Raw genomic sequence first — 54,583 nt, 5'->3', positions numbered from 1 at the left:
CGCCGGCGTCGAAGGCGCGCTTGCGCTGCAGCACCAGCTGCTCGTGCAGGTTGATCTTCACCGGGCACACGTTGCTGCACGAGCCGCAGGTGGTGCAGGCGAAGGCCATGCTGCCGTGTTTCCTGATGTCGCGGCTGGGGCCCAGCGTGGAGCCGATCGGCCCCGGAATGATGTAGCTGTAGCTGTGGCCGGTGCTGCGGCGGTATACCGGGCAGGTGTTCATGCAGGCGCCGCAGCGGATGCAGCGCAGGCTCTGGTAGAAGTCGTCGCTGCCGAGGATGTCGCTGCGGCCGTTGTCGACAATCACGATGTGCATCTGCCCGCCCGGGCGCGCCTGCTGGAAGTGCGAGGTGTAGGTGGTGATCGGCGAGCCGATGGCCGAGCGCGCCAACAGGCGGGTGAATACGCCCAGGTGCGCCTGCTTGGGGATGATCTTCTCCAGCCCCATGCTGGCGATGTGGATAGCCGGCAGCGCGGTGCCCAGATCGGCGTTGCCCTCGTTGGTGCACACCACCACGCCGCCGGTTTCGGCGATGGCGAAGTTGACGCCGGTGAGGCCGGCGCCGGCGCTGAGAAAGTGCTCGCGCAGGTTGGCGCGCGCGGCGTGGGTGAGGTAGGTCGGGTCGTTGTTGCCGGCCTCGGTGCCCAGCTCCTTGTGAAACAGCTCGGAGATCTGTTCCTTTTTCAGGTGGATCGCCGGCATCACGATGTGGCTCGGCGGTTCGTGGCGCAGCTGCACGATGCGCTCGCCCAGATCGGTATCGATCACCTCGATGCCATGCTGTTCCAGAAACGGGTTCAGCCCGCACTCCTCGGTCAGCATCGACTTCGACTTCACCAGCTTCTTAACGTTGGCCGCAGCCAGGATGCCGTGCACGATGCGGTTGTGTTCTTCGGCGTCGGCCGCCCAGTGCACGGTGACGCCATTCTGCTCGGCGTTGCGCTGGAACTGTTCCAGGTATTCGTCCAGCCGCGACAGCGTGTGCGCCTTGATCTGCTGCGCCAGTGCGCGCAGCTGTTCCCACTCCGGCAGCTGCTTGGCCTGCATGTCGCGCTTCTGCCGCACCCACCAGATGGCGGAGTCGTGCCAGCGCGCCTGTTCGCGGTCCTGCAGGAAGTCGGCCGCCGCTTTGGCGTGGTTGATGTTGTCGTGCTTCATGCCGCGCCCCCGCGTCCGGTGAGGATCTCGACGATGTGCAGCGGGCGGATCGGACGGCACTTGTGGCGGATGATGCCGCCCATGTGCATCAGGCAGGACGGGTCGGCGCCGACGATGAACTCGGCGCCGGTGGCCTCGTGCTGCGCGACGCGGTCTTCGCCCATCGCCACCGACACTTCCGGCTCGTCCACGCTGAAGGTGCCGCCAAAGCCGCAGCACTCGTCGCGGCGCTCCGGCAGGCGCACGTCCACGCCGTCCACCAGCTGCAGGATGCGCTCCAGCCGCGAGTGGTAGGGGATCATCAGCTCCGACGGCGCGGCGTGGCCCAGCTCGCGCAGGCCGTGGCAGCTCTGGTGGATGGACACCGGGTGCGGGAAGTACACCGGCTTGGGCAGCCTGTCCACCTTCAGCACGTCCTGCAGGAATTCCACGATCTCGTACACGCGCGGCTGCATGGCCTGGTAGTCGGCGTCGTCGGCGATGTACCAGCCGTAGTGGTGCTTGACGTGCGAGGTGCAGCTGCCGGACGGCGACACGATGTAGTCGTAGTCCTTGAACACGCCGGTGAAGCGTCGCGCGGCGTCGCAGGCGCCCTGGCTGTCGCCGTTGTTGCTCAGAGGTTGGCCGCAACAGGACTGCGCCAGCGGATAGTCAACGTTCAGGCCGTAGCCTTCCAGCAGCTCGGCGGTGGCCATCGCCACGTGCGGATACAGCTCGTTGACGAAACAGGGAATGAAAAGGGCGACGTTCATGGCGTAAGCGGGGTCTCCAGCGCAATGCCCGGGCAGGCTCGTTCTGGATTAAAGCCCGTGCCGGCACCGCTGCCAATGCGGAATTACCCTTGCGCCGCCAATTGTCAGCAGCCTGATACATTGCGGTGATGATGGCGACAACTTGCCGCGCTGAAATGGGCGTCCGTACTGGAGGATGTCATGACGCAACACTCAGCAAATCCGGCAGCAAAGCCGGCGCGCCGCTGGCGCCGGCGCGGCCTCGGCCTGCTGCTGCTCGCGGCGGCGGTACTGGCCGCCTGCACGCTGTGGCCGCAACCGGCGGCGAACACGAAATGGCTGACGCAAGAGGTTCGCCTCGGCGAGCTGGAGCAGACCGTGACCGCGCAGGGCGCGCTGGCGCCGCGCGACTATGTCGATGTCGGCGCCCAGGTGTCCGGCCAGCTCAGCCGCGTCTACGTCGCCATCGGCGAGCAGGTGAAGAAAGGCCAGCTGCTGGCGCAGATCGATCCCGAGGTGTACCAGACCAAGGTCGCCGCCGACCAGGCCGCGGTCGCCGACCTGCAGGCGCAGCTGGAACAGCAGCAGGTCGCGACCGAGCGTGCGCGCCAGTTGCTGGCGCGGCAGACGGCGCTGGCCAGGGTGGACGCGACCACCGCCGAGACGCTGGAACAGGCGCAGGCCGGCTTCGACCAGGCCCGCGCCGGCGAGCGCTCGCTGCAGGCGCAGCTGGCCAAGGCGCAGGCGACGCTGAAGGGAGATGCGGCCAACCTTGGCTACACCCGCCTCTACGCGCCGATCGACGGCACCGTGGTGTCGCAGACGGTGCAGCAGGGGCAGACCATCAACGCCAGCCAGTCGGCGCCGACGCTGCTGCGCGTGGCGCGGCTGGACACCATGACGGTGGAGGCGGAGGTGGCCGAGGCCGACATCCCGCTGCTGCGCCCCGGCATGGCCGCCTATTTCACCACCCTGGGCGACAGCCAGACCCGCCACGCCACCACGATCCGCCAGATCAGGCCGACCCCGACCACCAGCAACGACGTGGTGCTGTACACCGTGCTGCTGGACGTCGCCAATCCCGGCCACAAGCTGATGATAGACATGACGGCGCAGGTGTTTTTTCGCCTCGCCCACGTCAGCGGCCTGCCGGTGGTGCCGCTCTCCGCGCTGCAGCCGCTGGCGACGGACGGCAAGCGCTACCGCGCGCAGGTGCTGAACCGCGACGGCCAGCCGGAAACGCGCGAGGTGGAGGTGGCGCTGGCCACCCGCAGCCAGGCGGCGATCCGCAGCGGCCTGCGCGCCGGCGAACAGTTGATACTGGCGCAGCAGACCAGCGACAGCAGCAAGGGCGGCAGCCTGCCGCCGCCACCGGGAGGCTGACATGGGCGCACTGTTAAGCCTGCAGCAACTGGGCAAGGACTACCCCGACGGCGACGACACGGTATCGGCGCTGGCCGGCATCACGCTGGACATCGCCGAGGGCGAGTTCGTCGCGCTGCTGGGGCCGTCCGGCTGCGGCAAGTCGACGCTGATGAACATCCTCGGCTGCCTCGACCGCCCCAGCCACGGCCGCTACCTGGTCAACGGCCGGGACGTGGCGACGCTGGACGGCGACGCGCTGGCGACGCTGCGCCGCGACAGCTTCGGCTTCGTGTTCCAGCGCTACAACCTGCTGGCGACGGCGAGCGCCGAGGACAACGTGGCGCTGCCGGCGATCTACGCCGGCGTCGGCCGCCGCCAGCGCCGCCAGAAGGCGCGGGCGCTGCTGACGCGGCTGGGACTGGGCGCGCGGCTGACGCACAAGCCGGGGCAATTGTCCGGCGGCCAGCAGCAGCGGGTGTCGATCGCGCGCGCACTGGTCAACGACGCGCCGGTGATCCTCGCCGACGAGCCGACCGGCGCGCTGGACAGCCACAGCGGCGAGCAGGTGCTGGCGCTGCTGCAGCAGCTGCACCGCGAGGGGCGCACCATCGTGCTGATCACCCATGATCTGGACATCGCCCGCCACGCCGGGCGCATCGTGCGCCTGCGCGACGGCCGCATCGAGTCCGACAGCGGCGCGGTGTTGCGGCCAACGTTGGCCGCAACCGTAGCCGCAACGCCGGCCCCGCTGCGGCCGGCCGGGGCGGTGCCGTGGCTGGAGACGCTGCACATGGCGCTGGGCAGCCTGCGCGCCAAGCTGTTCCGCACTGCGCTGACGCTGCTGGGGGTGATCATCGGCGTCGCCGCGGTGGTGACCATGCTGGCGATCGGCGACGGCAGCAAGGCCGACGTGCTGCAGCGCATCTCGGCGATGGGCACCAACCTGCTCTTGGTGCGCCCCGGCGCCGCCGGCATCCGCCCGACGGGCGAGATCGCCACCCTCACCGCCGACGACGCGCACGCGATGCAGGGGCTGCCCAATATCGACGGCGTGGTGCCGATGCGCAGCGGCAGCGCCACCCTGCGCGTCGGCAACCGCGACTACCAGACGCAGCAGGTGCAGGGGGTGTGGCCGAGCTACGGCCGCGTCAAGGACTGGACGGTCGGCCGCGGCGCCTTCTTCGGCGACGCGGAAGAGCGGGCGCAGGCGGCGGTGATCGTGCTGGGGCAGACCGTGGCCGACAGCCTGTTCCCGGGCGGGCAGGATCCGGTCGGCCGGTACGTGATGGTGTCCAGCATCCCGTTCGAGGTGGTGGGGGTGATGAGCAGCAAGGGCGCCAATACCTTCGGCCAGGACCAGGACGACGTCGCCTTCGTGCCGCTGTCCACCGCGCAGTCGCGGCTGTTCGGCGGCCAGTACGTCAATTCGATCACGGTGAAGATCGCCGACATCGGCGTCAGCGGCGCCACCGAAACCATGCTGCAGCAGCTGCTGCGCGCCCGTCACGGCAGCGAGGACTTCCAGCTGCGCAACACCGCGTCGCTGGTGGAGATGATCACCTCGACGCAGAACACGCTGACGCTGCTGCTGGGCTCGGTGGCGGCGGTGTCGCTGCTGGTCGGCGGCATCGGGGTGATGAACATCATGCTGGTGTCGGTGACCGAGCGCACCCGCGAGATCGGGCTGCGCATGGCCACCGGCGCGCGGATGCAGGCGATCCTGCTGCAGTTCAATGTCGAGGCGGTGCTGGTGTGCGGCCTCGGCGGCGTGATCGGCATCGTGCTGGGGCTGGCGCTGGTGTGGGGCCTGCGCCTGGGCGGGGTGTCGGTGGCGTTTTCATGGCTGCCGCCGCTGCTGGCCTTCGGCTGCGCGTTTGCCACCGGCTGCGTGTTCGGCTACCTGCCGGCGCGCAAGGCGGCGCAGCTGGACCCGGTGCTGGCGCTGGCCGCGGAATAATCAGGAACATAATCATGAAACAACACACATCCTGGCGCCGGCGGCTGGGCGTGCTGGCCGTGGCGCTGGCCCTCAGCACCGTAACGTTGGCCGCAACGACGGGCACGGCCGACATCCCGCTGCGGCAGAACGGCTGGCGCGCGCCGGCCGGCCAGTGGCACGCGCCGCGCAGCAATGCGGCATGGTGGCAGGCCTTCGGCAGCGCCGAGCTGGTGCAGCTGATCGCCGACGCGCGCGCCGCCAACCCGGAGCTGCTGGCGGCGCAGGCGGCGATCGCCAAGGCGCAGGCGGTGCGGACGCAGACCGCCGCCGGCGGCCTGCCGCAGCTGAGCCTGTCCGGCAGCGCGCAGCGGCAGCAGGGCAGCAGTACCAGTGTCAGCCTGGGGCCGACGCTGAGCTACCAGCTCGACTGGTGGGGGCGGCAGCAGGCGCTGCTGGACGGCGACAGCGCACGGCTGGTGGCCAGTGTCGCCAGTCGCGACGCGGCGGCGCTGACGCTGGAGAGCGAGGTGGCGCGCCAGTATTTCTCGCTGCTGCTGCTGGACGAACAGCAGCAGCTGGACAGCCGGCGCCTGCTGCTGCTGACGCAGCGGCTGGGCCTGTTGCAGCAGCAGATCCGGCTGGGACAGGCGGCGCCGCGCGACGAGGCGGAGCTGGTGCAGAGCATCGCCACGCTGCAGGCGACGCTGGCGTCACAGCGGCTGGAACTGCAGCAGGCCTACAACGCGCTGGCGGTGCTGTGCGGCAAGGCGCCGCAGGATTTCCGGCCGCAGGGCAGCAAGCTGCAGGCATTGTCCCTGCCGCTGCCGGCCGACATCCAGCCAGCAGAACTGCTGCAGCGGCGGCCGGACATCCGCGCCGCCGACGCCACGCTGCAGGCCTTGCAGGGCGACGTGGCGGCGGCGCGCGCCGCGCTGTACCCGACGCTGACGCTCACGCTGCAGGGCGTGCTCAGCAGCGCCGGCGGCGGTCCGGCACAGTGGCTGGGCAGCGCGCTGGCCAGCCTGGCGGCGCCGCTGTTCGACGGCGGCAAGCTGAGGGCCGGCGTGGCATTGAGCGAGGCGCAGTACCAGGAACAGTTGCAGAACTGGCGCGGCACGGTGCTGGCCGCGTTGCAGCAGGCCGACGACGCGCTGCACGAGGTGGCCAGCGGCGAGCAGGGGATGCAGGCGCAGCAGGCGAAGCTGGGCGCGGCACGGCGCACGGAACAGATCGATAGCGCGCGTTACCGGCTGGGGGCGCTGGATCGCGGCACGCTGCTGGACACGCAGGCGAATACCTTGGCGGCGGAGTCGGCCTGGCTGGCGGCGCGGCAGGCGCAGCTGGCGGCCACGGTCACGCTGTACCAGGCACTGGGCGGCGCGCCGCTGGCGGCAGAACACGACGCCGCCTGAGGCGGCGTGCGTGACGGTGCCGCGCCGGCCTGGCGGCGGCCGGGACGGCGGGGTGAACGGCACCGCACCAAGACACCGTGACGCCTGGCGGCGTCACGGTGTTTTCCTGCGCGCAGCTAAGACCGAGAACAGGTTCCAAGGTTGGCCGCAGGCGTTCACACCGGGTCGATGTGGGTCATCACGTCCAGCACCGGCTGGCTGCTCATCACCCGCAGCCGCGCCGCGGCGGCGATGTCGTGGCCCTGGTGTACGGTCAGGTTGCCGTCGATCTCGAGGTGGACGTCGACCTGGATCTGGTCGGCCATGCGCCGCGTGCGCAGGTCGTGCACGCCCTGTACCCCCGGCGTCGCCAGCAGTGTGGCGCGGATGGCGGCCACGGTGTCCGCGTCGGCGGCGCGGTCCATCAGGTCGTGCAGCGCGTCCCAGGCGAAGCCCCAGCCGGTCTTGCCGACCATGAAGCCGACCAGCGCCGCCGCCAGCGGATCGAGCCAGGTGTAGCCGGCGAGGTTGCCGGCGATGCCCAGCGCCACCACCAGCGACGAGGCGGCGTCGGCGCGCGCATGCCAGGCGTTGGCCACCAGCATGCTGGATTTGACCTCGCTGGCGATCTTCAGCATGTAGCGGAACAGCAGTTCCTTGGACAGCAGCGTCAGCAGCGCGACCCACAGCGCCGCCTGGTGCACCGGCGCCAGCGGCGTCGCGCTGGTGATCTTGCTGCCGGCGCCGAGCAGCATGCCGGCGCCGGCGCCCAGCAGCAGCAGGCCCAGCGCCAGCGAGGCGGCGGTCTCGTAGCGCTGGTGGCCGTAGTGGTGGTCGTCGTCAGGCGCCTTGTGGCTGTGGCGGCGCGCCAGCAGCGCGACGAAGTCGGCGACCAGGTCGGACAGCGAGTGCAGCGCGTCGGCCACCAGCGCCTGCGAACCGGCCCACAGCCCGGTGACGATCTGCAGCAGGGTGAGCACCACATTGACGGCGACGCTGAGCCACAGGCTGCGCTGCGCGGCCTGCTGCAGGGAGGGATGCGGATGCGGGTTCATGCCGGGCTCCGGAAAAAAGGGGGGATGCTGGCAGCGGCGGCTGAAGCCGGCCTTAACGCGTGCCGGCCGCTCACGGCTGGTCCTGTTCGCCGCTCTCGTCCAGCGGCGGCAGGTTGGCCAGCAGCTCGCCGAGCAGGCTCTGCGTCAGCCACGGCGGGATGGCCGGCAGCTGCCAGTCGGCCTTGTCGGCGCACAGCAGCAGCGTGCGCAGGAAACGGTGAAAGCCGGGGCGGCTCTGGCGCAGGTTCAGCGTCTTGTCGCCGCAGACGAAGCTGAGGCTGGCGTAGTCGCGGCCCAGCTGCGCATCCAGCCCGGTGCACAGCAGGATGTCGTCGTCGCCCGGCCGTGCCGGCGCGTTGTCGCTGAACTGCAGCGGGCGCTGGTGCGGATCGCTGCCGTCGAAGTCTTCCCCGTCCATCGCCATGCGGTGTTCCAGCGCAATGCGCTCGTCCTCGTTGCCGGCGCCGGGAATGCCGTCGCCGGGCACCTGGCTGGCGAACAGGCGGGCGATGTCGCCGACGATGGAACAGGTCAGGCGCCGTGTCAGCCACAGCTTGTGGTCGCCCGGCTGCACCACCACCAGCAGGCGGTCCTCGGACTGGAAATAACTGAAGGAAGTTGAGCTCATCCGCGGATGGTAAAGGCTGGCCGACAAATCGCAAAGCATCGCGCCATGCGCCTTATAATGCCGGTCATGACAGCCCACTCTTTGCACCCCTTTTCCCGCCTGACCCCGGACTTCCTGCTCGACGCGGTGGAGAGCCTGGGCCTGCGCTGCGACGGCCGCCTGCTGGCGCTGAACAGCTACGAAAACCGCGTCTACCAGATCGGCATCGAGGACGGCGCGCCGCTGGTGGCCAAGTTCTACCGCCCGGAGCGCTGGAGCGACGCGCAGATCCAGGAGGAGCACGACTTCGCCGCCGAGCTGGCCGCGCGCGACATCCCGGTGGTGACGGCGCTGGCCTTCGGCGGCCGCACGCTGCACCACTACCAGGACTTCCGCCTCGCACTGTTCCCGCGCCGCGGCGGCCACGCGCCGGAGCTGGACGACGCGGACACCCTCGCCTGGCTGGGGCGCTTCCTCGGCCGCCTGCACGCGCACGGCGCGGTGGCGCCCTACCACTTGCGGCCAACCCTGGACCCGGACAGCTACGGCGAGGCCTCGCTGCGCTGTGTGCAGGAACAGGCGCACTTGCCCGACGACCTGGCCGGCCCCTACGAGCAGGCGGCACGGCTGGCGCTGGACGAAGTGCGTCGCGCCTTCGACCGCGCCGGCGACATCGGCTGGCGCCGCGTGCACGGCGACTGTCATGTCGGCAACATCCTGTGGACGCAGGAGGGGCCGCACTTCGTCGACCTCGACGACAGCTGCATGGCGCCGGCGCTGCAGGACCTGTGGATGCTGCTCAGCGGCGACCGTGCGCAGCAACAGGCGCAGCTGCTGGAGCTGATCGTCGCCTACGAGGACTTCTGCGATTTCGACCGCCGCGAGCTGCACCTGCTGGAAGCGCTGCGCACGCTGCGCCTGCTGCACTACAGCGCGTGGCTGACGCGGCGGCGCGACGATCCGGCCTTCGTCGTCGCCTTCCCGTGGTTCGATACCGCGCAGTACTGGCAGGAGCGCATTGCCGAACTGCAACAGCAGGTAGAGGCGATGCGCGAGGCCCCGCTCTGCGTCTGAACCCGCCCTCCGGCGGGTTTTTTTGACCCCGGAACGGCAGCCGCCGCGCACGGTTGCGGCACGGCTTGCTGCACTGCGGGACAGCACGTGTTTTTTGCGGCGCGGCGGCTTGCATTTCTGTGCCAGATCAGGCAAGAATCATCGTTCGACATCCAAAACCCTATCAAGAAAACATAAACATGGCACTTATCGTACAAAAGTACGGCGGTACCTCGATGGGCTCCCCGGAGCGCATCAAGAACGTGGCCCGCCGTGTCGCCAAATGGAAAGCCCAGGGACATGATGTGGTGGTTGTCGTATCCGCCATGAGCGGGGAAACCAACCGCCTGATCGCATTGGCCAAGGAAATCCAGGATCAGCCTGATCCGCGCGAACTCGATGTCATCATCTCTACCGGCGAACAGGTCACCATCGGCCTCTTGTCCATGGCGCTGAAGGAAATCGGCGTCGAGGCCAAGAGCTACTGCGGCTGGCAGGTGCGTGTCGTCACCGACAGCGCCTTCAACAAGGCCCGCATCCAGTCGATCGACGAAGCCGCGATGCGTGGCGACCTCACCGAAGGCCGCGTGGTCGTCGTCGCCGGTTTCCAGGGCATCGACGAGCAGGGCAACCTCACCACGCTGGGCCGTGGCGGTTCCGACACCTCCGCCGTGGCACTGGCGGCGGCTCTGAAGGCCGACGAATGCCAGATCTACACCGACGTGGACGGTGTCTACACCACCGACCCGCGCGTGGTGCCGGAAGCTCGCCGCCTGAAGACCATCACCTTCGAAGAGATGATCGAGATGGCGTCGCTGGGCTCCAAGATCCTGCAGATCCGCTCGGTGGAATTCGCCGGCAAGTACAAGGTACGCCTGCGCGTGCTCTCCAGCTTCGAGGACGAGGGCGAGGGCACACTGATTACGTTTGAGGAAGATGAGAATATGGAAAAGGCCGTAGTTGCCGGTATCGCGTTCGACCGTAACGAAGCACGCATCAACGTGAAGGGCGTGCCGGACAAGCCGGGCATCGCCTACCAGATCCTGGGCCCGATCGCCGATGCCAACGTTGAAGTCGACATGATCATCCAGAATGTCGGCGAAAACGGCACCACCGACTTCTCCTTCACCGTGCCGCGCGGCGAGTTCCCGCGCACCATGGGCGTGCTGCGCGACGTGCAGACCCACATCGGCGCCGCCAAGATCGACGCCGACGACAAGGTGGCCAAGGTGTCCATCGTCGGTGTCGGCATGCGCTCGCACTGCGGCATCGCCTCCACCATGTTCCGCACCCTGGCGGAAGAGGGCATCAACATCCAGATGATCTCCACTTCCGAGATCAAGGTATCGGTGCTGATCGACGAGAAGTATCTGGAGCTGGCGGTGCGCGTGTTGCACAAGGCCTTCGGTCTGGACCAGGCAATTGCCAATTAATTGGCGCTAGAGCTTGACAGCAGGCGCCTTCGTTAGTATTATGGCGCCTCGCTTGACGGAGAAATGGCCGAGAGGTCGAAGGCACTTCCCTGCTAAGGAAGCATACGGGCTTAAACCTGTATCGAGGGTTCGAATCCCTCTTTCTCCGCCAGCACTGCACCCGTAGCTCAGTTGGATAGAGTATTTGGCTACGAACCAAAGGGTCGGGCGTTCGAATCGCTCCGGGTGCACCACAGTCCCTATAGTTTAGCGGTTAGAACACTGCCCTTTCACGGCGGCGGCCGGGGTTCGATTCCCCGTGGGGACGCCAGTATTCAAGCAAAAACACCACCTTCGGGTGGTGTTTTTGTTTTGTCCGTCGCCGGTGTGCGCCGGCCGGTAAAAAAGCCCACCGTATCGCGGTGGGCTTTTGCCGTGGGCAGCTTATTGCGGGCTGCGCTTCAGGCAGTTGTCGTAGCGCCAGCCGACGCGTCTGGCGAACCACTCGGTAGTCAGCTTGCGCGTGATCTTCGGGCTGTTCAGCCGGATCTGCGGGAACGCCTCGCGCGCCACCTTGCGCCCCTGCTGCTGGTCGGCCAGCGCCATCACCTTCTGGTACAGCACGCTCTGGCTGAAGCCGCTGTTCTTTTCCTGTTTCAGGTCGCGCAGGATGGCGCTGTCGCTCAGCCCCAGCTGCTGGCTCATCCGGTACAGCGCGCGCTCGGTGCTGCTGGCCTCGCCGGAGGGCAGGCCGTCGCGGTAGCGCAGCAGGTCGCCGTCCGGCGCCAGCTTGCGCCCGCTCAGCTGCGCCACCGCGAGCTGGAAGGCGGCGTTGCGGCTGGAGTAGCGGCCGGCGTTGAAGTCGGCGAAGCGGTAGATCATGTCGCGGTAGCCGGCCGGGTAGTGCAGCAGGTTGGCCACGCCGAAGTAGATGCCGCCGCGGCGGCTGAACGCCTCGTTGCGCAGGCTGCCCTGGTAGCGGTAAGGGTAGGGCCAGGCGCGGACGTGGCCCTGGGCGAAGGCGACGCTGACCTGCATCGAGCCGACGGTGTTGATCGGGTTTTTCATGCCCACCGGCAGGTTCAGCTTGCCGGCCTCGGCCGCCATGTCCTCGAACAGATCGTTCATCTCGCGCTCGGTGCGCAGGCCGTCGATGCGCGACTTGTAGCTCTCGCCGGTCGGTGACGGCTTCAGCAGCGCCGCCTTCACCAGCGGCAGCGGGATGTGGTAGCCGGCGACCTTTTCCCCGATCTTGTTCCACACGATGGCCGGCAGGCCCGGCACCACCGGGTCGGCCTGGAAGGTCGACTCCTGCTCGATCACCGCGATCGCCGCGCAGAAGTTCTCCGCCGTCGGCGGCAGCTGCAGCGCGGCGAAGGCGTTGACGATGTCGTCGCGCCAGCCGCTGCGCGGCTTGACGTAGTCCGGCAGCAGCCTGTCCAGCAGTTGTGCCGGCGGCAGGCTGGCCTTTTTCGGCGGCGCTACGCTGACCGGCGCGCTCGGGGTGAGCACCGGCGCGCTGGCAATCGGCGCCGGGGTCGGTGCCGGCTCGGCCAGGCCGTCCTGCTGGCTGGCCAGCGGGAAGGGCGTGGCCACCGGGGCGGGGGTGTGGCTGGCGCAGCCGCCCAGCAGCGACAGCAGGGCAACGGGGAAAAACAGCGATCTCATGGCACGGTGTTCCGCTCATCGGCAAAGGGCAGATTCTAGCGTAACTGCCCGCCGTTCAGTCGATGTCGTCGGGCTCCTGGTAGCGCTGGAGGATGCGCTGGTGCAGGCCGTTGTCGTAGAGCGTGGCCAGCCCGCGGTTGAAGCGGTCGCGCAGCGCGGCAGAGCGGAAGGCGACGCGGTAGGGCAGCTTCTCGAACAGCGGGTGGTAGCTGACCGGTTGCACCAGCTCGCGGAAATCGCTGACCACGCGCCGGTTCATGTACTTGAAGATGCGGTGGTCGGCAACCACCACGTCGACCAGGTGGCGGTACAGCAGCCGGTTCTGGTCGACCTGGTTGCCGGTCTCGCCGTAGCGCGGATTGCCCGCCGCCATGCGCGCGAACTCGGCGCCCAGGTACTGCGTCGCCAGCGGAAAGGCGGAGATGCTGTACTTGCCCAGCTCGGCCACCTCGCGCAGCTGCAGGTTGCGGCTGCGCAGGGTGATGGCGACATCCTCGTAATAGACGTAGGGCTCGGAATAGGCGGCCTTCAGCCCGGAGTCGGGGCGGATGGTGGCGATGGCGTCGATGTGCGGGCTTTTCAGCGCCAGCGGCAGCCGCTGCTGCGCCATGAACACCGGCTGCATGCCCAGCCCGGCGGCGCGCAGCGCCTCGCGCACGGTGTCCACCTCGATGCCGGCGGCCTGCTGCGGCATCACGTAGGGTTCCAGCGATTCGCCGAAGGCGACGTTCAGCACCTGCGCCGCGGCCAACATTGGGTACAGGCTCAGCAGCACGACGGGCAGCAGCAGACGGTAAGGGCGGCTCATGGGGGGCATCCTGGGCGGATTAATGACATTCGCCTGAGTGATTGGCCGCGGCAATGGCCGCGCCTTATTGCATGCTACACCTTCCGCGCGCGAATGAACGGCCATCGCCGGCAGAACAGCCTGTTCCGTCGCTGCAAAACCGTAATTTTTCTGTGGGTATTGTGACGCTATGTCGATGAAAAAAAAGCCTTTTTCAGATGAAAGCCGCGCCGCTTTCTGGCACAATGCGCGGTCTTACACGGAATACCTGCCACGATGACGCTTCCTGCCGCACCCCAACCGATCAACAGTTACCGCAAATACTGGGCGCAACGCTTCGGCACCGCGTCCTTCCTGCCGATGAGCCGCGCCGAGATGGACGAGCTGGGCTGGGACTCCTGCGACATCATCATTGTCAGCGGCGACTGCTACATCGACCATCCGAGCTTCGGCATGGCGCTGATCGGACGGCTGCTGGAGGCGCAGGGCTTCCGCGTCGGCATCATCGCGCAGCCGGACTGGAACAGCGCCGACGCCTTCCGCGAACTGGGCAAGCCCAACCTGTTCTTCGGCGTCACCGCCGGCAACATGGACTCGATGATCAACCGCTACACCGCCGATCGCCGCCCGCGCTCCGACGACGCCTACACCCCGCACGCCGAGGCCAACAAGCGCCCGGACCGCGCGGTGACGGTGTACGCGCAGCGCTGCCGCGAAGCCTATCCCGGTGTCGGCGTGATGATCGGCTCCATCGAGGCGTCCTTGCGCCGCATCGCCCACTACGACTACTGGAGCGAGAAGGTGCGCCCGTCGGTGCTGATCAACTCCAAGGCCGACATCCTGCTGTACGGCAACGCCGAGCGCGCGCTGGTGGAAATCGCCCATCGCGCCTCGCGCGGCGAGAAGCTGTCCGAAATCCGCGACGTGCGCGGCACCGCCTTCGTGGTGCCGCACGGCTGGCGCCCGGACGAGGAGTGGCAGGAGATGGACTCCAGCGTGGTCGACGTGCCGGGCAAGGTCGATGTCCACCTCAACCCGTACGAGGAAATCCCGGAGCAGGCGGCCAAGGCCACCGCCGGCAACGATCCGGCCAAGCCCCAGGTGATCCGCATCGAATCGCGCGAAGAGCGCCTGGCCAAGCGCCGCGCCGAACGCGCCAAGACCGTGATCCGCATTCCGTCCTACGAGGCGGTGGCGCACGATCCGGTACTGTACGCGCACGCCAGCCGCACGCTGCATCTGGAATCCAACCCCGGCAACGCCCGCGCGCTGGTGCAGCTGCACGGCACGCGCGACGTGTGGCTGACGCCGCCGCCGATCCCGCTGACCACCGAGGAAATGGACTTCGTGTTCGGTGCGCCCTACGCGCGCAACCCGCACCCGAGCTACGGCGACGCGCACATCCCGGCGTGGGAGATGATCAAGTACTCGGTCAACATCATGCGCGGCTGTTTCGGCGGCTGTACCTTCTGCTCGATCACCGAGCACGAGGGCCGCATCATCCAGAGCCGCTCGGAAGAATCGATCCTGAAGGAGATCGAGGAGATCCGCGACAAGACGCCGGGCTTCACCGGCCATATTTCCGACCTCGGCGGCCCGACCGCCAACATGTATCGCCTGAGCTGCAAGGATCCGAAGATCGAGCGTTCCTGCCGCAAGCTGTCCTGCGTCTATCCGGACGTGTGCGAGAACCTCGGCACCGACCACGGCCCGCTGATCCAGCTGTACCGCAAGGCGCGCGCGCTGCCGGGCATCAAGAAGATCAACATCCAGTCCGGCCTGCGCTACGACCTGGCGGTGAAGTCGCCGGAGTACATCAAGGAACTGGTGCAGCACCACGTCGGCGGCTACCTGAAGATCGCGCCGGAGCACACCGAAGAAGGCCCGCTGTCCAAGATGATGAAGCCGGGCATGGGCGCCTACGACAAGTTCAAGGAGCTGTTCGAGCGCTTCAGCCGCCAGGCGGGCAAGGAGCAGTACCTGATCCCGTACTTCATCGCCGCCCACCCGGGCACCAGCGACGAGGACATGGTCAACCTGGCGCTGTGGCTGAAGAAGAACAACTTCCGCCTCGACCAGGTGCAGACCTTCACCCCGACACCGATGGCGATGGCCACCACCATGTGGCACACCCGCCGCAACCCGCTGAAGCGGCTGTCGCGCAGCTCGGAGAAGGTGGACGTGGTGCGCGACGGCTACCGTCGCAAGCTGCACAAGGCGCTGCTGCGCTACCACCACCCGGACAACTGGCAGATCATCTACGACGCGCTGCAGCAGATGGGTCGCAGCGACCTGATCGGCCATGCCAAGCATTGCCTGATCCCGCCAACGCCGCCGGGCGACAAGGCCGCCGCCGCGCGCCACCGCTTCGGCCAGCAGCCGCTGGGCCGCGGCAAGCCGCAGGGCCAGCGTGCGCCGGCCGGCAGTCCGCGCAGCGGAGGCAAGACCTTTGCCGCTACTGCCAAGCCTGCCGCCGCCCGCGCACCGGCCGGCAAGAGCACCGCCGCCAAGCCCAACACCGGTCGTGGCGGTGGCGGTGCCAAACCGGGCAGCAAGGTTGGCCGCAGCCGGTAACCGACAGTCAGCCGCCCTCCGGGGCGGCTTTTTGCTGCCGCGCATGGCGCACCTTGCCGTCGCCGTGCGGTCGAACCCTCATTCAGTCTTGACGCCGGAAAGCCAGATCATGCCCCTCATCGCCTTCGACAACAGCTACGCCCGCGACCTGCCGCAACACGCGGTGCCGTGGCAACCGGCCACCCCGCCGCAGCCGCGGCTGCTGTACTGGAACGCCGCGCTGGCGGCGGAACTGGGGCTGGCGACCAGTGATGTCGCTGCGGAAACCCTGGCCGCCCAGTTCTCCGGCGCGCAGCTGCCGGACGGCGCCCAGCCGGTGGCGCAGGCCTACGCCGGTCACCAGTTCGGCGGCTACTCGCCGACGCTGGGCGACGGCCGCGCGCTGCTCTTGGGCGAGGTGATCGACCGCGCCGGCCAGCGTCGCGACCTCGCCTTCAAGGGCAGCGGCCGCACGCCGTTCTCGCGTCGCGGCGACGGCAAGGCGGCGGTGGGGCCGATGCTGCGCGAACTGATCATCGGCGAGGCGATGCAGGCGCTGGCCATTCCCACCACCCGCGCGCTGGCGGTGGTGGCTACCGGCGAGAACGTGTACCGCGAGCGGCCGTTGCCCGGCGCGGTGCTGACCCGCGTCGCCGCCAGCCACCTGCGCGTCGGCACCTTCGAGTACTTCGCCAACGGCGAGGACGAGGACGCGCTGCGCCAGCTGGCCGACTACGCCATCCGCCGCCACGATCCGGCGCTGCTGGATGCGGCCAACCCTTATCTTGCCTTCCTCGACGCGGTGTGCCGGCGCCAGGCGCGGCTGATCGCGCAGTGGATGCACGCCGGCTTCATCCACGGCGTGATGAACACCGACAACATGGCCATCAGCGGCGAAACCATCGACTACGGCCCGTGCGCGTTCATGGACGCCTACGACCCGGCCACCGTGTTCAGCTCCATCGACGAGCGCGGCCGCTACGCCTACGGCAACCAGCCGGCCATCGCGCAGTGGAACCTGGCGCGGCTGGCGGAAACGCTGCTGCCGCTGCTGGACGCCGAGTCGCAGCAACAGGCGGTGGCGCAGGCCACCGACGTCATCCGGCGCTTTGCCGACGAGTACCGCGAACAGTGGCTGGCGCAGGCACGGCGCAAGCTCGGCCTCTACACGGCACAGGATGGCGACCAGCAGCTGGCCGACGACTGGCTGGCGCTGCTGCAGGCGCAGCAGGCGGACTTCACCCTCGCCTGGCGTTACCTCGCCGACGCGGTGGACGGCGACGGTTCAAGCTTGGCCGCACAGTTTGCCGATCCGGCCGCGCTGCAGCCGTGGCTCACGCGCTGGCTGCAGCGCCTCGCCGCCGAGCCGCAGCCGGCTACCGAACGCGCCGCCGCGATGCGCGCGCTCAACCCGCTGTACATCGCGCGCAATCATCTGGTGGAAGAGGCGCTGGCCGCCGCCAGCGAGCACGGCGACATGAGTCTGACGCTACGCCTGCTCGACGTGCTGGCTGATCCGTTCACCGAGCGCGCCGGGCTGGAACGCTACGCGCTGCCGGCGGCGCCGGAGCTGGCGGCCGGCTACCGCACCTTCTGCGGCACCTGAGCGACCATGCGGCCAACCTTGGCCGCCGTTTCGGGACACCACCGTACCGATGCGGGCACACCGCCTCGCCGGCGAGTGGCAATGACCGCTAGACTGGCGGCTCCATCAATCGGGAGTCCGCTCATGTCGCAGTACCGTTTCCAGTTCACCCTTGGCGCCGATCCGCAGGCGCGCGCGGTTGTCCAGCAGGGGCTCAAGGCCTTCAACGTCGAACAGATCGGCGACTACGCCTATCGGGATGTCGAGCTCTACGCGCGCGATGCGGCCGGCAAGGTGGTCGGCGGCCTGTTCGGCCACTCCGGCATGGGCTGGCTGTACGTGGACTACCTGTGGCTGGCCGAGGCGCAGCGCGGCGCCGGGCTGGGCGCGCAGCTGCTGGCGCTGGTCGAGGCCGAGGCGCGCGAGCGCGGCTGTGTCGGTGTGTTCCTGTACACCTACAGCTTCCAGGCGCCGGACTTCTACCACCGGCTGGGCTACCAGCCGATGGGCGTGCTGGACGACTGCCCGCCGGGGCACCAGCGGCTGTACCTGAAAAAGTCTCTGGCCGATTGAGATCTTGGCTGCATGGCAATGCCGCTCGGCTGCGCGGCGCGAATCGGGTGCCCTCTAGCCTGTCGGCTAGCTAGTGGTGGGCATCCGTAGCGGAGCAGGCCCGGTCTGCTACGGACTTTATCCACGCCGCAACGCGAGTGCGGTTGAAAGGTTGGCCGCAAGCCATCATGGTTTGCGGCCAACCTTTTGCCAGCAGCGGTGCGACGGCTGCTTGATACACTTGCTGCCGGACATCTGGGAAAGCTGCCGCAGCGTCCTGCCCTGGCCGGATGGCATGCTGCTTGTCACCCACTGCCACGGGTTGGCCCCGTGAACATCTTCGGTGTTGATGAATATCGAACAGTGTCGATGTCAATTGATATGCCACTTGATTTTCCGGAATTGTTGCCTAGAACTGAATCTCCAAGTTATTTGTCATTGACAACTTAATTTGGGTGCAAATATGTATTTTATGTATTTGCTGTTTGTGCCGGCATCGTTGCCGGCCTCACTTCCAGGAGAGCATATGGACGCCTACATGGGTACGATCACGGTTTTCGGCTTCAACTATGCACCGCAGGACTGGGCACTATGCCAGGGACAGACTTACCAGGTTTCGCAATATGAAGCGCTGTATTCCCTGTTGGGCGTCATTTACGGCGGCAGTGCATCGCAGAATTTCAAGCTGCCCAATCTCTCCGGGCGCATGCCCATCGGTACCGGTCCGGCGCAGCCGGCATACAACTTGCCAGCCTACAACCCCGGCCAGATCGGTGGTCAGCAGAACGTTACGCTCACCAGCAACAACCTGCCGCCGCACACCCATGGCGGAACAGCCATGAAGGTCGCGTTCAATGCGGCGGGCGTGCCGACCCCTGCCACGCCGGCCAGCGCGCCCAGTAGCAGCAATTGCTATCTTGGTGCCTCCGGCGCCGGCACCGGGCTGGCCAACATCTGGTCCACTGCACTGAATAGTCCGGTTGCGGTACAGGGATTCTCGATCGCCGGCACAACGGACTCGACCGGCAACGGTGCGGCGGTGAGCGTGCTCAATCCTTTCCTGGCGTTGAATTTCTGTATTGCCATCAACGGTTTGTATCCGGTACGTCCGTAAACTGCAGGCAGGTCAGGGCATCTGCTATGCCTTGGCCGTTTTGTTGATGCCAAAGAGGGGGTTGCCATGCTGGCTACGATTTGTGCCGATGATTTCATGCCTTTGCTGGGGCAGTGCTGTTACTTTCACTGTGCGCAGCAGCCGGTGCTGGAGCTGCAGATACAGGCGGTACGCCTGCGCCCGCGAGCCCAGGTTCCTACTGGTAAACGGGTGCCGTTTGTGGTGGAGCTGGCTTCCACGCAGGATATGGGATTGGGTGATGCCGTGGGGAGGCTTGCGCTGCCAGCGCAAGCGGGCTTGCCGGCGCAGGTGCTGCACGAGGTATGGCTTGGCCGCGTCATTCCGGCCGGGCGTGACCCGGCCTTCGCCTATTTCCAGTTGCCGTTCAACTGATCGCCACCGCTGGTGCTGGTGGCAGAGCCGGATCCCGCTCTGGGTACCACACCAGCTTGTTGGCCATTACGCTGTGCTCGGCCACGACAAAGCCCAGTGCTAGGTACAGCTGGAGTGCCGACTGATTGCTCTGCCACACCACGACGCTTAGCGGTGTGGATACTTTCCAGGCTGCCTGCTGCAGGCTTTGCAGCACGGTGCGGCCATAACCCTTACCGCGCAGCTGCGGCAGCATAGCCAGGAAGATGATGTGTATTTCGTTGTGGCCGAAATCTACCAGCGCTACTCCGGCAGGGCTGTCATGGAGTTCGGCGATGAAATGCATGGCATTGGGATGGGCCTCGCCGGCACCCTGCTGCAGCACGCGCTGCTGTAGCTCGATTACCGACTCAACCAGATCAGTATCACCGTCGATGTATTGCAGGTCTGGCCGTGCGCTACGAAAGACGCGGGCGATGAAGGACTGATCATGCGGTGTGGCGGCGCGCAGGCGGATTGCCGCGCTTGAAGACATCAGATTCAACATGTGAACTTACCCCTATGGTGGCGGGTTAACGCCTGTTTTTGCTTATTGCATAAAATGCATATTAGATAGAAAACACAGGGTTTGCGACAGCAATGCCGCAGGGTGTTGCCCGCGCATGACGCTATCTCCGGCGATGCCAAGCGCTGTCCGCCACCGGCTATCCACAGTAAGATGGTCGTCGGTCCTTTATCGAAATTGCATCATGATCCTGATCCACACCCCCAGCAGCAAGGAAGTTGCCGCCTACCTCGAGCTGTTCCGCGCCGCGCTGCCGCAGCAGCGTTTCGTCAGCCTGGACGAGATGACACAGCCGGAGGCGGTGCGCTACGTGATTACCTGGGGGCCGCCGCCGGCGCTGTTCGCCGGCCTGCCGAATCTGCAGGCGGTGTTCGCGCTGGGCGCCGGCGTCGACAAGCTGCTGGCGCGCGACGACCTGTCGCCGCAGACGCCGATCTACCGGCTGCTCGACGGCGGCATGGCGCAGCAGATGAGCGAGTACATCCGCTTCGGCGTGCTGTCCTACCAGCGGCACATGGACATCTACCGTCGCCAGCAGGCGGCGGGGGTGTGGAAGATGCTGGCGCCGAAGCTGCCGGCCGACGTGCGCGTTGGTGTGCTGGGGCTGGGCGAGATCGGCCGCGCGGTGGCGCAGGCGCTGGCCGCCGACGGTTACACGGTCAGCGGCTGGAGCCGCACGCCGCGCCAGGTGCCGGGCGTGGACTGCCTGTTCGGCGACGAGGGGCTGGACGAGCTCCTGGCCGGCAGCGAGGTGCTGGCCTGCGTGCTGCCGTCGACGCCGCAGACGCAGGGCCTGCTGGATGCGCAAAGGTTGGCCGCACTGCCGCCAGGCGCGATGCTGATCAACGCCGGCCGCGGCGACCTGCTGGACGAGGACGCGCTGCTGGCGTTGCTCGATAGCGGCCACCTGCGCTGTGCGCAGCTGGACGTGTTCGCCAGCGAACCGCTGCCGCACGGCCATCGCCTGTGGCAGCACCCGGCGGTGACGGTGACGCCGCACATCGCCGCCATCACCCTGCGCGAGGAAGCGGTGCGCCAGATTGCGGCCAACCTTGGGCGGCTGGCGGCGGGCGAGGAAGCGCAGGGGCGGGTCGTGCGCGAGCGCGGCTACTGATGGGGTCGCCGGTCAGCTGCGACAGCTGCCGCGCCTGCTGTTGCCGGCTGGAGGTGATGCTGATCGCCGGTGACGACGACGTGCCGGAGCGCTTTGTCACGCGTGACCAGTGGGGCGGCCACGTGATGCTGCGCCTGGACGACGGCTGGTGTGCGGCGCTGGACCGGCAGACCATGCGCTGCACCATCTACGCGGTGCGGCCGTGGATCTGCGCCGACTATCAGGAAGGCGAGCCGGATTGCCTGGAGCAGCGCAAGCTGATCCCGCTGTTTCCGGCACGCAGCTAGCCGCGGCGGGCGCCGGCCGCGGCCGGACAGCGCTGCGGCCAGGCTTGCGTACCGGCTCGCATCACCGCCACCTCATGCCCGTATCACGGCCGTACCACGTGCCACACGCCGCCGATATTGTCGCCCATGGCATCGCCCGGTTTCTGGTCGCCGGACCAGAAGTACAGCGGCTTGCCGCGGTGGGTCCATTGCCGGCTGCCGTCGTTGCGCGGGACAAGGCCGAAGTCGCCGCTGGCGCTGGCGCCGGCCGGGGCGAGGTAGGGCGGCCACTTCATCGCGCAGTCGCCGTAGCAGGCGCTGCTGCCGGGCTGATCGCGGTCGAAGCGGTACAGTGTCCTGCCGCCGTGCGCCACCAGCATGCCGCCGCGGAACATCGCCGGCGCCATCATCGCCATGCCGCCATGCATGCCACCGCCTTGCATGCCGCCGCCTTGCATTATCGCGCCGTCCGGCGGCATGCCGCCCTGTGGGTGATGGGCGCGATGGCCGTAGCCGGCGCAGCCGGCCAGCAGCGACAGCGCCACGGCGGCAAGAATCAGGGGAGGGTTCATGATCGTATCCTTTGCTCAAGTGTGGCACATGCCTCCCTTACCATAGCCCATGCCCCGGCGCGGGCGGCCGCGAATGTGCCGCCTCGGCCTCAAGCCTGGCCGCAGGCCGGCCGGCGCGCCAGGAGCCGCGCGCGGGCGTGGTCGTAGCACCAGTTGAAGACGTAGGTGTAGGGCAGGAAGAACAGCAGGATGCCGACATCGAGCAAAAACGCCTGCCAGTAGCTGATGGCCATCCACCACGCCGCCACCGGCACGCACAGGAACACCAGCCCGCCCTCGAAGGCGATGGCGTGCACGCTGCGCACCAGCGGCGTGCGCTGCCAGCCGGCGCGCCGCTCCAGCCGTTCGAACAGCGCGTTGAACAGCATGTTCCAGCTCATCGCGATGCTGGACATCAGCAGCGCCAGCACGCCGACGTGGCCGAGGCCGGCATCCAGCAGCCAGCTGCCCAGCGGCACCAGCAGCGCCATCGCGCACACCTCGTACAGCACGGCGTGCAACAGCCGTTCACGCAGCGTCTTGTCGGTAGTCATCATTGCGGCCAACCTTTCTGTGCTATCGGATTGACGGCCAGTGTGATAGGTTTTTCTGCCTGATAACAGCTAGCATCCATCGGAGAAACCGATATGTTCATCTCTGCCGACGCGATCGCCGCGTTCGTGCTGGCCGCGGAGCTGGGTTCGTTCTCGGCGGCGGCGCGGCGGCTGGGCAAGCGCCAGTCCACCATCAGCGAGACCATCGCCAACCTGGAAATCGACCTCGGCGTCACGCTGTTCGAACGTGGCGGGCGCCAGCCGCAGCTCACCGCCGCCGGGCAGCGCCTGCTGCCGGCGGCGCGGCAGACGCTGGCGGCGCAGGACAGCCTGCAGCTGGAGGCGCAGCTGCTGGCCGGCGGGCTGGAGCCGCGGCTGACGCTGGTGCTGTCCGACACCTTCCACACCGGCGATTTCGAGGCGATGCTGTCCGAGTTTGCCGAGCGCTTTCCGACGCTGGAGCTGGAGTGCCTGGTCGGCGAACAGGAGGACGTGCTGGCGCTGCTGCAGAGCGGCCGCGCGCAGCTGGGCCTGCTCACCGCGCTGGCCGCTTACCCGGCCGACATCGCCAGCTGCAGCCTGCCGCGCCCTGCCGACACCGCGCTGTACGTCGCGGCCGGCCACGCGCTGGCAGGGCAAGCCACGGTGACGGCGGCGGCGCTGCGCCAGCACCGCGAGCTGCGGCTGAAGACCTATCAGGACAGCCCGGTGGCGGATAACGGCGGCCTGTGCTGGTCGGCGCCCAGCTATCTGCTGCTGATGGAGATGGCGCTGCACGGCTTCGGCTGGGCCGAGCTGCCGGACTGGCTGGTGGCGCGCTACGGCGCCGGCCTGCAGATGCTGCCGGTGGCCGGCTGGCCACGGCGGCAGCGCATCGACGCGGTGTGGGCGCGGCCGCGGCCGCTGGGCGCCGCCGCGGCGTGGGTGCTGCAGCGCCTGCTCACGCCGGACGCGACCTGATGCAGTGCGGCCAACCTTGCGGGATGGCGTCCAGCAGCTGGCGGGTGTACGGGTGCTGCGGCGCGGCGTACAGGGTGTCGGCGTCGGCCAGCTCCACGCAGCGGCCCTGCTGCATCACCAGCACCTGGTCGGACAGGTGCTTCACTACCGCCAGATCGTGTGAGATGAACAGGTAGGACAGGCCCAGCTCGTCCTGTAGCGACTGCAGCAGGTTGAGCACCTGCGCCTGCACCGACACGTCCAGCGCCGACACCGATTCGTCGCAGATCAGGATTTCCGGGTGCATGGTCAGGCAGCGCGCGATGGCGATGCGCTGGCGCTGGCCGCCGGAAAACTCGTGCGGATACTTGGCCAGCGCCTTGCGCGGCAGGCCGACGTGTTCCAGCCAGTCGCCGGCCAGCTGCAGGCGCTCCTCGGCATCGCAGCCGATGCCGTGCAGCAGCATCGGCTCGGTCAGGATCTGCGCTACCGAGCAGCGCGGGTTGAGCGAGGCGTACGGGTTCTGGAACACGATCTGGATGCGGCGCTTGTAGGCGCGCAGCTGGCGCGGCGTCAGCGTCAGCATGTCCTCGCCCTCGAACAGCACCCGCCCGGCGCTGGCCTGCTGCAGCCGCATCAGCGCCAGCCCCAGCGTGCTCTTGCCGCTGCCGGATTCGCCGACGATGCCCAGCGTGCGGCCGCGCATCAGCCTGAACGACACCCCGTCCACCGCGCGCTGGCTGTGGCGGCCGAACCAGCCGTGGCGGCTGTGGTAGTCGACGCAGAGGTCCTGCACTTCCAGGATCACGCGGTCTTCCGCCTGGTAGCCGCGCTCGCGCTGCGGCGGCTCGAAGTGGCAGCTGTCGCCGAGGAAATCCCGGATCACCGGCAGCCGCGCCGGGCGCCGATCCAGGTGCGGGCGGCAGCGCAGCAGCGCCTTGGTGTAGGCGTCCTGCGGTGCCTCGAAGATCTGCTGCACCGGCGCGTGTTCGTGGATGCTGCCGTGGTGCATCACCACCACCTCGTCGGCGAACTGGCCGACCAGCTCCAGGTCGTGGCTGATGAACAGCACCGCCATGCCGTGCTTTTGCTGCAGCGTGGTCAGCAGCTGCAGGATCTGCTGCTGGATGGTGACGTCCAGCGCGGTGGTCGGCTCGTCGGCGATCAGCAGCTTGGGTTCGCAGGCGATGGCCATCGCGATCATCACCCGCTGCTGCTGGCCGCCGGACAGCTGGTGCGGGTAGCTGCGCATCTTGCGCTCCGGTGCCGGCAGGCCGACTTCCTGCAGCAGCGCCAGCGCGCGCTGCTGCGCCGCCTTGCGGCCAACCCCGGTGTGCAGCATCAGCGTCTCGATGATCTGCTCGCCGACGCTGAACACCGGGTTGAGCGAGCTCATCGGCTCCTGGAACACCATGGCGATGTCGCCGCCGCGCAGGCAGCGCAGCTCGCGGCGGCTGGCGGTGAGCAGGTTGCGGCCGTCGAACAGGATCTCGCTGCCGGGGTCGATGTGGCAGCCGTGCTCCGGCAGCAGCCGGGTGATCGCCATCGCGGTCACCGACTTGCCGGAGCCGGATTCGCCGACCAGCGCCACGGTCTTGCCGGCCGGGATGTCGAAGCTGATGCCTTTCACCGCTTCGGCGCCGTGGCCGTGTTCGTCGCGGAAGCTGACGCGCAGCTTGCGCACGCTGAGCAGGGGCGGGGCGGGGTTCACGATGTCACCTTGGGAGCCTGTTTCACGGAGCTGTTTCACCTTGGGGCTATTTCACTTTCGGTGCTATTTCACTTTGGGATCGAGCGCGTCGCGCAGGCTGTCGGCCAGCAGCGAGAACGCGGTGACCAGCAGCGACATGCACAGGGTGACGGCCAGCATCTGCCACCAGTAGCCCTGCAGCAGCTCGGCCGGCGCCTCGGCCAGCATCGCGCCCCAGCTGACCTGGGTGACGCCGACGCCGAAGCCGAGGAAGGACAGGATGGCCTCGTACTTGATCAGCGCCACGGTGAGCATGGAAAACTGCACCAGCAGCAGGTGGCCGACGTTGGGCAGGATGTGGTGGAACATGCGGCGGCCGTGGCCGGCGCCGATGGCGTCGGCGGCGCGCACGTAGTCGCGGCCCTTGTGCTTGATGAATTCGGCGCGCATCAGGCGGAAGGTGCCGGTCCAGCTGGTGAACGCCATCACCAGCACCACGGTGCCGATGCCGCGGCCGCTGACCGCGGCAAACGCGAGCAGCAGCAGCATGTCCGGCACCGAGGTGAACACGCTGTAGCCCCACATCAGCGCATCGTCGAGCAGGCCGCCGAAATAGCCGGACAGCGCGCCGAGCACGGTGCCGATGGCCAAGGCCAGCAGCGCGCCGGCGATGCCGACCTGCAGCGAGGTGGCGCTGCCCTGCAGCAGCTTCTGCAGCACGTCGCGGCCGCGCTGGTCGGCGCCCAGCGGCAGGCTGTCGGCCCGGGCCTGCTCGGCGCCGCGGTATTGCGCGGACTGCTGCTCTGCGGCGGCGAGATCGGCGGCCAGCGGGTCCTCGTCGGCGGACAGGCCGGTGGCGCCGCTGCCGTCCTGGGCGGCGGCGCTGGTGGCGCGGCGGTCGGCGGCGTCGATGTCGGCGGCGCTGAGTTCAAGATGGTGCGGTGCGGTGCCGGCGAACAGCGTCGGCGGTGCGTAGGGATGGGCGACCTCGTCCTGCCAGTGGCTGGCGAGGAGGCCGCTCCAGGCGGCCAGCGCCAGCAGCAGGTAGGCGCCGACGATGCACAGCGCGGCAAAGCCGACGCGGTCGCGGCGCAGCCGGCGCCAGCCGATGCGCGTCAGGCTGTTGTGGGGGTGCGGGGCCGCAGGCGGCGGGGAAGCGGAGTGGGGCATGGTGTCAGTGTAGTTGCACGCGCGGGTCGATCAGCTTGTAGATGATGTCGGTCAGCAGGTTGAACAGCATGGTGGCCAGCGCGATGTAGATGGTGATCGCCTTGATCACCGGGAAATCGCTGCGCTCCACCGCCATCACCACCTCCTTGCCCATGCCGGGAATGCCGAAGAAGGTCTCCAGCAGCATGGCGCCCATCATCAGGTAGGGCAGCGACATCATCAGCGAGGTCACCACCGGGATCATCGCGTTGCGCAGCACGTGCTTGAGCATGATCACCGGCTCGGACAGGCCCTTGGCGCGCGCGGTGCGCACGTAGTCGTGGCCCAGCTCCTCGACAAAGCAGCTGCGGTAGAAGCGGATGTCCGGCGCCAGGCCGACGATCACCCCCAGCAGCAGCGGCAGCGGCAGGTAGTGCAGCAGGTTGTCGAGCGTGCTGTCGCTCCAGCCCATGATCGGGAACCAGCCGCCCTTGAACGCCAGCCAGTACTGGCCGGCGATGATGTACACCAGTGCGCTGACCGACATCGCGCAGGTGGCGATCAGCGTTACCAGCCGGTCGGTGAGGCTGCCGCGCAGGTAGGCGACCAGCGCGGCGATGCCGATGGCCAGCACGGTGCCCAGCAGCAGGATGCTGCCGGTGAGCAGCAGCGACGGCCCGATGCGGCTGTGCAGCAGCGTCGACACCGGCTGCTGCGTCGACCACGAGGTGCCGAAGTCCAGCGTCAGCACCTGCTTCACGAAGATCAGGAACTGCTGCGGCAGCGGCAGGTCCAGCCCCAGCTGCTGGCGGATGCCGGCCAGCGCCTCCGCGCTGAGGTTCTTGCCGGCCAGGATGTAGGACGGGTCGCCGCCCACCCAGTTGAACAGCACGAACAGCAGCAGCATCACGCCGAACAGCGTCGGCACCATCTGCCACACGCGGCGGACGATATAAGCCAGCATGATTCACCCTCCGGCCGCGCGGCCGCTCATTTCTGCAGGTCCAGGTAGCGCCAGCTGGTGCCCAGCAGCGGGTGCAGCTTCAGCCCCTTCACGTGGCGGTGCGCCAGCGTGCTGCGCATGCGGATGTCGCCGAAGATCCACGGCTGCTGCGCCACCGCGATCTTGTTCATCGCGTCGTACAGCTTGTTGCGCGCCGGACCGTGCGGCAGTTTCAGCGAGGCTTCGAACAGGCGGTCGTAGTCGGCGTTCTTGAAGTCGGCGGCGTTGGAGTCGCCGGCATTCTTGCCGTACAGCAGCTGCATGAAGTTCTCGCCGTCAGGGTAGTCGGCGCCCCAGGCCATGCCCCACATCTGCAGCTTGCCCTGGTGGTTGGCCTTGGACAGCTCGTTCCACTTGCCCTGCCTGAAGCCGAGGCGGATCTTCAGCGTGTCGAAGGTCTTCTGCCAGTACTCGTTCCACTGCTTGTCGGTGCTGCTGGTGCCGCAGGCCAGCTCGATGGACAGCGGCTTGCCGTCCGGCCGGGTGCGGTAGCCGTCGCTACCGATGCGGTAGCCGAAGCGGTCGAGCAGCGCGTTGGCCGCCGCCGGATCGTACTTCGGCGCGCCGCGGAAGGCCGGGTTGTGGCCGGCGACCCCGGCCGGCACGATGTAGTTCATCGGCACCGCCTGGCCGCGGCGGATGCCGGCGATGGCCTCGCTGACCGGGAAGGACATCGCGATGGCGCGGCGCAGCGCGATCCTGTCCTTGCTGTCGCCGCCGACCACCGGGTCCTGCATGTTGAAGAAGTGGAAGGTGATCTCCGGCAGCAGCTGGCGCTGCAGCTGGATGCCCTGCCGCGCGTACTGCTCGGCCAGCCGCACCTTGAGCGGGTTTTTCGGGTCGATCACCAGCGCGTTCTGCAGCGCGACCTGCGGGATGCCGCTGATGTCCAGCTGGCGGTTGAGGAATGACAGCCACAGCGGCTGCTCCTCCTCGATGACGGAGATCTCGATGCGGCCAACCTGCGGCAGGGTCTTGCCCTGCAGCGCCTGCACCACCGCCTTGTCCACCGGGTCGTTACCCGGCGTCGCGTTGAACACCAGCTTGCGAAAGCCCGGGTTGGCCTCCAGCACGATCCTGCTGCCCGGCTTCCACTCCTTCAGCAAATAGGGGCCGGTGCCCACCGGGTGGGCGTTGGTGTTGTCGCGGTTGGCCTCGATCACCTCGCGCGCCACCGCGCCGAAGGCCGGCATCGCCAGGATGGGCAGGAAGTTGAAATTGGTCTCGGTCAGCGTCAGCTGCAGCGTGTACTTGTCCAGCACCCGGATGCCGTCCAGCGGCGCGTCGTAGTTCAGCGCGCCCTTGCCGGCGGCCTTCACCAGCTCGTTGCCGCCGACGAAGCGGCCGTCGACCAGGAAGCTCCACGGCGAGTGGATGGCGGGGTCGAGGTGGCGCTTGATGCTGTAGGCGTAGTCGGCGGCGGTCAGCTCGCGCTTCTTGCCCTTGAAGGCCGGATCGGCGGCGAAGTAGATGCCGGGCTTGAGGCGGAAGGTGTACACCTTGCCGTCGGCGGAGATGGCGGGCAGCGCGCTGACGGTGTTGGGGATCAGCTTCGCCGGCCGCGCCAGGTAGTCGTAGGTCACCAGCGGATCGAAGATGTTCTCGGTGACGGTGCTGGAGTACAGGTCGGACACCTTGGCCGGATCGAAGCCGGTTTCCGGCGCGTTCAGCGCCACGCGCAGCACCTTGTTCATGTCGGCGGCCTGCGCCGGCAGCAGTGCCAGCGCGGCCAGGGTGGCCAGCAGGGCGTGTGGGTTCATGTCGGCTCCTCGGGTTTTGTTTCTATTCTGGCAACAAATGCGCGCTTTTGCGCGCGCAATGCCGGGTGGCGTGCTGGCGGCCATGGGTTAAGCAAACGGCGCGCCGGTGCCGGGGGTCAGCGCGCAGCCGCCGGCGCCAGCCGCGCCAGCATGTCCTGCAGCAGCTCGATCAGCACCCGCACCTTCATCGGCAGGTAGCGCCGCGCCGGGTACACCACGTACACCTCGGCGCTGCGCGTGCGGTAGTCCGCCAGCAGCGGCTGCAGCCGGCCCTGTTGCAGCGCGTCCTCCAGCAGGAAGCGCGGCTGCAGCAGGATGCCCATGCCGGCCACCGCGGCGCTGACCAGCACGTCGCCGTTATTGCTATGCAGCGGGCCGTCCACCGCCACCGCGATTTCCTCGTCGCCGTGCCAGAAGCGCCATACCTGCGGCTGGTTGCCCTGCTGGTAGCGCAGGCAGCTGTGGCGGGCGAGGTCGGCCGGCGTCTGCGGCGCAGGGTTGGCCGCAAGGTAGGACGGCGCCGCGCACGGCAGCATGTCGATGCGCCCCAGCGGGCGCGCGATCAGGCCGCCGCCCAAGGGCTGGGTGCTGATGCGCAGCGCGAGGTCGAAGCCGTCCTCCACCAGGTCGACCTGGCGGTCGGACAGCTCCAGCTCCACCTGCAGCAGCGGGTGGCGGCAGCGCAGCTCGGCCAGCCACTCGCCGAGGTAGCGCATGCCGAACGACAGCGGCGCCGCCATGCGCAGCGTGCCGCGCGCCTCCACGCTCTGCTGCATCGCGGCAGCGTCGGCTTCTTCCAGCTGCGCCAGCACCAGCGCGGTGCGCCGCGCGTAGTCCAGCCCGGCCTCGGTGAACGCCAGCCGCCGCGTGGTGCGCTGGATCAGGCGGGTGCCCAGCTCCTGTTCCAGCGCGCCGAGGTACTTGCTGACCATGGCGGTGGACATCTCCAGCCGTGCCGCCGCGGCGACGAAGCTGCCGCTGTCGTGAATGCTGTGGAACACCCGCAAGGCCACCAGCTTGTCCATGATTGTTTCTTTTTGGTTATCAATTCATTGCATGAATAGCCGTTTATTCGCGCTCTGGCAAGGTGTTTAATGCAGTCATCGCCACAGCGCGTGGCGCCAACCACCCGAAGGAAACCATCATGATCGACCAACGTACCGCTCCTTACGCCGCCCTGATCCTGCGTCTGGCACTGGGCCTGATGTTCGTCGCGCACGGCGCGCTGAAACTGTTCGTGTTCACCCCGGCCGGCACCGTCGGCTACTTCGCCTCGCTGGGGCTGCCGGCGATCTTCGCCTACTTCACCATCGCCGCCGAGCTGGGTGGCGGCGTGCTGCTGCTGCTGGGCGTGGCCACCCGTCCGGTGGCGCTGGCCCTGATCCCGCTGTTGATCGGCGCCGGCGTGCTCGGCCACGGCGGCAACGGCTGGGTGTTCAGCAACCAGGGCGGCGGCTGGGAATATCCGGCCTTCCTGGTGGTGGCGGCGCTGGTGCAGGTGCTGCTCGGTGACGGCGCCGCGGCGCTGAAGCCGGTCGGCTACAAGAAAGGCTGATTCAGCATCTAATAAATGATCCCGATGGCGGTGCCACAGTGGCACCGCCCTTGCTACAGGTAACGCACCATGTTCTTCGCTCCCTTGTTTCTGTCCCATGGCGGTCCGGATGTGCTGATCAACGGCTCGCCGGCACCGGCGGTATGGCGCGCTCACGCCGACAGCCTGCCGCGGCCACGCGCCATCCTGATGATGTCGGCGCACTACCTCGCGCTGCAGCCGCTGCTCGGCAGCAGCCCGCGCTGGGGCACGGTGCACGACTTCGGCGGCTTCCCGCGCGAATTGTACAAACTGCAGTATCCGGCGGCGGGCGACGACAAGGTGCTGGCCGAGGCGATGGCGCTGCTGGCAGTGGCGGGCATCGGTGCCCGTCACGACGGCGCCGAGGGGCTGGATCACGGCGCGTGGGTGCCGCTGTTGGCGATGTATCCGCAGGCCGACATCCCGGTGATCACCCTCAGTACCCTGCCGCGGCAGGACGCGCGCGCGCACTACCGGCTGGGGCTGGCGCTGGCGCAGCTGGCCGAGCAGGGGGTGCTGATCATCGGCTCCGGCAGCATGACGCACAATCTGTACGAGCTGTCGCGCGCCGGCGGCCCGGAACAGCCGTGGGCGAAGGCGTTTGCCGACTGGATGGCGCAGCGCCTGCTGGACAACGATATCGAGGCCTTGCTGGACTGGGAGGCGCGGGTGCCGTTCGCCAAGCAGAACCACCCCAGCGACGAACATCTGCTGCCGCTGTTCTTTGCGCTGGGCGCGGCCCACGGCAAGGTTGGCCGCAGCCTGCACCGCGGCATCGAGCTGGGCGCGCTGGCGATGGACGCCTGGGCGTTCGACGGCGCGGCGGCCTGAGTCAGATCGCCCGCTGCAGCCACTGCACCAGCGGCTGCACCCGGCGCAGGTGGCGGTCGTGCGGCGGCAGCACCAGGTAGTAGCCCTTGCCGCTGCGCACGCTGCGCGGGCAGGGGGTGACCAGGCTGCCGTCGCGCAGCGCGTCCTGCACGATCAGCGGATCGACCAGCGCGATGCCCAGCCCGTGCCGCGCCGCCTCGATGCCCATCACGTCGGCGTCGAACAGCAATTCCTTCTGCCCCTTCGGCCACGGCGCCGCCAGCCACAGCTGCCAGTCGTGGCGGTCGCGGCTGGTGTGGATCAGCGGATACTGCGCCAGCGCGTCCTCGGACAGCGTCTGCGCGCCGCCCAGCAGCGACGGCGCCGCCACCGGCGTCAGCACCTCCTGGTGCAGCAGCTGCACGCTGACCCCCGGCCAGTTGCCGTCGCCGTACTGGATCGCCATGTCGAACAGCCCCCAGTCGAAGGCGGGCTTCTCCTCCCACACCGTGCTGACGCTGATGTCGAGGTCGGGAAACTGTTCCTTGAAGTGCTGCAGTTGCGGCACCAGCCAGCGCACCGCGATCGACGGCGGCGACTTGATGCGGATGCTGTGCTGGCGCTGGTTCAGCTGTTCGCAGGTTTCGCTGATCTTCTGGATCGCCTCGTGCAGGCCGTGCTGCAGCGTGGCGCCTTCGGGCGTCAGGGTGATGCCGCGCTGGCTGCGTACCAGCAGCGGAAAGCCGAAGTGTTCTTCCAGGTTGCGCACCTGGTGGCTGACCGCGCTCTGGGTCAGGCACAGCGTGTCGGCGGCTTTGGTGAAGCTTTGCAGGCGGGCGACCGCCTCAAAGATACGCAAGGCATTGAGCGGGGGCAGTTTGGTCATCGGGCAGCGGGCGCGGGTGGCTATCCGCCACAATCTGCCGCACCGGCAGCCGGCTCGTCAATGCGCACTGCAATTCCTCGCTGATGGTGCCGCAGCGCCAGGCGATCTCGTCGCAGCTCAGCGCCGCATCGCCCCACAGCGTCACCTCGTCGCCGATGCCCACCGCGGGGTGCTCGGACAGGTCGATGGCCAGCACGTTCATCGCCACGCGGCCGACCAGCGGCACGCGCTGGCCGTTCACCAGCACCGGGGTGCCGCTGGGCGCCGCGCGCGGGTAGCCGTCGCCGTAGCCGGCGCCGACGATGCCGATGCGCATCGGCTTCTCGGCGGTGAACGCGGCGCCGTAGCCGATGCTGTCGCCGGCTTGCAGCTCGCCGATGTGCACGATGCGGGCGGCGAAGCGCATCGCCGGCAGGATGCCGGCCGGCCACAGGCTGGTGTCGGGGTAGAACGGGTTGTTGTTGTACAGGAGGCCGCCCAGGCGCACCGCGGCGCCGTGGGTCAGCGGCGCGCGCAGGGTGGCGGCGCTGTTGGCCGCGGTAAACGGCAGGCCGGTGCTGGTGACCACCTGCATGAAGCGCTGCCACGGCGCGTCCAGCCGCGTCGCCAGATCGTCGGCGCAGGCGAAGTGCGTCATCAGCCCGGCCACCTCGCAGACGCCGTCCTGCTGCAGTTGCCGCACCACCTCGATCGCGCGCTCCGGCACGAAGCCGAAGCGGTTCATGCCGGTATTGACCTTCACCCACACACGCAAGGGTTGGCCGCAGGCGCGCAGCCACTGCAGCTGGTGCTCGGAGCGCAGCACCACGTCCAGCTGCCAGGCGTGCGCCTCGTCCAGCTCGCGCGCCTCGATGGCGCCCTCCAGCAGCAGGATGGGCGCGCGGATGCCGGCGTGGCGCAGCGCGATGGCGTCGTCGAGGTTGATCAGCGCGAAGCCGTCGGCCTCCGGCAGCGCCTGCGCCACGCGCAGCAGGCCGTGGCCGTAGCCGTTGGATTTCACCACCGCCCACACCCGGGTGCCGGGCAGCTGCCGTTTGGCGATGGCGTAGTTGTGGCGCAGGGCGGGGAGGTTGATTTCGGCGTAGGCGGTGCGGGTCATGGCGGGTCTTTCGTGCCGGGGCAGGGCGCCCCGGCGGTCGGTCAGCAAGGGGTGATGCTTACTTGAACGGGTAGATGTCGTAGCTGAAGTACTTGTTCTGCACCTGTTTGTAGGTGCCGTTGTCGATGATCTTCTTCAGCGCGGCGTTGACCTTGCCCAGCAGCTCCTTGTTGCCCTTCTGCACCGCGATGCCGGAGCCCATGTAGTACTTCGGATCGTTGTACACCGGGCCGACAAAGGAGTAGCCCTTGCCCATCGGCTTCTTCAGGAAGTCCTCGTCGCCGACGTTGGCGTCGAGGTAGACCGCGTCCAGGCGCTGGTTGCTGAGGTCAAGGAAGCTGTCGGTGACCTTGCCGTACAGCTTGAGCTTGACGCCCTTCGGCACCCACTTGGCGGTGGCTTCCTCGCGCTGCACCGAGGTGCGCAGCACGCCGATGGTCTTGCCCTTGAACCACTTGTCGTCGATCTTGGTGCCGGCCTTGGCGATCAGGCGGCCGGGGATGTTGAAGTACATGTCGCTGAAGTCGACCGCCTTCGCGCGCTCCGGGGTGATGTTCATCGAGGCGATGGCCAGGTCGTACTTCTTGGCCTGCACCGCCGGGATGATGCCGTCGAAGTCCATGGTGCTGACTTCGCACTGCAGCTTGGCCTCGGTGCAGATGGCGCGGGCGATGTCCGGATCGAAGCCGACGATGCTGCCGTCCGGGTTGACCTTGGAGAACGGCGGGTAGCTGACGTCGGTGACGATGCGCACGGTCTGGGCATTGGCCAGCAGCGGCAGGGCGCACAACAGGGACAGCGCGAGGACTTTGTTGCAGTTCATGGTGATCTCCGATTGTTTCTTGGTTTGGTGTTGGCGGCGTGCCGGTGCCGTTGAAGTCAGGCTAATGATCCGGCGGCTGCGGAACAAATGATTTATGGCGATCGGCGCATGAGAGAAATTCATGCTGCACTGCACTGAGCCGCGGCGGCCAGGCTTGCGGCCAACGTTGGCCGCAGACGGCAAAACACCGGCGCGTGGCCGGTGTGGTCGGGTGTGTTGCCGCGCGGGCGGATCAGTCTTCCAGCAGGCCGTCCAGCTGGTGCTTCTTCAGCAGCGCCGCGTACTCGCCGCTGGCCTTCACCTGGTCGATGGCCTTGTTGAAGCGCTGCTTCAGCTCGCCGTCCTGCTTGCGCAGCGCCACCGCCACGCCCTCGCCGAGGAGCTTGTCCTTGCGGCCGTCGAACACCGGGCCGCTGAAGGCGAAGGCCTTGCCGTTAGCGGTATCGAGGAAGCCCTTCTGCAGCTGCACGGTGTTGCCGAAGGTGAAGTCGGCGCGGCCGGAAGTCAGCTCCAGCATCGGGTCCTGCGCGTTGACGTAGCGCTTGATGCTGGCGCTCTTGAAGTGCTGGCTGACGAAGCGGTCCTGCGGCGTGCCGGTCTGCACCGCGATGGTCTTGCCCTTCAGGTCGGCGGACAGCTGCACGCCCTTGCGGCCGACGAAGCGGTTCTGCATCAGGTAGTACACCTTGCTGAAGTCCACCACCTTGCGCCGCTCGTCGGTGATGTTCATCGACGACATGATCGCGTCGTACTTCTTCGCCTGCAGGCCGGGGATCAGCCCGTCCCACGGCTGGTTGATGACCTCGCACGGCGTGGCCATCGCCTTGCACAGCGCGTAGGCGAAGTCGACCTCGAAGCCGGCGACCTTGCCGCTGGCGTCGACATACTCGAACGGCGGGTAGGTGGCGTCGGTGGCGATCACGAGCTTGTCGGCGGCGTGGGTGGCGAACGGGGCCAGCAGGCTGGCGGTCAGGATCAGGTGCTTGAGTTTCATGTTTTCTCCTTGAGACGCTTTGATGGGGCTTATCCAATGAAACGACGGTGTTGCAGCGCTGGCAGGCGGCTGCGCCAGGTCTGTTGCCCGGTGAAATCGAGTGTCGCCAGCGCGATGCCCTCGCCCTCGGCGTGGCAGGCCAGCACCTGCCCCCAGGGGTCGACGATCATGCTGTGGCCGAAGGTGCGTTTGCCGCCGGGGTGGACGCCGCCCTGGCCGGGCGCCACCACGAAGGCGAGGTTTTCCACCGCCCGGGCGCGCAGCAGCAGCTCCCAGTGCGCCTGGCCGGTGGTGTGGGTGAACGCCGCCGGCGCGGTGATCAGCACCGGGGCCGGGGCCTGGCGGTACAGCTCGGGGAAGCGCAGGTCGTAGCACACCGACAGCCGCGTCGGCCCCCACGGCGTGGCGGCGCTGACGATGCTGTCGCCGGCCTGCATGGTGTCGGCCTCGGCGTAGCGTTCGCGGCCGTCGTCGAAGCCGAACAAATGGGTCTTGTCGTAGCGCGCCGCGCACTGTCCCTGCGGACCGAACAGCAGGCTGCTGTTGCAGAAGCGCCCCGGCTGCGTGCCCTGCAGCGGCAGGGTGCCGGCCAGCAGCCAGACGCCGTGGTGGGCGGCGGCGGCGGCCAACCTTTGCTGCAGCGGGCCGGCGCCGAACGGCTCGGCCAGTGCCAGCCGCGCGCGCTCGTCGGCCGGCATCAGGTAGAAGTACTCCGGCAGCGCGACGAACTGCGCGCCCTGCGCCGCGGCCTCGGCCAGCAGCGCCTCGGCCCGTTCAAGGTTGGCCGCAAGGTCGTCGCCGGACACCATCTGGATGGCGGCGGCGGTCAGTGTCTCCATCATCATGCTCAGCCTCCGATCCGGCACAGGCGCTCGGCGCCGGCGAGCAGGGTGGCGTCGTCCTTGGCGAAGGACAGCCGGATCACGCGCTGGTCGGTGCCGTCGCGGTAGAACGCCGACACCGGGATGGTGGCCACGCCGTGCTCCACGATCAGGCGCTGCACGAAGTCGCTGTCGCTGTCGTCCGTCAGGTGGCCGAAGCTGGCCAGCATGAAGAAGCTGCCCTGGCTCGGGATCAGCTTCAGCGGCGATTCCGCCAGCGCCTGACTCAGCAGGTCGCGCTTGTGCTGGTAAAAACCGGATAGGCCGAGGTAGTGCGCCGGCTCCGCCATCAGCCGCGCCAGCGCGTACTGCATCGGGGTGTCGGCGGCGAACATCGCGAACTGGTGCACCTTGCGGATCTCGTCCATCAGCGCCCTGGGCGCCAGGCAGTAGCCGACGCGCCAGCCGGTGACGTGAAAGGTCTTGCCGAAAGACGTCACCACCACCGAACGGGCGGCCAACCTGGGGTGGCGGCTCATGCTGTGGTGCAGTTGGCCGTCGAACACCACGTGCTCGTACACCTCGTCGGAGAGGATGACGATGTCGGTGCCGTCGGTGAGCGCCTCCAGCCGCGCCACGTCGGCGGCGGACAGCACGGTGCCGGTCGGGTTGTGCGGGGTGTTGAGCAGGATCATGCGCGTGCGCGGCGTGACGCGGGCGGCGACCTCGTCCCACGGGATGGCGAACTCGGGGGCCGCAAGCTTGATCACCACCGGGGTGGCGCCCTGCAGCTCGATCATCGGGATGTAGCTGTCGAAGGCCGGCTCGAACACGATCACCTCGTCGCCGGCGTGCACCAGCGCGGTAATCGCCGAGAACAGCGCCTCGCTGGCGCTGGCCATCACCGTCACCTCGTCGTCGACGTCGTAGCGCTGGCCGTACAGCGTCTCGACCTTGGCGGCGATCGCCTCGCGCAGCGCCGGCAGCCCGCTCATCGGTGCGTACTGGTTGTGGCCGGCCTGCATCGCCTCGTGCGCGTAGCGCACCAGATCGGCGCTGCACGGGAAGTTGGGCGCGCCCTGCGACAGGTTGATCGCCTGGTGTTTGGCGGCCAGCTGGCCGATCACGGTGAAGATGGTGGTGCCGACGTGCGGCAGCTTGGACTGGACGGTGACGGAGTTGTGCATGATCTGTGGAGCCGGTTGTGGTATCTGGCGTCCATTGAACGCCACTGCCCCTTGTGCGACAAACGATTTATCGGCATGTTATGGCTGAGAATTTTTCAGTCATGGAGGCCGCGATGTCGCGCCGCAATCTGCCGCTGTACGCCTTGTCGCTGTTCGAGGCCGCCGCCCGTCACCAGAGCTTCACCCGCGCCGCCGACGAGCTGTGCCTGACCCAGGGCGCGGTCAGCAAGCAGATGGCGCAGCTGGAGGCGCACCTGGGCTACCCGCTGTTCCACCGCTACGCGCGCAGCCTGAAACTGTCGGTGCAGGGCGAGTGCCTGCTCGGCTACGTGCAGCAGGCGCTGGGCCTGCTCGACAAGGGCGTGGCGGAGGCGGCGGCGGCCAGCGCGCCGTTGCGGCTGAAGGCGCCCAGCTGCATCGCGCGCTGGTTATTGCAGCAGTTGCGCGCCTTTGCCGACGAGGCGCCGGAGATCAGCGTGCAGCTCAGCGGCGTGCACGCCCACGACATCGACTTTGCCCGCGAGAACTACGACCTGGCCATCGTCTACCGGCCGCTGGCCAGCGCCGGCGATCGCGGCGTGGTGCTGTTCGCCGAACGGCTGACGCCGGTGCTGTCGCCGTCGCTGCTGGCACAGGTTGGCCGCAAGCTGGACAGCCCGGCGGCGCTGGGCGCCTACCCGCTGTTGCACCCGTCCGCCGACCGCCGCGACTGGCGGCAATGGCTGCAGGCCAACGGCGAGCGGCAACCGGCGCTGATGGCCGGCACCGTGTTCGACACCCTCGACCAGGCGATGAATGCGGCGCTGCAGGGCTTCGGCGTCACCCTCGGCGACGTCACCCTGCTGGCGGAAGAGCTGAAAAACGGGCAGGCGATCGCGCCGTTCGCCAGCTGCCTGGACAGCGGCTACGGCTACGTGCTGCTGCTGCCGGAACAGGCGCCGGCGGCCGCGGCGCTGCGGCTGCAGCAGTGGTTCCGGCAACGCGTCGCGCCGCTTGCCTAGTCCCTGAACACGGGCCAGCCGGCTGCTCAGTGCAGCCAGCGTGCGGCCAGCCAGCGGCAGAAATCCTGCACCATCGCCGCGGTCAGCTGGTGACCGGCCGGGTACAGCTGCAGCTGGTGCGGCACGCCCAGCTCGTCCAGCCACTGGTGGGCCTTTTCCGCCCACGCCAGCGGCAGCTTGTCGTCGAACTCGCCGTGCGAGACGAAGCCGGCCAGCGTTGCCAGATCCTGCGGCGCGGCCAGCCGCGGCGCGATTTCCGGCAGGATGCGCCCGGACAGCAGGCCGAAACCGCCGACCAGCTGCGGCGAGGTCAGCGCCAGACCGGCGCTCATGATGCCGCCCTGGCTGAAGCCGGCGACCACCGTCTGCGCCGCGCCCAGCGCGCATTCCGTCTGCAGGCTGGCCACCAGACGCTGCAACTGCTGGCGGCTGGCCTCCGCCTGCGCCGGGTTGATCGTCGGCCCTTGCGCGCCGAAGCTGACCTGGAACCAGCCGAACTGGCCGGGGCCGAACTGTAGCGGCGCCTGCACCAGCACCACTCTCACCCTGCTATCCAGCTGCTGGCCAAGCGCGGCCAGCTGACCCTCGTTACCGCCCACGCCATGCAACAGCAGCAGCAACAGCTGCGGCGCGGCGGCGGTATCGGCCTGCAGTACGCGGTAGTGCAGGCCGGAGGCGGCATCCTGGCGCAGCGCCGATGGCGCTTGTGAAGAAAGGGGCGGGTGGGGTGGCTGGCTGTGCATCGGGGTTCCTCGGCTAAACGGCGGCGCCATGGCTGACGGATGACCCCGATTCTGCGGCCGGACTGGCTGGCGATAAACAGCGATGGACGAAACGGATTGTTGCCTTGCAGGAAAGAATCAAGCTGCGGCGGAGAGGGGCAATGTTTATCGCATGGCCGGTGTGGCCAGGATGGCAGGGCAGCGGGCAACAAAGAAAAAGGACTTACAGCGTGAACTGTAAGTCCTTGATTTCTTGTGGTGGGCCCTGCGGGGCTCGAACCCGCGACCAAAGGATTATGAGTCCTCTGCTCTAACCAACTGAGCTAAAGGCCCAAACGGCGGCCATTATAGCAGGATATTGGCTTACTGGTTGCCCGGTTCGTTGTCGAGGAAGCTGCGCAGGCGCTCGGAACGGGTCGGGTGGCGCAGCTTGCGCAGCGCCTTGGCTTCGATCTGGCGAATCCGCTCGCGCGTCACGTCAAACTGCTTGCCGACTTCTTCCAGCGTGTGGTCGGTATTCATGTCGATACCGAAGCGCATGCGCAGGACCTTGGCTTCGCGCGGGGTCAGCGAGTCCAGCACTTCCTTGGTCGCGTCGCGCAGGCTGGAGTACATCGCCGCTTCCGCCGGTGCCACGGTCACCGAATCCTCGATGAAGTCGCCCAGATGGGAGTCGTCATCGTCGCCGATCGGGGTTTCCATCGAGATCGGCTCTTTGGAAATCTTCATGATCTTGCGGATCTTGTCTTCCGGCATTTCCATCTTCTCTGCCAGCTCGGCCGGGTCGGGTTCGCGACCGGTCTCCTGCAGGATCTGACGGCTGATACGATTCATCTTGTTGATGGTTTCGATCATGTGCACCGGAATGCGGATGGTCCGTGCCTGGTCGGCGATGGAACGGGTAATCGCCTGACGGATCCACCAAGTGGCGTAGGTGGAGAACTTGTAGCCGCGGCGGTATTCGAACTTGTCCACCGCCTTCATCAGGCCGATGTTGCCCTCCTGGATCAGGTCGAGGAACTGCAGGCCGCGGTTGGTGTACTTCTTGGCGATGGAGATCACCAGGCGCAAGTTGGCCTCGATCATCTCGCGCTTGGCCAGACGAGCCTTGGTCTCGCCGGACGACATCTGGCGATTGATTTCCTTCAGCTCGTTGATGGTCAGCATCGACTGCGTCTGCAGTTCGGCAATCTTGCCCTGCTTCTCGATGATCGCGTACTTGAAGCGCGACAGCACGTCGGACCATGGCTTGCCGGCCGCGATTTCGCGCTCGACCCAGTCCGGGTTGCACTCGTTGCCCGGGAACTGGCTGACGAAGTGCTTGCGGTCCATGCGCACACGGCTGACGCAGATGTCGAGGATCTCGCGTTCCAGCTTGCGGATGTCGTTGACGCTGCTGCGCAGGCTCTCGCACAGGCTCTCGATCTGGCGGGTGGAGAAGCGCACCAGCATGAACTGGGCGGAAATCGCGTCCTGCACCTCGTTGTACTGCTTGCTGCCAAAGCCGTGCTTGGCCAGCGCCTTCAGCAGCTGGTCGTAGAGGGTGCGCACTTCGGCGAAGTGGGCCAGTGCCTGCTGCTTCAACTCTTCCAGATTGGCTTCGTTGATGCGTGCCTGGTTGGCTTCTTCGTCCTCTTCGCTTTCTTCCTCCTCATCCTCGTCCAGCTCCTCGTCGGAGGCCGGTTCGGCGAACGGGACTTCTTCGGTGGCTTCTTCGGCGTTCGGGTCGATGATGCCTTCGATGATTTCGTCGATGCGCATCTCGCCGGCTTCGACCTTGCTGATCAGGGCCAGCACCTGCGCAACCGATCCCGGGCAAGCCGAGATCGCCTGGATCATGTTCTTCAGGCCTTCCTCGATGCGCTTGGCAATGACGATTTCGCCCTCGCGCGTCAGCAGCTCGACCGAACCCATTTCGCGCATGTACATGCGCACCGGGTCGGTGGTGCGGCCGAATTCGGCGTCCACGGACGACAGCGCGGCTTCCGCTTCTTCCACCGCGTCTTCATCGGCCACCGCCGGCGTCGAGTCGGACATCAGCAGGGTTTCCGCGTCCGGTGCCTCGTCGTAGACCTGGATGCCCAGGCCGCCGATCATGGTGACGATGTTCTCGATCTGCTCGGTGTCGGAGACGTCCTCGGGCAGGTGGTCGTTGATCTCGGCGTAGGTGAGATAGCCACGCTCTTTGCCCAAGGCAATGAGCATACGAAGCCGCTTGCGCTGCTCTTCGATGCTCATTGGCTCGGTTGCCGGTTCGTTATTCTGTTTCTTGATGTCGGGAGAAGCCGCCATTTGGTTTCCTGCTCAAAAAAAGCCGAAAAAAACAATTGATTATATCACAACCCGGTATCACCCGTTGCGGGGAGCCGCGCCGGAGGGCGCCAGCTTTCTGGCAAGCAGGGTACGCAGCAGTTGTAACTCCTCGCTGCTCAGGTGTTCGTAGCCTTTGGCCGACAGGCCGGAGATCAGGTCGTCGTCGTAACGGTCGGTCAGGCGGATGAAGCCCAGCCGGAAGTTTTCACGGTCGTTCTGATCCGGGTTGGAGAATTCTTCGGGTTCGCGCATGGTGTCCAACAGGACGGAGTCGATCGTGAGCTCGTGTGGGCTGTGCCGGAAAAATTCTGCCAGTCGTGCTGTCGTCAGTTCGCTGTCACTGGCCTGTATTGCTTCCACGATGGCCACCAGGGTGGCCATCTCGTTTTCGTAGGGCCGATTGTCACTTACTAGGACATCGTGCGCCCACGCGGGGTTCATCAGTAGCCACTTGATCTGCTTGCGCACCATCGAGCTGCTGCCGGGGCGGTTCGACTGTTCAGGTAGCTGGTAATCGCGACGCCCCTTGCGCTCCGGACGGCTGTGTCCGGTGAGCATGTCGAATTCGTCGACATCCATGCCGGCCAGTTCGGCCAGCCTTTTCTTAATGATATAGCCCAAGGTGGGGGCGGCAATCTGTTCCAACAGGGGCTTGGCCTGACGGACCAGATCGGCACGCCCTTCCGGGGTGCTCATGTCGACGCGGGCGGTCAGCTCCTGCGTGAAATACGCTGACAGTGGCACGCTTTGTTCCTTTAGCGCTGCCTCGAAGGCCTCGCGGCCGAACTCGCGGATGTAGCTGTCGGGGTCGTGCTCCTGCGGCAGGAACAGGAAGTGCAGCGCCTTGCCGTCGACCAGTTGCGGCAGGCTGTTTTCCAGTGCCCGCCACGCCGCCTTCTGCCCGGCCTTGTCGCCGTCGAAGCAGAAGTAGACGTGGTCGGCATGGCGCAGCAGCTTGCGCACGTGTTCGCCGGTGGTGGCGGTGCCGAGGGTGGCCACCGCGTACGCCACGCCGTACTGCGCCAGCGCCACCACGTCCATATAGCCTTCCACCACCAGCACCGCGTTCGCGTCGCGGATCGCCTGGCGCGCCTCGTACAGGCCGTACAGCTCGCGGCCCTTCTCGAACAGCGGCGTTTCCGGCGAGTTCAGGTACTTCGGCGCATTGGGCGCCTTGTCTTTCGACAGGATGCGGCCGCCGAAACCGATGATGCCGCCACGCTGGTTGCGGATCGGGAACATCACCCGTTCGCGGAAGCGGTCGTAGCGGCGGCCGCCGTCCTCGGCGTCGATGACCAGGCCGCACTCGGCCAGAACCGGGCTCAAGTATTCGGGAAATACGCTGGCCAGGTTCTGCCGGTTGTCCGGGGCGTAGCCCAGGGCAAAGCGGGCGGCGATTTCGCCGGTCAGGCCGCGCCCCTTCAGGTAGTCGATGGCGACCGGCGCCTGTTTCAGCTGCTGCTTGTAGTAGCGGGCAGCCTGTTCCAGCGCGCCCTCCAGCGACAGCTTCTTCTCGCGCGCCGCACGGCTGGCCTCGGGGTTGGCCGCACGTTCTTCCGGCACCGGCAGGCCGATGCCTTCGGCCAGCGTCTTCACCGCGTCGACAAAGGGCAGCCCCTGGTACTCCATCACGAAGCCGATGGCGGAGCCGTGTGCACCGCAACCGAAGCAGTGGTAGAACTGCTTGCTGGGGCTGACGGTGAAGGACGGCGACTTTTCCTTGTGGAACGGGCAGCAGGCCATGTAGTTCTGGCCGGCCTTTTTCAGCGGGACGTAACGATCCACCACGTCGACGATGTCGACGCGGGACAGCAACTGGTCGATGAAATCCTGCGGGATCATCCGGTGGGGATCAGCCTGCCAGCTTTGCCTTGATGCGGGCGGAGACGGCGGCCATGTCGGCACGGCCGGCCATGTGCGGCTTCAGCAGCGCCATCACCTTGCCCATGTCCTGCATGCCGGCAGCGCCGCTGCTGAGGATGGCGCCTTCGATCATGGTGTCGATCTCGGCCTCGCTCAGCTGCTGCGGCAGGTAGGCCATCAGCACGGCCATTTCCGCCTTTTCCTTGTCGGCCAGGTCCTGGCGCTGGGCGGCTTCGTACTGGCTGATCGAGTCACGGCGCTGTTTCAGCATCTTGTCGACCACCGCGGTGATGGCGGTGTCGTCCAGCTCGATACGCTCGTCGACTTCCTTTTGCTTGATCGCGGCCATCAGCAGGCGGATGGCGGCCAGGCGTTCGGTTTCGCGGGCTTTCATCGCCGATTTCATGTCGTCTTGGATGCGTGCTTTCAGGCTCATGATCGTGTCCGTACTTGAGGGGGAAACGTTGGCCGCGTGCGGCCAACGTATAAATGGCAAAACCGCAGGACAGGCCTGCGGTCTTCATGCGTACAACCGGGAAGCTTAGTACAGCTTCGGTGGCAGCATCTGGCTGCGGATGCGCTTGTAGTGGCGCTTAACGGCAGCCGCTTTCTTGCGCTTGCGTTCTGCAGTTGGCTTTTCGTAGAACTCACGAGCACGCAGTTCGGTCAGCAGACCGGTTTTTTCGATCGCGCGCTTGAAGCGACGCATGGCAACTTCGAACGGCTCGTTCTCTTTAACGCGAATATTCGGCATTTAGCGAAGGTCCTTAAAATCTTGGCTTGAGGCGTAAAACCGCCCCGAGGAAAATGAGTATTGTAAACAACGTCGTAGCTTTTGTAAAAGCCTGATGCAGGGCAAAGGGTATTTGTGTGCCTGAATGCATCATCCCTTGCGGGAAGAAATCACCCCCTCGAGTGGCGAAGACGGAGTCGCCGAATAAAAGCGTCGAGGCATGCGGCCCGCCAAATGGGCTTCGCGGCCTGCTTCGACAGCAAGTTTCATTGCCCGTGCCATACGCACGGGGTCTTGTGCTGCGGCGATGGCGGTGTTCATCAACACACCGTCACAGCCTAATTCCATACCGATGGCGGCATCGGAAGCGGTACCGACGCCGGCATCGACCAGAACAGGCACATTGGCCTGCTCGATGATCAGTTGCAGGTTCCACGGATTGAGGATGCCCATGCCGGAGCCGATCAGGCTGGCCAGCGGCATGATCGCGCAGCAGCCGATCTGTTCCAGCTCGCGTGCGGCAATTGGATCATCCGAGGTGTACACCATGACGTCGAAACCTTCCTTCACCAGCGTTTCCGCGGCTTTCAGGGTTTCGCGCATATTGGGATACAGATTGTTCGGGTCGCCCAGCACTTCGAGCTTGACCAGTCTGTGGTCGTCCAGCAGCTCGCGCGCCAGGCGCAGCGTGCGCACGGCATCGTCTGCCGAGTAGCAGCCCGCCGTGTTGGGCAGCAGTGTATACCGGTTTTTCGGCAGAAAGTCCAGCAGGTTCGGCTCGCCGGCCGTCTGTCCCAGGTTGACGCGGCGGATGGCGACGGTGACGATTTCGCAGCCGGAGGCATCCAGGGCGTCGGCGGTCTGCTGGAAATCCCGGTATTTGCCGGTGCCTACCAGCAGTCGCGATTGATAGGATTTTCCTGCGATGGTCAGAGCGTCCTGCACGGTGTCTTTCTCCTTGATTGGGTTAGCCGCCGCCAACGGCAACGACGACTTCCAGCGTGTCGCCATCGCACAGCCGGGTGTGCGCATGCTGGCTGCGCGGCACGATTTCGCCATTGTGTTCGATGGCGATGCGCTTGCCGCGCAGGGCGAGGGTGTCGATCAGCGCGTCCAGCGTGCCGATCTCGTCAAACTGGCGCGTTTCGCCGTTGATGATGAGCGTGGTCATGGTTATTGGCGTCGTTCGGCCTGCTGCACGACAGGGACCTGCTGGATCGCGGTCAGCACGTTTTCCAGGTGGGTCAGGTTGTCGACCTGCAGGCGGAAGTGGATGTGGATGAAGCCGTCGCCACCGTGGTTTTCCTGGGTGTCGACCGTTTCGATATTGGCCGAGGCGTGCGAGATGGCGGCGGCGATTTCGGCCAGCGCGCCGCGCTGGTTGTGCGCCAGTACGCTGATGTTGACGCCGAACATGCGGTCCTTCTGCGGCTCCCAGTTCACTTCCAGCAGCTTTTCCGGGTCGATGCGCGCGGCATTGCCGCAGCCCTTGCGGTGGACCAGCAGTCCCTGGCCCTTGCTGATCACGCCGATGATGGCGTCGCCCGGGATCGGGTTGCAGCAGCTGGACAGTTGCACCGCGCCGCCCTCGTTGCCGCGGATGGTAACCGGGCCGACGTCCGGAGTCTGCCCCAGCTGTTCGCCGGACAGCTCGAACAGCTTGCGCGCGATCACGATCGCCAGCTGTTTGCCGGTGCCGATGTCGGCCAGGAGGTCGTTGAAGCTGCGCTGGCGTTCGCCCAGCGCGTGCAGCAGGCTGTCTTCCAGCTTGGGCGAGATGTCCAGCGGGGTCGGCGACAGCGCGCTGGCGGCCTGGCGCAGCAGCTTTTCGCCGAGCTGCACCGCGTCCTTCTGCTGCAGCGTCTTCAGGTAGTTGCGGATGCCGGAGCGGGCGCGGCCGCTCTGCACGAAATTGAGCCACGACGGGTTCGGCTTGGCCTGGGTCGAGGTGATGATCTCGACGGTGTCGCCGTTGCGCAGCACGGTGCGCAGCGGTACCAGGTTGAAGTTGACGCGGCCGGCGATGCAGCGGTGGCCGATGTCGGTGTGCACCGCGTAGGCAAAGTCGACCGGGGTGGAACCTTGCGGCAGCACCATGATCTTGCCCTTGGGGGTGAAGACGTAGACTTCGTCCGGGAACAGGTCGATCTTGATGTGTTCCAGGAATTCGATCGCGTCTTCGCTCTCTTCCTGCATGTCGAGGATGCTCTGCAGCCACTGGTGGGTGCGCTGCTTGGCGGCGTCGATGCTGGCGTCGCCGGACTTGTACATCCAGTGCGAGGCGACGCCGGCCTCGGCGACGGCGTTCATCTCCTGGGTGCGGATCTGCATCTCCACCGGCGTGCCGTAGGGGCCGAACAGGGTGGTGTGTAGGCTCTGGTAGCCGTTGCCCTTGGGGATGGCGATGTAGTCCTTGAACTTGCCGGGGATGGGCTTGTACAGGCTGTGCAGCGCGCCCAGCGTCAGGTAGCAGCTGGCGTTGTCCTTGACCACGATGCGGAAGCCGTAGATGTCGAGCACCTCGGAAAACGACAGGTGCTTCTCCTGCATCTTCTTGTAGATGCTGTATAGGTTCTTCTCGCGGCCCTTGATGGTGGCCTCGATATTGGCCTCGCCCAGCTTGTGGGTGACGGCCTGCAGGATCTTGTTGACCACTTCGCGGCGGTTGCCGCGCGCGGCGCGTACCGCCTTGGACAGCACGCTGTAGCGGTGCGGGTGCAGGTGCTTGAACGCCAGGTCCTGCAGTTCGCGATAGACCTTGTTCAGGCCGATGCGGTTGGCGATCGGCGCGTAGATTTCCAGCGTTTCCAGCGCGATGCGCTGGCGCTTGTCCTCGCGCATGGCGTCCAGCGTGCGCATATTGTGCAGCCGGTCGGCGAGCTTGACGATGATGACGCGGATGTCGCGCGCCATCGCCAGCACCATCTTGCGGAAGTTTTCCGCCTGCGCCGATTCCTTGGTCTGGTATTCCAGCCTCTCCAGCTTGGACAGGCCGTCGACCAGGTCGGCGATGGTGCGACCGAACTTCTCGCTCAGCGTCGGCTTGCTGACGCCGGTGTCTTCGAGCACGTCGTGCATCAGTGCTGCGGCCAGGCCCTGCGCATCGAGGCGCCAGTCGGTGAGCATCGCCGCTACCGCCAGCGGGTGGGTGATGTAGGGCTCGCCGCTCTTGCGGGTCTGGCCTTCGTGCGCCTCGCGCGCGGTGGCGAACGCCTGCCGCAGCAGCTGCACGTCCTCCGGGCGCAGGTACTGGTTGGCCGCGTCGAACAGGGCCGCCGCCTCGGCGTCAACGAGGGCGTTGTAGTCGATGTGTTCGGCGGCGCTGTCCTGGCTCATGTTGCGGCTTACGACTTGTTGCGGGTCAGGATCTCGCGGCCGATGTGGCCGGCGGCGATTTCGCGCAGCGCGACAACGGTCGGCTTGTTGCGGCCCTGGTCCACGAAGGTGGTGGCGCCGGAGGCGACCTGGCGGGCGCGGTAGGAGGCGGCCAGGGTCAGGTCAAAGCGGTTCTGGATACGGTCCAGGCAGTCGTCAACGGTAATGCGGGCCATGAATGGGGGTCTCCCTGGTGAAGGTGGTGCAAAAAATAATGGGGTTGTTGCGGCGTCTCTGCAAGTATCAGGCCGGCGTCTGCATCGCGGCAATCGCTGCCTGATGGTGACGGCATTGCCGCTCGCCGCGCAAGCGCTGGCTGCGGATGACGCTGATCAGGTCCAGGCGCGCCTGTTCGAAATCGTCGTTGACGATCAGGTAGTCGTACTCGGCGACCTGGTCGATCTCGGCGCGCGCCTCGGACAGGCGGCGGGCGATGACCTCCTCGCTGTCGGTGGCGCGGCCGCGCAGGCGGGCTTCCAGTACCTCGATCGACGGCGGCAGGATGAATACCGACACCGCGTCCGGGAACACCTCGCGCACCTGGCGCGCACCCTGCCAGTCGATCTCCAGCAGGATGTCGCGGCCTGCGGCCAACCTTTCGCGCAGCCAGCGCTTGCTGGTGCCGTAGTAGTTGCCGTAGACCTCGGCGTACTCGAGGAAATCGCCGGCTTCGATCATGTTTTCGAACGTGGCGCGATCGGTAAAGTGGTAGTGCCTGCCGTTTTCTTCACCGGTGCGCGGGGCGCGGGTGGTATAGGACACGGAGAGTTCGACGCCGGGTTCGGCTTGCAGCAGCGTGCTGACCAGCGAGGTTTTACCGGCTCCGGACGGGGCGACCACGATGAAAATCGTGCCGTTTGTTTGCGACATGAGGCTTCCTGCCAACGATCGGAAATAATATTTCAGGATACCACAAGGGCCATTGTTGGTTAAGTACCGCGCGGCAGCGCATCTCGCCGAGCGTGAAACGGGCGTTTCAGTTAAAATCGCGCGTTTTGTCAGAAACTTATCTGCGTAATCTGAGGGATAACACAATGCTGCTGGAAAGCTTTTTCAAGCTGAAAGAGCACGGCACCGACGTGAGAACGGAGGTCATCGCCGGCTTTACCACCTTCCTGACCATGGCCTACATCGTCATCGTCAACCCGGCGATCCTGTCGCTCACCGGCATGGATTTCAACGCCGTGTTCGTGGCCACCTGCCTTGCTGCGGCGCTGGGCACCGGCATCATGGCGCTGGTCGCCAACTACCCGATCGCGCTGGCGCCGGGCATGGGCCTGAACGCCTACTTCACCTTCACCGTGGTACAGGGCATGGGCGTGCCGTGGCAGGCGGCGCTGGGCGCGGTGTTCATCTCCGGCATCGTGTTCCTGGCGGTAAGCCTGTTCAAGGTGCGCGAGGCGATCGTCAACGCGATTCCGCAGTCGCTGAAGTTCGCGATCTCCGCCGGGGTCGGCCTGTTCCTCGCCATCATCGCGCTGAAGAACGCCGGCGTGGTGGCCGATCATCCAGCCACGCTGGTGACGCTGGGCAACCTGCACGACCCGAAAGTGCTGCTCGCCATCCTCGGCTTCTTCATCATCGTGGCGCTGGAATACCGCCGCGTGCACGGCTCCATCATCATCGGCATCCTGGCGGTGACGGTGCTGTCGGTGGCGCTGGGCCTGTCCGGTTTCGAAGGCGTGGTGGCGCCGGTGCCGAGCATGGCGCCGACCTTCATGCAGATGGACCTGGAGGGGGCAATGACCGCCGGCCTGCTGGGCGTGATCTTCGTGTTCTTCTTCGTCGACCTGTTCGACACCACCGGCACTCTGGTCGGCGTGTCGCACCGCGCCGGCCTCTTGGACAAGGACGGCAAGCTGCCGCGTCTGAAGCGCGCGCTGATGGCCGACTCGATCGCCATTACCGCCGGCGCGGCGATGGGCACCTCGTCGACCACCGCCTATATTGAATCTGCGGCGGGCACCGCCGTCGGCGGCCGTACCGGCCTCACCGCGCTGGTGGTGGCGATCCTGTTCCTCGCCTGCCTGTGGATCTCGCCGCTGGCCAAGACGGTGCCGGCCTACGCCACCGCGCCGGCGCTGTGCTACGTCGCGGTGCTGATGACGCGCGGCCTGGCCGAGATCGACTGGGACGACCTGACCGAATCGGCACCGGCGGTGATGACCGCGGTGGCGATGCCGTTCACCTTCTCCATCGCCGACGGCATCGCCTTCGGCTTCATCAGCTACGCCGTGATCAAGATCCTGGCCGGCCGCTTTGCCGACCTGAGACCGGCGGTACTGGTGATCGCCGGGCTGTGGATCGTGAAACTGGCATTCTTCCACTAAGGCACTGAATTGATGGAAAACCTGAGCAATCTGGACTACGCCAGCTACCTGAAGGGCTGGATCCGCACCGTACCGAACTGGCCGAGCGAGGGGGTGATGTTCCGCGACATCACGCCGCTGCTGCAGAATCCGAAAACCTTCCGCATGCTGATCGACATCTTCGTGCACCGCTACATGGGCGAGCGTATCGACATGGTGGCGGGGCTGGACGCGCGCGGCTTCATCATCGGCTCGGTGCTGGCCTACGAGCTGAATGTCGGCTTCGTGCCGATCCGCAAGAAGGGCAAGCTGCCGTTCACCACCGTGGCCGAGGAGTACGAGCTGGAGTACGGCAACGCCACTGTGGAGATGCATACCGACGCAGTGAAACCGGGCGACCGCGTGGTGCTGATCGACGACCTGATCGCCACCGGCGGCACCATGATGGCCGGCTACAAGCTACTGCAGCGTCTCGGCGCGGAAGTGGTCGAGACCGCCGGCATCATCGAGCTGCCGGAACTGGGCGGCGGCGATCTGATGCGCGAGCTGAACATCCCGCTGTTTACGGTGTGCTCGTTCGACGGCCACTAAGCGTTGTTGCCGCCTGAACCGACAACCGGCAGTGCCCTCACGGGGCCTGCCGGTTTTTTCATGCCCAAGGTTGGCCGCAAGAGCTTGCGGCCAACCTTGTGCCTTTAGAACCTGTTCAATGTCTGCTGCGCTTCGGCGATACCGCGTTAAAAATGCCTTCGGAATGCTCATTTACCCCATGTAAACTCCGCTTCCTCAGGCGTTTTTGCCTTGTCTCGCTCTAGCTCGCGAGACTTTGAACAGGTTCTTACAGCTTGAAGCGCTCGATGCGCTGCTGCAGCTCGTCCGCCAGCTGGCGCAGCTGCCCGGTGGCGCGGGTGGCGTGCAGCACCGACTGATCGGTGCCGTCGATCATGTCGTGGATCTGCGCCACGTTGCGCGCGATGTCGTGGCTGGCGCTGGACTGCTGGGCGGTGGCGCTGGCGATGCCGGCCACGGTACGCATCACCTGCTGGTTGTGGTGGTGGATGCCGGAGATGGCGGCGGCGGCACGTTCCGCCTGCTGCACCCCGGTTTCCACCTGGCGGATGGCGGCGTTCATGCTGTCGTTGGCATTGCGGGTTTCGTCCTGCACCTGGCGGATGCTGGCGGCGATTTCCACGGTGGCGCCGGCGCTGCGCTCGGCCAGCTTGCGCACCTCGTCGGCAACCACGGCAAAGCCGCGGCCCTGTTCGCCGGCGCGGGCGGCCTCGATCGCCGCGTTCAGCGCCAGCAGGTTGGTCTGCTCGGCGATGTCGCGGATCACCTGCACCACGTGGCTGATCTGGCCGGAGCGCTGCTCCAGTCCGGCCAGCACGCCGCTGAGCTGGCGGATGGTGTCGGCGATGCGCGCGATCCCGCTGGCGGTGGCGTGCACGCTGTCGGCGACCTGTTCCGCCTCCTGGCCGGCCTCGCGCACGCTGTCTTCGGCGACGCGGGCGGAGTCGGCGATGTGGCTGATGCTGACCGACAGCTGCTCGATGGCGGCGGCGGTGGCGGTGGCGGCCACCGATTGCTGCTGCGAGCGGGCGCTGATGTCGCCGGTTTCGCCGGCCAGCGCGCGGGTGGCGTGGTGCACGGCGCCGACCCGTTCGCGTACCTCCAGCAGCATCTGGCGCAGCGACTGGCTGAAGCGGTTGAAGGCGCTGGCGGAGGCGCCGATCTCGTCGCGGCCGCGGATCGCCAGCTCGCGGGTGAGGTCGCCGTCGCCGGTGGCCAGCGCGCTCAGCGCCTGCTGCAGCCGGGTCAGCGGGGTGGTCAGCCGCCGCAGCAGCGCGGCAAGCACCAGCAGGATCAGCAGCAGCGCGCCGAGGCTGAACAGGATGGTGTCGCGGGTGGCGGCGCGGCTGTCGGCCAGCGCACTGTCCAGCGGGATCGAGACGCGCACCGCCCACGCGTTGCGGATGTTGCCGACGCGCATCGGCTCGATGTAGTGCAGCACCTGTGCGTCGTCGACGTACTGCAGGCTGGCGCCGCTGCGGATCGCGCGCCGCGCCACCGCCGGCAGCCCCGCGTCCGCCTTGCCGACCAGCGCCTTGTCGCCGGCGCCGAGCACCATGCCCTTGCCGGAGTAGATGGTCATGAAGCCGCTGCCGTAGGGCCTGATCGCGGCGGCGACCGCCTGCAGCTGCTCCAGGCTGAAGTCGAGGCCGGCGACGCCGACAAAGCGGCCGTTCTCGAGGATGGGGTAGGACAGCGTCGCCATCAGCACCTTGATGTCGTGGTCCTCGTAAGGCTCGGTCAGCACCGGCTGCAGGCTGTGCTTCGGACCGTCGTAGTACTCGCTGCCGTCGGTGTCCTCCGAGCCCCACACCACGTCCTCCTTGCCGCCCTTGCGGAACCAGTAGCTGCCGGCGCGGCCGCTGGCGCCGTTTTCCGGCTGCCCGGCCAGCTCGCTGTCGCGCCCGTCCAGCGCGTTCGGCTCCCAGCTGAGGAACACGCCGATGGCCTGCGGGTTGGTCTGCATCAGCAGGCGGGTGTGGGCGCCGGCCAGCGCGCGGGCGTTGGCCGGCGCGCCGTGTTTGAGCACCTGCGCGTAGGCGGCGAGGTCCTTGGCGGTGGTGTAGGCGGCTTCCAGGCGCTGGTTGAGCCTAGCGGCCTCGTTGGCGGCCAGCAGGCGGGTGGCGGCCAGCACGTGCTGTTCCGCCTGTTGTGCGGAGAGGCGGGCGTTGACGCCGATGATCAGGCTGAAGCCGCCCAGGACGAGCAGGCCGGTGCCCAGCAGCAGCTTGGCCTTGATGGTGTCGAACATGGTCTTCCTTGCCGCGGCAGCGGGGTTGTGGTGGTGCGGGTCGGCTGATGATAGGCGGCGGCGAGGCGGAAGATAAAGCGACGAGTGTTTAATATTTTAAATTAACGTGCGACAAATGACGTTTGTGCAACAGTTTTGTTAAACAATGCTGGCCATAAAAAACCGCCGTGGTTGCGGATGCAGTCACGGCGGTGGTATCGCTGTTTAAGATTTAGCTCGCGACGCGGGTGATGTTGGCACCGACGGCATTGAGCTTGGCCTCGATGTGCTCGTAGCCGCGATCCAGGTGGTAGATGCGGTCGACGATGGTCTCGCCCTCGGCGGCGAGGCCGGCGATCACCAGGCTGGCGGAGGCGCGCAGGTCGGTGGCCATCACGGTGGCGCCAGACAGCTTTTCCACGCCCTTGACGATGGCGGTGTTGCCTTCCACTTCGATGTTGGCGCCCATGCGGTTCAGCTCCGGCACGTGCATGAAGCGGTTCTCGAAGATGGTCTCGGTCATCACCGCCGCGCCGTCGGCGATGGTGTTCAGCGTCATCATCTGCGCCTGCATGTCGGTCGGGAAGGCCGGATGCGGCAGGGTGCGCACGTTGACCGCTTTCGGACGGCGCTTCATGTCCAGCGAGATCCAGTCGTCGCCGCACTCGATCACGGCGCCGGTTTCGGTCAGCTTGTCGAGGATCACGTCCATGCTGCGCGGGGCGGCATTGCGCAGCACCACGTGGCCCTGGGTCATGGCGCCGGCGACGAGGAAGGTGCCGGCCTCGATGCGGTCCGGCATGATCGCGTGTTCGGCGCCGTGCAGGCGCTCGACGCCCTCGATGATCAGCTTGTCGCTGCCGATGCCCTGGATCTTGGCGCCCATCGCCACCAGGCAGTGGGCGAGGTCGACCACTTCCGGCTCGCGCGCGGCGTTTTCCAGGATGGTGGTGCCTTCGGCCAGCACTGCCGCCATCATCAGGTTTTCGGTGCCGCCGACGGTGACCATGTCCATCACGATGTGGGCGCCGCGCAGCTTCTTGGCGCGCGCCTTGACGTAGCCGTGCTCGATGGAGATCTCGGCGCCCATGGCGACCATGCCCTTGATGTGCTGCTCCACCGGACGCGAGCCGATGGCGCAGCCGCCGGGCAGGGACACGGTGGCCTCGCCGAAGCGGGCCAGCGTCGGGCCCAGCACCAGGATGGACGCGCGCATGGTTTTCACCAGGTCGTACGGTGCCACCAGGGTGTCAAGGTTGGCCGCGGTGATCTCGAACTCGTGCACGTTGTCGGTCATCACGCGCACGCCCATGCCCTGCAGCAGCTTCTGCGTGGTGGACACGTCGCGCAGCATCGGCACGTTGGTGAGTTTCAGCGTGTCGGCGGTCAGCAGGCCGGCGCACAGGATGGGCAGGGCGGCGTTCTTGGCGCCGGAAACACGGATTTCACCGTTGAGCGGGCCGTTGCCGCCTTGAATGACCAGTTTTTCCATTTTCGTGATTTAGCCTTGTTGCTGCGCCCATTCTTCCGGGCTGAGTGTCTTCATTCCCAATGCGTGGATCTCGGCGCGCATGCGGTCGCCGAGGGCCTGGTACACCAACTGGTGGCGTTGGACGCGATTGCGGCCGGAGAATTCCGCGCTGACGATCACGGCGTTGAAGTGGGTGCCGTCGTCGCCCTGCACGTCGATGTAGTCGCAGGCGAGCCCGGCGAGAATGACTTCCTTGATATAGTCTGCACTTACCATTTTGGTTCCTGTCTTTATGTTGTCATGGCGCGGCACGCAGGGTGCCACCGCTCAATGGCGAAGCTTGTAGCCGCTGGCGATCAGCCGCATCACCCACGCCGACAGCGCGACGAAGCAGCCGCCGACCACCGCCAGCGACAGCCACGGCGACACGTCGGCCTGGCCGAAGAAACCGTAGCGGAAGCCGTCGATCATGTAGAACACCGGGTTGAGGTGGGAGACGCCGCGCCAGAGCGGCGGCAGGCTGTTGATAGAGTAGAACACGCCGGACAGGAAGGTCAGCGGCATGATCAGGAAGTTCTGGAACGCGGCCAGCTGATCGAACTTGTCGGCCCAGATGCCGGCCATGATGCCCAGCGCGCCGAGCACGCCGCAGCCGAGCACGGCAAAGGCCAGCAGCCACAGCGGCTGCGCCGGCAGCGGCAGCCCGAACCAGGCGGTGACCAGCAGCACGCCGGCACCGACCACCAGCCCGCGCACGATGGATGCCAGCAGGTAGGCGCCGAAGAAGGCCGGCGCGCTGATCGGCGGCAGCAGCAGGAACACGATGTTGCCGGTGATCTTGGACTGGATCAGGCTGGACGAGCTGT

52 protein-coding genes and 4 tRNA genes (2 of these 56 running past the window's edge) are annotated in these 54,583 nt (G+C 66.9%); 21 read left to right on the top strand and 35 right to left on the bottom strand.

Features of this window, described 5'->3' with window-relative positions; all coding sequences use genetic code 11:
- Positions 1-1,159, bottom strand: the 5' portion of a protein-coding gene (locus IE100_RS04540) for a lactate utilization protein B (RefSeq protein ID WP_189372936.1). The gene continues 224 nt to the left of window position 1, outside the view; the window shows 1,159 of its 1,383 coding nt (coding positions 1-1,159); its start codon is at positions 1,157-1,159; its stop codon lies off the left edge, out of view.
- Positions 1,156-1,911, bottom strand: coding sequence for a (Fe-S)-binding protein (locus IE100_RS04535; protein WP_189372935.1), 756 nt, complete (start codon positions 1,909-1,911; stop codon positions 1,156-1,158). Before IE100_RS04535 ends, IE100_RS04540 begins: the two co-directional genes overlap by 4 nt.
- Positions 1,912-2,091: 180 nt before the next feature.
- Here IE100_RS04535 and IE100_RS04530 point away from each other — a divergent pair, with 180 nt between their 5' ends.
- Genes IE100_RS04530 through IE100_RS04520 form a run of 3 tightly spaced genes read left to right on the top strand, consistent with a single transcriptional unit; the run spans position 2,092 to position 6,606 of the window.
- Entirely contained in the window at positions 2,092-3,273 is a 1,182-nt protein-coding gene (locus IE100_RS04530; protein ID WP_189372934.1) for an efflux RND transporter periplasmic adaptor subunit, read from the top strand.
- A 1-nt stretch (position 3,274) separates the two neighbouring features.
- Positions 3,275-5,212: a MacB family efflux pump subunit gene (locus IE100_RS04525; protein WP_189372933.1), complete on the top strand. Its 1,938-nt coding sequence runs from the start codon at positions 3,275-3,277 to the stop codon at positions 5,210-5,212.
- Positions 5,213-5,226: 14 nt separating this feature from the next.
- The gene (locus tag IE100_RS04520; RefSeq protein WP_189372932.1) at positions 5,227-6,606 is read left to right on the top strand and encodes an efflux transporter outer membrane subunit; all 1,380 of its coding nucleotides are present in this window, start codon (positions 5,227-5,229) and stop codon (positions 6,604-6,606) included.
- 155 nt (positions 6,607-6,761) lie between these two features.
- Here the strand turns inward: IE100_RS04520 and IE100_RS04515 are convergent, their stop codons facing one another.
- Together IE100_RS04515 and IE100_RS04510 are read right to left on the bottom strand one after the other, a co-directional pair.
- Positions 6,762-7,640, bottom strand: a complete 879-nt coding sequence (locus IE100_RS04515) for a cation diffusion facilitator family transporter (protein ID WP_189372931.1) — start codon at positions 7,638-7,640, stop codon at positions 6,762-6,764.
- A 70-nt stretch (positions 7,641-7,710) separates the two neighbouring features.
- Positions 7,711-8,268 (bottom strand): hypothetical protein, encoded by a 558-nt coding sequence (locus IE100_RS04510; protein ID WP_189372930.1) that lies wholly within the window; start codon positions 8,266-8,268, stop codon positions 7,711-7,713.
- Between the two features lie 66 nt (positions 8,269-8,334).
- Here IE100_RS04510 and IE100_RS04505 point away from each other — a divergent pair, with 66 nt between their 5' ends.
- From IE100_RS04505 to IE100_RS04485, 5 genes are all read left to right on the top strand, one after another.
- On the top strand, positions 8,335-9,321 hold the full coding sequence (locus IE100_RS04505) for a serine/threonine protein kinase (protein WP_189372929.1): 987 nt from the start codon (positions 8,335-8,337) through the stop codon (positions 9,319-9,321).
- A 179-nt stretch (positions 9,322-9,500) separates the two neighbouring features.
- Positions 9,501-10,733: an aspartate kinase gene (locus IE100_RS04500; protein WP_189372928.1), complete on the top strand. Its 1,233-nt coding sequence runs from the start codon at positions 9,501-9,503 to the stop codon at positions 10,731-10,733.
- A gap of 57 nt (positions 10,734-10,790) precedes the next feature.
- Positions 10,791-10,884 (top strand) — tRNA-Ser (locus IE100_RS04495).
- A 5-nt stretch (positions 10,885-10,889) separates the two neighbouring features.
- Positions 10,890-10,966: transfer RNA gene (locus tag IE100_RS04490), tRNA-Arg, on the top strand.
- Between the two features lie 2 nt (positions 10,967-10,968).
- A tRNA-Glu gene (locus tag IE100_RS04485) sits at positions 10,969-11,043 on the top strand.
- A gap of 113 nt (positions 11,044-11,156) precedes the next feature.
- Here IE100_RS04485 and IE100_RS04480 read toward each other — a convergent pair.
- A complete protein-coding gene (locus IE100_RS04480) occupies positions 11,157-12,380 on the bottom strand; it encodes a DUF1615 domain-containing protein (protein ID WP_189372927.1) in 1,224 nt (407 codons plus the stop codon).
- Between the two features lie 55 nt (positions 12,381-12,435).
- The gene (locus IE100_RS04475; RefSeq protein ID WP_189372926.1) at positions 12,436-13,188 is read right to left on the bottom strand and encodes a substrate-binding periplasmic protein; all 753 of its coding nucleotides are present in this window, start codon (positions 13,186-13,188) and stop codon (positions 12,436-12,438) included.
- 255 nt (positions 13,189-13,443) lie between these two features.
- Here IE100_RS04475 and IE100_RS04470 point away from each other — a divergent pair, with 255 nt between their 5' ends.
- The 5 genes from IE100_RS04470 (at position 13,444) to IE100_RS04450 (ending at position 19,364) form a co-directional block, all read left to right on the top strand.
- Complete coding sequence (locus tag IE100_RS04470) at positions 13,444-15,741, top strand: YgiQ family radical SAM protein (RefSeq protein WP_189372925.1); 2,298 nt, start codon at positions 13,444-13,446, stop codon at positions 15,739-15,741.
- A 109-nt stretch (positions 15,742-15,850) separates the two neighbouring features.
- Positions 15,851-17,326, top strand: coding sequence for a protein adenylyltransferase SelO (locus IE100_RS04465; RefSeq protein WP_189372924.1), 1,476 nt, complete (start codon positions 15,851-15,853; stop codon positions 17,324-17,326).
- A 123-nt stretch (positions 17,327-17,449) separates the two neighbouring features.
- Entirely contained in the window at positions 17,450-17,878 is a 429-nt protein-coding gene (locus IE100_RS04460; protein ID WP_189372923.1) for a GNAT family N-acetyltransferase, read from the top strand.
- A gap of 505 nt (positions 17,879-18,383) precedes the next feature.
- Positions 18,384-18,971: a phage tail protein gene (locus IE100_RS04455; RefSeq protein WP_189372922.1), complete on the top strand. Its 588-nt coding sequence runs from the start codon at positions 18,384-18,386 to the stop codon at positions 18,969-18,971.
- A gap of 66 nt (positions 18,972-19,037) precedes the next feature.
- Positions 19,038-19,364 carry a hypothetical protein gene (locus tag IE100_RS04450; RefSeq protein WP_189372921.1) on the top strand — a complete coding sequence of 109 codons (327 nt, stop codon included), beginning with the start codon at positions 19,038-19,040 and terminating at the stop codon, positions 19,362-19,364.
- Here the strand turns inward: IE100_RS04450 and IE100_RS04445 are convergent.
- Positions 19,357-19,890 (bottom strand): GNAT family N-acetyltransferase, encoded by a 534-nt coding sequence (locus IE100_RS04445; protein ID WP_189372920.1) that lies wholly within the window; start codon positions 19,888-19,890, stop codon positions 19,357-19,359. The two genes, IE100_RS04450 and IE100_RS04445, sit on opposite strands and share 8 nt — an antisense overlap.
- A 202-nt stretch (positions 19,891-20,092) precedes the next feature.
- Here IE100_RS04445 and IE100_RS04440 point away from each other — a divergent pair, with 202 nt between their 5' ends.
- Both IE100_RS04440 and IE100_RS04435 read left to right on the top strand, forming a co-directional pair.
- A complete protein-coding gene (locus IE100_RS04440; RefSeq protein ID WP_189372919.1) occupies positions 20,093-21,022 on the top strand; it encodes a 2-hydroxyacid dehydrogenase in 930 nt (309 codons plus the stop codon).
- Positions 21,022-21,309, top strand: a complete 288-nt coding sequence (locus tag IE100_RS04435) for a YkgJ family cysteine cluster protein (protein WP_189372918.1) — start codon at positions 21,022-21,024, stop codon at positions 21,307-21,309. The genes IE100_RS04440 and IE100_RS04435 overlap by 1 nt, the downstream gene beginning before the upstream one ends.
- A gap of 83 nt (positions 21,310-21,392) precedes the next feature.
- Here the strand turns inward: IE100_RS04435 and IE100_RS04430 are convergent, their stop codons facing one another.
- Both IE100_RS04430 and IE100_RS04425 read right to left on the bottom strand, forming a co-directional pair.
- Positions 21,393-21,860 carry a COG4315 family predicted lipoprotein gene (locus tag IE100_RS04430; RefSeq protein ID WP_229800220.1) on the bottom strand — a complete coding sequence of 156 codons (468 nt, stop codon included), beginning with the start codon at positions 21,858-21,860 and terminating at the stop codon, positions 21,393-21,395.
- A gap of 89 nt (positions 21,861-21,949) precedes the next feature.
- Positions 21,950-22,396 carry a multidrug/biocide efflux PACE transporter gene (locus IE100_RS04425; RefSeq protein WP_189372917.1) on the bottom strand — a complete coding sequence of 149 codons (447 nt, stop codon included), beginning with the start codon at positions 22,394-22,396 and terminating at the stop codon, positions 21,950-21,952.
- 90 nt (positions 22,397-22,486) lie between these two features.
- Between IE100_RS04425 and IE100_RS04420 the strand changes: the two genes are divergently transcribed.
- Positions 22,487-23,353 carry a LysR family transcriptional regulator gene (locus IE100_RS04420; RefSeq protein WP_189372916.1) on the top strand — a complete coding sequence of 289 codons (867 nt, stop codon included), beginning with the start codon at positions 22,487-22,489 and terminating at the stop codon, positions 23,351-23,353.
- Here IE100_RS04420 and IE100_RS04415 read toward each other — a convergent pair.
- The 5 genes from IE100_RS04415 to IE100_RS04395 all read right to left on the bottom strand — a co-directional run bounded on the left by IE100_RS04415 (position 23,334) and on the right by IE100_RS04395 (position 29,959).
- Entirely contained in the window at positions 23,334-25,043 is a 1,710-nt protein-coding gene (locus IE100_RS04415) for an ABC transporter ATP-binding protein (RefSeq protein ID WP_189372915.1), read from the bottom strand. The two genes, IE100_RS04420 and IE100_RS04415, sit on opposite strands and share 20 nt — an antisense overlap.
- A gap of 63 nt (positions 25,044-25,106) precedes the next feature.
- Complete coding sequence (locus IE100_RS04410) at positions 25,107-26,192, bottom strand: ABC transporter permease (RefSeq protein ID WP_189372914.1); 1,086 nt, start codon at positions 26,190-26,192, stop codon at positions 25,107-25,109.
- A gap of 4 nt (positions 26,193-26,196) precedes the next feature.
- A complete protein-coding gene (locus IE100_RS04405) occupies positions 26,197-27,135 on the bottom strand; it encodes an ABC transporter permease (protein WP_189372913.1) in 939 nt (312 codons plus the stop codon).
- A 26-nt stretch (positions 27,136-27,161) separates the two neighbouring features.
- On the bottom strand, positions 27,162-28,934 hold the full coding sequence (locus IE100_RS04400; protein ID WP_189372912.1) for an ABC transporter substrate-binding protein: 1,773 nt from the start codon (positions 28,932-28,934) through the stop codon (positions 27,162-27,164).
- 116 nt (positions 28,935-29,050) lie between these two features.
- On the bottom strand, positions 29,051-29,959 hold the full coding sequence (locus IE100_RS04395) for a LysR family transcriptional regulator (RefSeq protein ID WP_189372911.1): 909 nt from the start codon (positions 29,957-29,959) through the stop codon (positions 29,051-29,053).
- Positions 29,960-30,078: 119 nt separating this feature from the next.
- Between IE100_RS04395 and IE100_RS04390 the strand changes: the two genes are divergently transcribed.
- Together IE100_RS04390 and IE100_RS04385 are read left to right on the top strand one after the other, a co-directional pair.
- On the top strand, positions 30,079-30,489 hold the full coding sequence (locus IE100_RS04390; RefSeq protein ID WP_189372910.1) for a DoxX family protein: 411 nt from the start codon (positions 30,079-30,081) through the stop codon (positions 30,487-30,489).
- 69 nt (positions 30,490-30,558) lie between these two features.
- Positions 30,559-31,341: a DODA-type extradiol aromatic ring-opening family dioxygenase gene (locus tag IE100_RS04385; RefSeq protein ID WP_189372909.1), complete on the top strand. Its 783-nt coding sequence runs from the start codon at positions 30,559-30,561 to the stop codon at positions 31,339-31,341.
- Between the two features lies 1 nt (position 31,342).
- On the opposite strand, the gene IE100_RS04380 is transcribed toward IE100_RS04385, so the two are convergent.
- The 6 genes from IE100_RS04380 to IE100_RS04355 all read right to left on the bottom strand — a co-directional run bounded on the left by IE100_RS04380 (position 31,343) and on the right by IE100_RS04355 (position 37,130).
- Positions 31,343-32,206 carry a LysR substrate-binding domain-containing protein gene (locus tag IE100_RS04380; protein ID WP_189372908.1) on the bottom strand — a complete coding sequence of 288 codons (864 nt, stop codon included), beginning with the start codon at positions 32,204-32,206 and terminating at the stop codon, positions 31,343-31,345.
- The gene (alr, locus tag IE100_RS04375) at positions 32,166-33,305 is read right to left on the bottom strand and encodes an alanine racemase (RefSeq protein ID WP_189372907.1); all 1,140 of its coding nucleotides are present in this window, start codon (positions 33,303-33,305) and stop codon (positions 32,166-32,168) included. The genes IE100_RS04380 and alr overlap by 41 nt, the downstream gene beginning before the upstream one ends.
- Positions 33,306-33,363: 58 nt before the next feature.
- Positions 33,364-34,128: a transporter substrate-binding domain-containing protein gene (locus IE100_RS04370; protein WP_189372906.1), complete on the bottom strand. Its 765-nt coding sequence runs from the start codon at positions 34,126-34,128 to the stop codon at positions 33,364-33,366.
- Positions 34,129-34,360: 232 nt separating this feature from the next.
- Complete coding sequence (locus tag IE100_RS04365) at positions 34,361-35,122, bottom strand: transporter substrate-binding domain-containing protein (RefSeq protein WP_189372905.1); 762 nt, start codon at positions 35,120-35,122, stop codon at positions 34,361-34,363.
- Positions 35,123-35,151: 29 nt separating this feature from the next.
- Entirely contained in the window at positions 35,152-35,964 is an 813-nt protein-coding gene (locus IE100_RS04360) for a carbon-nitrogen hydrolase family protein (protein ID WP_229800237.1), read from the bottom strand.
- 5 nt (positions 35,965-35,969) lie between these two features.
- Complete coding sequence (locus IE100_RS04355; protein WP_229800219.1) at positions 35,970-37,130, bottom strand: methionine aminotransferase; 1,161 nt, start codon at positions 37,128-37,130, stop codon at positions 35,970-35,972.
- Between the two features lie 113 nt (positions 37,131-37,243).
- Here IE100_RS04355 and IE100_RS04350 point away from each other — a divergent pair, with 113 nt between their 5' ends.
- Complete coding sequence (locus tag IE100_RS04350) at positions 37,244-38,131, top strand: LysR substrate-binding domain-containing protein (RefSeq protein WP_189372904.1); 888 nt, start codon at positions 37,244-37,246, stop codon at positions 38,129-38,131.
- Between the two features lie 26 nt (positions 38,132-38,157).
- Here IE100_RS04350 and IE100_RS04345 read toward each other — a convergent pair whose 3' ends face one another.
- From IE100_RS04345 to gmk, 11 genes are all read right to left on the bottom strand, one after another.
- Entirely contained in the window at positions 38,158-38,874 is a 717-nt protein-coding gene (locus IE100_RS04345; protein ID WP_189372903.1) for an alpha/beta hydrolase, read from the bottom strand.
- 235 nt (positions 38,875-39,109) lie between these two features.
- Positions 39,110-39,186 (bottom strand) — tRNA-Ile (locus IE100_RS04340).
- A gap of 30 nt (positions 39,187-39,216) precedes the next feature.
- Positions 39,217-41,145, bottom strand: coding sequence for an RNA polymerase sigma factor RpoD (gene rpoD, locus IE100_RS04335; RefSeq protein WP_189372902.1), 1,929 nt, complete (start codon positions 41,143-41,145; stop codon positions 39,217-39,219).
- Between the two features lie 57 nt (positions 41,146-41,202).
- Positions 41,203-43,008 (bottom strand): DNA primase, encoded by a 1,806-nt coding sequence (gene dnaG, locus IE100_RS04330; RefSeq protein WP_189372901.1) that lies wholly within the window; start codon positions 43,006-43,008, stop codon positions 41,203-41,205.
- A 10-nt stretch (positions 43,009-43,018) separates the two neighbouring features.
- Positions 43,019-43,465 (bottom strand): GatB/YqeY domain-containing protein, encoded by a 447-nt coding sequence (locus IE100_RS04325; protein ID WP_189372900.1) that lies wholly within the window; start codon positions 43,463-43,465, stop codon positions 43,019-43,021.
- Between the two features lie 105 nt (positions 43,466-43,570).
- The gene (gene rpsU, locus IE100_RS04320) at positions 43,571-43,783 is read right to left on the bottom strand and encodes a 30S ribosomal protein S21 (protein ID WP_047967786.1); all 213 of its coding nucleotides are present in this window, start codon (positions 43,781-43,783) and stop codon (positions 43,571-43,573) included.
- A gap of 129 nt (positions 43,784-43,912) precedes the next feature.
- A complete protein-coding gene (locus tag IE100_RS04315; protein WP_047967785.1) occupies positions 43,913-44,707 on the bottom strand; it encodes a thiazole synthase in 795 nt (264 codons plus the stop codon).
- A gap of 22 nt (positions 44,708-44,729) precedes the next feature.
- Entirely contained in the window at positions 44,730-44,933 is a 204-nt protein-coding gene (gene thiS, locus IE100_RS04310; protein WP_189372899.1) for a sulfur carrier protein ThiS, read from the bottom strand.
- A 2-nt stretch (positions 44,934-44,935) separates the two neighbouring features.
- A complete protein-coding gene (locus IE100_RS04305; protein ID WP_189372898.1) occupies positions 44,936-47,098 on the bottom strand; it encodes a RelA/SpoT family protein in 2,163 nt (720 codons plus the stop codon).
- Between the two features lie 8 nt (positions 47,099-47,106).
- A complete protein-coding gene (gene rpoZ / locus IE100_RS04300) occupies positions 47,107-47,313 on the bottom strand; it encodes a DNA-directed RNA polymerase subunit omega (RefSeq protein ID WP_189372897.1) in 207 nt (68 codons plus the stop codon).
- Between the two features lie 67 nt (positions 47,314-47,380).
- Positions 47,381-48,007, bottom strand: coding sequence for a guanylate kinase (gmk, locus tag IE100_RS04295; RefSeq protein ID WP_189372896.1), 627 nt, complete (start codon positions 48,005-48,007; stop codon positions 47,381-47,383).
- 164 nt (positions 48,008-48,171) lie between these two features.
- Between gmk and IE100_RS04290 the strand changes: the two genes are divergently transcribed.
- A complete protein-coding gene (locus tag IE100_RS04290; protein WP_189372895.1) occupies positions 48,172-49,467 on the top strand; it encodes an NCS2 family permease in 1,296 nt (431 codons plus the stop codon).
- 12 nt (positions 49,468-49,479) lie between these two features.
- A complete protein-coding gene (locus IE100_RS04285; RefSeq protein WP_189372894.1) occupies positions 49,480-50,037 on the top strand; it encodes an adenine phosphoribosyltransferase in 558 nt (185 codons plus the stop codon).
- A 247-nt stretch (positions 50,038-50,284) separates the two neighbouring features.
- Here the strand turns inward: IE100_RS04285 and IE100_RS04280 are convergent, their stop codons facing one another.
- The 4 genes from IE100_RS04280 to IE100_RS04265 form a co-directional block, all read right to left on the bottom strand.
- A complete protein-coding gene (locus IE100_RS04280) occupies positions 50,285-52,267 on the bottom strand; it encodes a methyl-accepting chemotaxis protein (RefSeq protein ID WP_189372893.1) in 1,983 nt (660 codons plus the stop codon).
- 211 nt (positions 52,268-52,478) lie between these two features.
- Positions 52,479-53,738, bottom strand: a complete 1,260-nt coding sequence (gene murA, locus IE100_RS04275; protein WP_189372892.1) for a UDP-N-acetylglucosamine 1-carboxyvinyltransferase — start codon at positions 53,736-53,738, stop codon at positions 52,479-52,481.
- 9 nt (positions 53,739-53,747) lie between these two features.
- Positions 53,748-53,993: a BolA family protein gene (locus tag IE100_RS04270; RefSeq protein WP_189372891.1), complete on the bottom strand. Its 246-nt coding sequence runs from the start codon at positions 53,991-53,993 to the stop codon at positions 53,748-53,750.
- A 51-nt stretch (positions 53,994-54,044) separates the two neighbouring features.
- Positions 54,045-54,583 carry the 3' portion of an ABC transporter permease gene (locus IE100_RS04265; RefSeq protein WP_189372890.1) on the bottom strand. Its footprint extends 217 nt past the window's final position, so 539 of the gene's 756 nt are visible here — the last part of the coding sequence; its start codon lies off the right edge, out of view; its stop codon occupies positions 54,045-54,047.

The organism is Vogesella alkaliphila (assembly GCF_014652475.1).
GTDB classification, from domain to species: Bacteria; Pseudomonadota; Gammaproteobacteria; order Burkholderiales; family Chromobacteriaceae; genus Vogesella; species Vogesella alkaliphila.
This window is presented reverse-complemented; position numbering and strand designations above follow the sequence as displayed.

Excerpts from the sequence above, each read along its gene's own strand:
- rpoD (WP_189372902.1), bottom strand. The coding sequence starts at position 41,145 with ATGGCGGCTTCTCCCGACATCAAGAAACAGAATAACGAACCGGCAACC.
- IE100_RS04270 (WP_189372891.1), bottom strand. The coding sequence starts at position 53,993 with ATGGTAAGTGCAGACTATATCAAGGAAGTCATTCTCGCCGGGCTCGCC.
- IE100_RS04350 (WP_189372904.1), top strand. The coding sequence starts at position 37,244 with ATGTCGCGCCGCAATCTGCCGCTGTACGCCTTGTCGCTGTTCGAGGCC.
- IE100_RS04535 (WP_189372935.1), bottom strand. The coding sequence starts at position 1,911 with ATGAACGTCGCCCTTTTCATTCCCTGTTTCGTCAACGAGCTGTATCCG.
- IE100_RS04475 (WP_189372926.1), bottom strand. The coding sequence starts at position 13,188 with ATGAGCCGCCCTTACCGTCTGCTGCTGCCCGTCGTGCTGCTGAGCCTG.
- IE100_RS04510 (WP_189372930.1), bottom strand. The coding sequence starts at position 8,268 with ATGAGCTCAACTTCCTTCAGTTATTTCCAGTCCGAGGACCGCCTGCTG.
- IE100_RS04530 (WP_189372934.1), top strand. The coding sequence starts at position 2,092 with ATGACGCAACACTCAGCAAATCCGGCAGCAAAGCCGGCGCGCCGCTGG.
- IE100_RS04385 (WP_189372909.1), top strand. The coding sequence starts at position 30,559 with ATGTTCTTCGCTCCCTTGTTTCTGTCCCATGGCGGTCCGGATGTGCTG.
- IE100_RS04390 (WP_189372910.1), top strand. The coding sequence starts at position 30,079 with ATGATCGACCAACGTACCGCTCCTTACGCCGCCCTGATCCTGCGTCTG.
- IE100_RS04345 (WP_189372903.1), bottom strand. The coding sequence starts at position 38,874 with ATGCACAGCCAGCCACCCCACCCGCCCCTTTCTTCACAAGCGCCATCG.
- IE100_RS04395 (WP_189372911.1), bottom strand. The coding sequence starts at position 29,959 with ATGGACAAGCTGGTGGCCTTGCGGGTGTTCCACAGCATTCACGACAGC.
- IE100_RS04325 (WP_189372900.1), bottom strand. The coding sequence starts at position 43,465 with ATGAGCCTGAAAGCACGCATCCAAGACGACATGAAATCGGCGATGAAA.
- IE100_RS04430 (WP_229800220.1), bottom strand. The coding sequence starts at position 21,860 with ATGAACCCTCCCCTGATTCTTGCCGCCGTGGCGCTGTCGCTGCTGGCC.
- IE100_RS04470 (WP_189372925.1), top strand. The coding sequence starts at position 13,444 with ATGACGCTTCCTGCCGCACCCCAACCGATCAACAGTTACCGCAAATAC.
- alr (WP_189372907.1), bottom strand. The coding sequence starts at position 33,305 with ATGACCCGCACCGCCTACGCCGAAATCAACCTCCCCGCCCTGCGCCAC.
- IE100_RS04285 (WP_189372894.1), top strand. The coding sequence starts at position 49,480 with ATGGAAAACCTGAGCAATCTGGACTACGCCAGCTACCTGAAGGGCTGG.
- IE100_RS04370 (WP_189372906.1), bottom strand. The coding sequence starts at position 34,128 with ATGAACTGCAACAAAGTCCTCGCGCTGTCCCTGTTGTGCGCCCTGCCG.
- IE100_RS04420 (WP_189372916.1), top strand. The coding sequence starts at position 22,487 with ATGTTCATCTCTGCCGACGCGATCGCCGCGTTCGTGCTGGCCGCGGAG.
- IE100_RS04515 (WP_189372931.1), bottom strand. The coding sequence starts at position 7,640 with ATGAACCCGCATCCGCATCCCTCCCTGCAGCAGGCCGCGCAGCGCAGC.
- thiS (WP_189372899.1), bottom strand. The coding sequence starts at position 44,933 with ATGACCACGCTCATCATCAACGGCGAAACGCGCCAGTTTGACGAGATC.
- IE100_RS04280 (WP_189372893.1), bottom strand. The coding sequence starts at position 52,267 with ATGTTCGACACCATCAAGGCCAAGCTGCTGCTGGGCACCGGCCTGCTC.
- IE100_RS04380 (WP_189372908.1), bottom strand. The coding sequence starts at position 32,206 with ATGACCAAACTGCCCCCGCTCAATGCCTTGCGTATCTTTGAGGCGGTC.
- IE100_RS04360 (WP_229800237.1), bottom strand. The coding sequence starts at position 35,964 with ATGATGGAGACACTGACCGCCGCCGCCATCCAGATGGTGTCCGGCGAC.
- IE100_RS04480 (WP_189372927.1), bottom strand. The coding sequence starts at position 12,380 with ATGAGATCGCTGTTTTTCCCCGTTGCCCTGCTGTCGCTGCTGGGCGGC.
- gmk (WP_189372896.1), bottom strand. The coding sequence starts at position 48,007 with ATGTCGCAAACAAACGGCACGATTTTCATCGTGGTCGCCCCGTCCGGA.
- IE100_RS04425 (WP_189372917.1), bottom strand. The coding sequence starts at position 22,396 with ATGATGACTACCGACAAGACGCTGCGTGAACGGCTGTTGCACGCCGTG.
- IE100_RS04500 (WP_189372928.1), top strand. The coding sequence starts at position 9,501 with ATGGCACTTATCGTACAAAAGTACGGCGGTACCTCGATGGGCTCCCCG.
- rpoZ (WP_189372897.1), bottom strand. The coding sequence starts at position 47,313 with ATGGCCCGCATTACCGTTGACGACTGCCTGGACCGTATCCAGAACCGC.
- IE100_RS04405 (WP_189372913.1), bottom strand. The coding sequence starts at position 27,135 with ATGCTGGCTTATATCGTCCGCCGCGTGTGGCAGATGGTGCCGACGCTG.
- IE100_RS04520 (WP_189372932.1), top strand. The coding sequence starts at position 5,227 with ATGAAACAACACACATCCTGGCGCCGGCGGCTGGGCGTGCTGGCCGTG.
- IE100_RS04365 (WP_189372905.1), bottom strand. The coding sequence starts at position 35,122 with ATGAAACTCAAGCACCTGATCCTGACCGCCAGCCTGCTGGCCCCGTTC.
- IE100_RS04465 (WP_189372924.1), top strand. The coding sequence starts at position 15,851 with ATGCCCCTCATCGCCTTCGACAACAGCTACGCCCGCGACCTGCCGCAA.
- IE100_RS04440 (WP_189372919.1), top strand. The coding sequence starts at position 20,093 with ATGATCCTGATCCACACCCCCAGCAGCAAGGAAGTTGCCGCCTACCTC.
- dnaG (WP_189372901.1), bottom strand. The coding sequence starts at position 43,008 with ATGATCCCGCAGGATTTCATCGACCAGTTGCTGTCCCGCGTCGACATC.
- IE100_RS04445 (WP_189372920.1), bottom strand. The coding sequence starts at position 19,890 with ATGTTGAATCTGATGTCTTCAAGCGCGGCAATCCGCCTGCGCGCCGCC.
- IE100_RS04290 (WP_189372895.1), top strand. The coding sequence starts at position 48,172 with ATGCTGCTGGAAAGCTTTTTCAAGCTGAAAGAGCACGGCACCGACGTG.
- rpsU (WP_047967786.1), bottom strand. The coding sequence starts at position 43,783 with ATGCCGAATATTCGCGTTAAAGAGAACGAGCCGTTCGAAGTTGCCATG.
- IE100_RS04435 (WP_189372918.1), top strand. The coding sequence starts at position 21,022 with ATGGGGTCGCCGGTCAGCTGCGACAGCTGCCGCGCCTGCTGTTGCCGG.
- IE100_RS04505 (WP_189372929.1), top strand. The coding sequence starts at position 8,335 with ATGACAGCCCACTCTTTGCACCCCTTTTCCCGCCTGACCCCGGACTTC.
- IE100_RS04450 (WP_189372921.1), top strand. The coding sequence starts at position 19,038 with ATGCTGGCTACGATTTGTGCCGATGATTTCATGCCTTTGCTGGGGCAG.
- IE100_RS04525 (WP_189372933.1), top strand. The coding sequence starts at position 3,275 with ATGGGCGCACTGTTAAGCCTGCAGCAACTGGGCAAGGACTACCCCGAC.
- IE100_RS04410 (WP_189372914.1), bottom strand. The coding sequence starts at position 26,192 with ATGCCCCACTCCGCTTCCCCGCCGCCTGCGGCCCCGCACCCCCACAAC.
- IE100_RS04455 (WP_189372922.1), top strand. The coding sequence starts at position 18,384 with ATGGACGCCTACATGGGTACGATCACGGTTTTCGGCTTCAACTATGCA.
- IE100_RS04460 (WP_189372923.1), top strand. The coding sequence starts at position 17,450 with ATGTCGCAGTACCGTTTCCAGTTCACCCTTGGCGCCGATCCGCAGGCG.
- murA (WP_189372892.1), bottom strand. The coding sequence starts at position 53,738 with ATGGAAAAACTGGTCATTCAAGGCGGCAACGGCCCGCTCAACGGTGAA.
- IE100_RS04305 (WP_189372898.1), bottom strand. The coding sequence starts at position 47,098 with ATGAGCCAGGACAGCGCCGCCGAACACATCGACTACAACGCCCTCGTT.
- IE100_RS04355 (WP_229800219.1), bottom strand. The coding sequence starts at position 37,130 with ATGCACAACTCCGTCACCGTCCAGTCCAAGCTGCCGCACGTCGGCACC.
- IE100_RS04400 (WP_189372912.1), bottom strand. The coding sequence starts at position 28,934 with ATGAACCCACACGCCCTGCTGGCCACCCTGGCCGCGCTGGCACTGCTG.